The following is a 57,671-nucleotide window of genomic DNA, read 5'->3' as shown; positions in this document are numbered from 1 at the left end:
ATGCCGATTCCGAGGCAGCAGTTCAGGAGTTGGTCGCTAATTTGAGTTCACAATTTTCGGAGAAGGACACGCTTTCGGCGCTTGTCGCTTCCTATGAGGCCGCCCTCGCAGCGGAACCTAAGGTCAACGCCGAAGGCAAGGTGGCGATCTTCGCGAGCGAAATGGGATCGGTAAAGCTTTCCAAGATGGAAAACGGGGTATGGGGGCTACGTTTCTAGTCCCGTCTCCGGTTTAGTTCATTACGGGTATAGTTCTAGTTTGTTTGATCTGAAGTGCCTCCGGGGTTGGTAGCCCGGAGGCCTTTTTTTGTACTTAACCCGTTGTGATTATAGTCTAGGGGCGGAGTAAAAATTTGATCAGGCAGGCAACCTGCCGTTGACTTTACGGGGAGCTTTCTTTGGTTCGGCCCGCTCCCCGAATGAAAGTCGTCCTTGCCGAAAAACCCTCTGTTGCCCGCGATATCGCCAAACATCTGAAGGCGACCCAACGTCACGATGGTTATCTCTCGGGAAGCGATTGGGCGGTTACCTGGGCCTTTGGCCATCTAGTGGAGCTGAAGGAGCCAGAGGAGTACCGTCCGGAGTGGAAGTCGTGGAAGACCAGTCTGCTGCCGATCATTCCTGATCAATTCGAATTGCGGGCTCGAGGGGATGATGGCGCGAAGAAGCAGCTTGGCGTGGTAAAGAAGCTTTTTTCGGAAGCGGAAGAGATCGTGTGCGCGACGGACGCTGGACGAGAGGGTGAACTCATTTTCCGTTATATCCTTGAATGGGCGGGATGCCTGGGAAAACCGATCAAACGACTTTGGATTAGCTCGCTTACGGGTGCTGCGATCAGCAAGGGGTTCGCTAACCTGAAGGAGGGCGCTGAGTTCGACACTTTGCACTTTGCGGCGCGTTGTCGAAGCGAGGCGGACTGGATCGTTGGGATGAACGCGACTCGGTATTTCACGGTTGAATACGGGAAGCGTAATCTGCTTTTGAGTCTTGGTCGTGTACAGACGCCGATTTTGGCCATGATCGTCGGTCGGGATACGGAGATCGAGAATTTCAACTCGGAAGATTTTTGGGAGCTGCATACCGAGTGCCGCGAGACCAAGTTCAGGCACACGGGCGGGAAAATCGAAAAGGAAGAGGACGCGAAGGCCTTGCTAGCGAAAGTGGATGGGCAGCCGCTTGTAGTGAGCGATGTGCAGCAGAAGGACGAGCGGACGAATCCTCCACTGCTCTTCGACTTGACGGAGCTCCAGCGGGAGATGAATCGTCGTTATGGTTTTACGGCGGATCAGACTTTGCGGATTGCCCAGAACCTGTACGAGCAGAAGCATATCACCTACCCGAGAACGGATAGCCGCTATCTATCGACCGATTTGCAGCCGACGATCGCTCCGCTATTGAAACGATTGGCTGCTCTGAAGGAGAAGGAAATTGCAGCTCTAGACTTGGAGAAGCTCTCCTTCAGCAAGCGAATCGTGGACGACAGTAAGGTTTCGGATCACCATGCGATCATTCCCACGGATGATCTACCGGGGAATCTGAACGAGGATGAGTCGCGTGTCTACGAGGCTGTTTTGTTGCGATTGATTTCAGTATTCTACCCGCCGTGTATTAAGGCGGTGACTACGGTTGAAGCCAAGGCTCAGGAGGAGACTTTCAGGGCTAGGGGAACCGTTTTGAAGGATGCAGGATGGCAAGCGCTTTATCCTCTGCTTTTTGCAAAAAGTCCGGCTAAGAAAACAGCCAAAGGAAAAGGCAAGGCGGCTGCGGAGCCGGCTACCATGCCCGACTTCCAAGTTGGCGAGAGCAATTCGCACAAACCGAGTATTGAGAAGTTTAAGACGAATCCGCCGAAGCGATTTACGGAGGCGACGCTTTTGTCTTTGATGGAGACAGCGGGTAAGATCGTTGATGATGAGGAGCTCAAGGAAGCCCTTAAGGACAAGGGGGTTGGCACGCCAGCAACACGTGCGTCGATCATTGAAGTGCTGATTCAACGCAAGTACGTCGAGCGTAAGAAAAAGAACCTCGTGAGTACGGATTCTGGACGGCATCTCATTTCGCTGATTCAGGATGAGCGCTTGAAATCGCCGGAGTTGACGGGGGATTGGGAGTTTCGTCTGAAGAAGGTTGAGCGTGGCGAGCAGGATCCGGCGAAGTTCATGTCGGATGTGGTCGAGTACACGAAAGAGATTCTGGCCAACGATGCGGGGAAGACGGTCGACCTGAAAAACCTAGGGCCTTGCCCTAAATGCCGAGCTCCGGTCATACGAGGCAAAACTGGATACGGCTGTTCGAAATGGCGGGACGGGTGTAAGTTTGTTATCAAGGACGGAACCTTGGGGCTTGTTTTCCAACCTGCTTTGATGCGAGAGCTGTTGTACAACGGTCGTACCCTCGAGCCTCAGCCGATTGAGGATAAAGGGAAGAAATCTTTAGGATTTGTGATTCTCGGTAGTCGTGGCGCTCTCAAGTATGAAGTCGTGCAAGCGACTCAGGATACGGGGGGGAGCGAGAAGTTTGGCGATTGCCCGCTTTGCGCCAGCGCGATTGTGGAAGGGGCAAAAGGGTATGGATGCTGTAACTGGAAGAACGGGTGTCGCTTCATTGTTTGGAAACAGGTCGCCCAGAGAGCGATTTCTCCAGAAGAAGCCAGGCTGCTCCTTGAGAAGGGGGAGACGGGGGTGCTTGATGGCTTCAAGTCGAAAGCCGGCAAAGAGTTTAGCGCTAAGCTGAAAATCAAGGGCGACAAAGTACAATTCGACTTTAGTTGAGGTGCTCGCATTCTATTGGAAGAATGTCGATTGCATGCATTAAGATTGGTTTTCTTGATACGCGTCCTACTTTGGCCGGCATGACTGATGTCTATGACTTGAGAGCGTATCCATTTACTAGTGGTAAGTGACCACTGGATACTGTCTTTCGAGCGATGAATTTTGCTCGGTCTTGTTTTTGAACAAGCTGGGCGCTACCGCTAGATCCGAGGGATAGGGGTTGCGACTTTTCGTAGCCGCTATCCCTCTTCTACGGTGCGGCGGCGGAAAACGTAGAGCTTTTGCCCGAGGAAATTCCAGCAAGCCCAGACGAAGGTGGCGAAGAGGAAGGCGGGATTTGAAGCCGCCGGATCCGAGGCCGAGAGATCGTGCACGATGCTATTGATCACCCAGCCGGTCAAATAGAGCAGCCCAAAGCGAAGTGGTTCGCTCGGGTGGAATCCGCGGTTTCTGAAGGTGAAGTATTTGTGGGCGAAGTAGCCCCAGAAAAAGATGCAGGCGAAACTGATTCTTTTGGACCAGGAGCTGTCCATACCGGCTAAAACGCTCAGTAGCGTGTAAACCCCGTAGTCGATGGACAGCGAGATTCCGCTGACGATCAGGAAACGCCAGATTTGAGCGAGGGTTTTTCGAGTTTCTTCCATCGAGGGTTTGCGAAATGAGTCGGGAAAAGTGCGGTAGTAATTGAGAGGGCGGCCTAGAGGCAAACGATTTTTGCTGTGACGGTCGTTTGTAACTTCTGTTCCAAGTCGGGTCGCAGTTTGACAAACGGCTCCGGCACCGCATCTAGTCCAAGCCAATCGTTATGAAGAGTTTTAAGGAATTAGGCGTATCTGCGGAATTGATCAAAGGGATCGAGGAGAAGGGCATTCTAGAGCCGACTGAGGTTCAAGAGCTTGCGATCCCGTACTTGTTGCAGAACAAGGGCGATTTCGTCTGTCAGGCGCAGACCGGTACGGGGAAGACGGCGGCTTTCGGGTTGCCCGTTTTGCAAAAGATCGATCCGGATTTGAAACAGGTACAGGTCTTGGTGCTCAGCCCGACGCGCGAACTTGCCAAGCAGATCGCCAAGCAGTTGTTCCACTACACGAAATACACCGCGAAAATTTTTACCGAAGCGGTTGCGGGGGGAGAGAAGATCGAGAGGCAGGTTGAGGCTCTTTCGCGTCCCACGCATATCGTGGTGGCGACTCCGGGGCGTCTGATCGACCTTCTGAAGGCGAAGGCAGTCGACCTTTCAAATATCGACACTCTTATCTTGGACGAGGCGGACGAGATGCTCAGTCTCGGATTTAAGGATGATCTCAACAAGATCCTCGAATTTACGCGGGGAGCGAACAATACGTGGCTCTTTTCGGCGACAATGCCAAAGGGGGTCCGAGCGTTGATCGACAAGTACTTGTCTCCAGATTCGGAGCGTCTGACCATCGACCGCAGAAATCCGGTAAACAAGAATATCGAGCATTGGTTTACTGTTTGCACGATCGAGGAGAAGCCGGACGAGATTGCGCGTTTCATTAAAGCTCAAAAGGGGCAGCGCGGGGTGGTCTTCTGCCGTTCCAAGGCGGGAGCCCAAAATATTGCGGAAGCGTTGGTGGAGCGCGGATTCGAGGTGGGCGTCCTGCAAGGCGATCTTTCCCAGAAGGATCGCGACAAAGTGATGCGTGGCTTCCGCAAGGAACGTACGGAGGTGCTTGTGTCGACGGACGTTTCCGCTCGTGGAATTGACGTGGAGGGGCTCGGCTACGTGGTGCACCATCAGTTGCCGGACCAGATCGAGTACTACACGCACAGAAGCGGACGAACTGCCAGAGCGGGGCGTAAAGGGGTCTCGATGGCGTTTGTGACGAAAGGCGATTTCAAGCGAGTTCGTGAGATCGAACAGGAGCTCCATATCAAGTTTCGCCAGATTAAGCGGGACTAGACAGGGCGAGCTGACACGACCGAGTGTTTGCGGGGGGGGCCGTTTTTGGTTCACAATTTTAGGGATCAAGGGTTGAGTCTGTGACTTACCCCTGAATCCCCATTATAATGAACCCAACTCACGTTGCCCGCGTTTTGGCGCTCGCAGTTAGCTGCCTGATATCTGTTCCTTCGATTTTTGCCCATGAGGAGACGGGGGAGCGAATGGCGACCGCGGCGCGTGCGTTGATCGATTCGGTCGAGGGTGATGCCTTAGATCGCTTGCAGAGAGAGTTTGGCGAGAATCGAAAGAACTGGCACTTTGTCCCACGTAAGCGAGATGGTCTGGTGCTAGCGGAGATGGATGAGACTCAGCGAGGGCTGGGGTTGGAGCTCTTACGCCAAGGTTTGAGCGAGCAGGGGGTGCGCACGGTTGAGGACATTCGTGAGCTGGAGGCGGTGCTGCAAATTTTAGAAGGGCCGGATCGCAACTTTGAAAGGGATTCAGAGGATTATCACTTTTGGATTTTTGGTGAACCGGGTGCAGAAATCTGGGCTTGGAGGTTCGAGGGGCATCATGCTTCGATTAACGCGACTGTCGTGAAGGGAGAGGGAGTCTCGATGACCCCGACCTTCCTAGGAGCCAATCCGGCGGAAGTGCCAACGGGAGAGCGGAGAGGATTTCGGGCGCTTCCGAAGGAGGAGGATCTAGCGTTTGAATTGGTTGAGAGCTTCGATGCAGAGCAGAGAAAGAAGGCGATATTTGATACCAAGGCGCCCCGCGACATATTTACGGGAGCTCACCGTAAGGCGAAGCCGCTGCCGATCGAGGGAATTGCTTTTGATGAGCTGACCGCGGTTCAGGGCGAGTTGCTCTTCGCTATTGTGGACTGCTATTTGAGTCGCAATCGTTTGGATATTCGCGATGTCGCGCTGGCGCGGATACAGGAGGACGGCTGGAGCTCTGTCCGGTTTGGTTGGGCGGGACCGGTTGATCGCTCGAAAGGAAATTATTACTTCGTGCAGGGAAAACGTTTTTTGATCGAATACGACAACACACAGAACGGAAACAATCACATCCATTGTGTTTGGCGTGAGTTCGACGGGGACTTTGGCGAAGACCTGATCAAAGCCCATCGGGACGCTCACCAGCACTGAGCGAGGAATTTGGATACGAAAAAGGACGAAGCGTTTTCGCTTCGTCCTTTGGGAAAGTGTGTGCCGCTTTCTACTGGCGAGTTTTGCGTCGGATGGCTGCGAGTCCGATGAGTCCCGCAAGCATCAAGGTAGCAGTCGTGCCAGAGTCGGAGACTGGGCTTGGATCCCAGACTAGCTGGCTTTGGCCCTCGACCCATTTTTGCTTTCGTCTGCTCCACTTTTCGATGTTCATGACGCGAACTCCGGTAGTGTTCGGATCAAAATCCATTCGGGCGTTTGTGAAGCTGCTACCATTTTGAGCGATAGCTAAATCAAGGAAAATATTCCCGTTTGCTGAGTAATGTGAAGTTGATGTGGGATTGCTAATGAAAGACTTTTCGTCTTCCAGAGCCCAAATGGCTTTTTGCATCAAAGCGGAATTTCCAACTCGGTTGGCTGTGTAATTGATGCCAAAACCGCTGAAACCACTCCAGTCACCTAGAAGGGCTCCTTTGGCGAATAGCTCGAAGAGAAAAGCGGTTCCCTTGGAAATGGTGTCGCGACCAGGAGTTCCTGTGTCCAGGTTTTTTCCGCCGGAGGTAGCTGCAGTATCGATTGTGTATCGATATTTGCGATCTAGCTTAATGCTTTCGCTAACCTCTAGGCAGAATGTGTATTGATCAGCGGAAGTTCCAAACTCCAAGATATCTGCACGAAACTCTCCACCACCATTTGATTGGTTATTATTTGGAGTGTCGTAAAACTTTACGTTACCTGAAGACGGCAGCATTGCCGCGTCTGCAAGAGGTGCGATACCTGCCGCGGCGACGAGGAAGATCGTTAGCTTGGATTTGAGTTTCATGCGTTGTTGGGAGATTGGACTTCTTGTTGTTTCAAGGATCGTCGAATCTCGGTTTGAGGCAGGGCAAACCCTTTTCGGGAGTATGCGTAGGAATCGCTTAGATTCACTACTCTATCAGGGAATCCCTGAAGGGCGATTTGAGGAAATGCCTCCCAGCTTGTTTTCTAGTAGGAATCAAAGCTCCTCTTGAGAGGGAATTGAGGCACCGGAAGCTAGTAATTCTCCCTTTTTGAGGAAAAGTGTAAGACAGACTGACAGTCGGAGTGAGGTCGGCTTTGAGGTTCCAGCTAGAAATTAGGGGAATCTTGTAAAGGGGTGCTCTCTCTTCGCTCGATTGGCGAAGTCGCGAGCCGGTTTACCAGGGCTTACGGGCGTTGAGCTCGTTGAGGATCTTGTTTTTGAGGGCAGTTGGATCGATGGTGCCGATTTCGCTATAGACGATTTCGCCTTCGGGATTGATCAAAATGGTGTAGGGGGCGACGCCTTGCCAGTTGGGATCGAAGGCGTCGATGAGCGGTTCGCGTTTGGGTGAATCGAAGAGCAGGTTTTGGTTAGAGGCTTGCTTTTTCTTGAGGAAGGCGAGGACGCGATTCTTTTCGTCTGGGCGGTTCATGGATACGGAAATGAACTCGAATTCGCGGTGTCGGTACATGCGGTTGATGGTCACGAATTCGTCGAACTCGGCTATGCAGGGAGCGCACCAGGTCGCCCAGAAATTGATCAAGCGGAACTTTGCTTCGCTACCTTCTGTAGGCTTGTTTTCTCTCAAGGCAGTGAGGCCTTCTGGGCTTACCAAGTCGATTTCCACCGGTTCTGCCGCGAGCTTCTTCATGTAGTTTTCGACGAGATGGGCTTTGCCGGCCCATTTGACGGAGCAGCCTACGACTTTGGTTTGGGCGACTGTTGGTTGTTTGCCGGAGAGCAGCGAATCGATTGCGTTCCGGACGTAATTTGTAGTGACATGCTGGGGACGTTCCGAGTCGTCGATTGCTCCTGCGTATCGTAGCTTACGATCGGAATCGAAGAGGAATACATGAGGGGTGACAAGGGGGCCGTATTGGCGAGAGACTTCTTCGTCGTCCCCGTCGTAGAGGTAGGGGAAATTGAATTCGCGCTCTATTGCGTGCTCTTTCATCTCCTCGAAAGAGTCGCCCCTGACTGCCCAGCCGAGCTCGTCTAAGCGGACGGACGCTGGGTCGTTCGGGCTGATCGCGACGAGAGCGAGATCTTTTTCGCTGTAGTCGGTCCTGAGTTTCTTGATACGCTCTTCGTAGTATTGAGCGGTTGGGCAATGGTTGCAGGTGAAAACCACCAGCAATAAATCTGAGTTCGCAAAATCAGAGAGCTTCCAATCCTTCCCGTCGACGCCGGGAAGATTGAACTCAGGCGCGTCCGAGCCGAGCTCTAGCGGGCGAGGGTGTTCGGCCGCGACGAGTAGTTTCGCGGAGATGAATAGAAGGCAGAGGGCAACGGAACGAGACAGGGTATTCACAAGCGGGGACGGGGCTAGCGCTTTCTAGCGGTCTCCAGAACTCGGTAGAAAGCAGGTTTGGGTTTAAATTGACGATCGAACAATAGAGCGAAGTTGGTCCGGCCTTCAACTGGGAAACCGTTGAGCCAGGTCGTTAAGTCGCTTACCCCCCAGAAAGTAACCCGATCGATCTTTTCGTGATGCTTGAGGAGGACGTCGAAAATCTCGGCGTAACGCTCGGCGAAGCGCTTTTCTTCGGACGGGGGAAGGTTGCCGTCGGGATAGGGATTGGTGGCGGGATCGGCTTTGAGACGTTCGATGTCGACGTTGGCCCCGAAGAATTTGCCGCGTCCGAGAAGGTCGAGATCGAGTTCCGTGATGTGGACTTTGACTCCGGTTGCGGCGAATGCGGTGAGGCTGTCTTCGATTTCGGAGAGCGCTGGATAGCTCATCTCCCAGTGCCCTTGCATTCCCACGCCGTCGATTCGTATGCCTTTGCTCTTGAAGTCTTGGATCATGGCTACGACCGCGTCGCGTCGGCCTGGATCGGTCATGCCGTAGTCGTTGTAGAGCAGGATGGCATCGGTGGGGAGCTCTTCCATCGCTATGCGGAATGCGAGTTCAGTGAATTCGTCGCCTAGGATCTGCTGGTATTTAGATTTCCGCCACGAACCGTCGCCTTCGATCGACTCGTTGACGACATCCCAGATTTTTATGCGGTCTCCCCAACGTTTTGCCATGAGGCGAGCTCGCTCTCTCATACGTTCCAGCAGGGCTTCTTTGCTGAGTGGGGCTCCGTTTTCATCTTCGAAAACCCAATCGGGAGTTTGGCTGTGCCAGAACAGGACATGTCCGACCATTTCCTGACCGAAGTTGTGACCGTATTCAACGAAGCGATCGCTTAACTCCCATTCATATTGGTCGAGCAGCGGGTTCATGTTTCCCCACTTCATGCAGTTCTCTGGCGAGAGGCTGTTGAAGTGTTTGGAGACGATCGCGAATCCCGGATCGCTAGCGTTTTCCAGCATCGAGTCGCTTAGCGTGCCTCCGATTAGGAACTTTCCTTCGAAGGCTTCGTGGAGGGAGGGAGGATCGTTTTCATCCGTTTCCTGGCACCCTGTGAGTGCGATTGCTGAGGCGAGAATGGCGGTTGTGATCCAGAGTTTCATTTGATGAAATCGTAAGGTGTTGTTGTGAGGTTAAACCATGGGTAGCTTTGCCTTATTTGCGAGGCGAGGAGCGGTCTTTCACTAGAACGGGCGGCTTTCTCTCGAATTTCTTGTAACTTTGCTTGGCTCGGCTGGGTAATTGGGCGAGAACCTTCCTGATATCCTCCTTAAGCTGTTATGCCTGAATCTTTTGTTATTGAGACACGTGGTCTGTTAAAGAGCTACGGGACTCAGACTGTTTTGAACGAAGTCGACCTTCGTCTGCCCGCTGGGGCGATTGGCTTGCTCGGTCCCAACGGGGCGGGGAAGTCGACGTTTATCAAGTGTCTGCTTCAGCTCGAAGAGAAAAATTCGGGCGAGGTGAAATTGCTGGGTAAAGACATCGACCGATTCGGCCGCGAGACGCGCAAGCGGATTGGTTACGCGCCGGAGCAGGATTGCCATATTCCTGGGATGGTGGGCTGCGAGTACGTTACCTATTGTGGCGAGTTGAGCGGGATGCCTTTTGAGGCGGCGCGTCAGCGAGCTCACGAGATGCTGGATTTTGTGGGGATGGGGCAGGAGCGTTACCGGAAAGTGGATACGTATTCGACTGGGATGAAACAGCGGATCAAAATTGCCCAAGCTTTGGTGCATGACCCGGATCTGGTTTTTCTCGATGAGCCAACTAACGGGCTCGATCCGAAGGGGCAGGCGCTTATCCTGGAGTTGATCGAACGGATTTGGAGCGAGTCTGGGATCAGTGTCGTACTTTCCTCTCATCTCTTGCATGACGTGGATCGTATCTGCGACCGAATCGTGATCATCGCTCAGGGGCAAATCGTGGCCCATGACACTCTGGCGGCATTGAAGGAAAGACGTCGGCCGGAAGCGGAGGTTGTTATTTCCGAGAACAAGGATTCGCTGATGCGTCTTTTCGAGGAGAAGGATTGGAGCTGTTCCGTAATGAATAATGGAAACGTCAAGGTGGTGCATGGGGAACGTTCTTTGAATCCGCTGATCGAGGTCATGCGAGATGCGGGCATTTCTCCGCTTGAGGTGAAAGAGAGCCCGAACGCGTTGAGTGAGCTTTTTCTTCAGGCCCTCGAAACTGGAAACGGAAAGACGAGCGCATGAAGAAGGCTTGGAGCGCTAAGTATCGTCGCTGGGAAGGTGAAGGCGTAGGAGTTTGGGCTCGGAGACTGTCCATCGCTCGCTATGGGCTGAAACTTTGCCTGTCGGGTAAGATTATCAAGATCTTCCTGGTCTTGGCGGGAGCTCAGGCTTTGATTTTGAGCGGCGTGTTTTTCTTTTACGGGCAGTTGGTGGCCCCGGAGAGCGCTTTGCTGGATTGGTTGGAGCGGCTCGGCGGAGAGCAGGTTCGGACGATGTTCAGCGCGTTGACTTCTTGGGCTTTGTTGTATCCAGAAATTTGTGTAGATGGGATCTACCGGATAATGTTCTATCTGCTGAGCTTTAGCGGGCCGTTTTTGTCGATGATTATCGTGGCCTTGTTCGTACATCGACTGATCGCCAATGATTTGGCGAGCAACGCGATCGTTATCTACAACAGCAAGGCCTTGACGCGTTGGGATTACCTGATCGGAAAATTTACGATCGTATCCAGCATTCTGTCTGTGGTCTGGATTTTTCCGGTAGTGGTATCGTGGTTGCTGGGCAATCTGTTGTCACCTGACTGGTCGTTTTTCTACCATTCGTTTCCGTCGCTGATCCGAGGAGTTGTTCTTGGAGTTATAGCGGTGGTTTCGTTGAGTTGCTTGGCGTTGCTGGTTTCGTCCCTTGCGAAGAAGACGGGAGCTGCGGTGGCGTTCTGGATCCTCGGGTGGATCTCGTTGAGTGTCGTGGCTAGCGTTGCGAGTTTTGCGCATCCAGCATTCGACTACGTCAGCCCGACGCAGGCCATTTACAGCTTGTCTGCTGGAATCTTCAGATTGCTTGATTTGGTGATGGACGCCCAAGGCATGCTGCCGTTTTTCGGAAGTTTCTTTGGGCGGATGAGCGACGGGATGGACCCGTCTGATCTGCCGATCGACAATGGTGAGGTTTTTCTGCCTCTGTTGGCTTTGGGGGCCTATTGTGTGATATCAATCGCAGTTGTTAGCAGGAGGATCCGAGCGTGATGAATTCTATTGTTAAAGCGGAGGAACTGAGCTGCTTCTACGGAGTCGTGCTTGGCCTGAATAACGTGAGTTTCGAAATCCCGGCTGGGATTACGGGCTTGGTTGGGCCGAATGGGGCAGGAAAGAGCACTCTTATCAAATTGGTGACGGGGCAGCTGGCTCCGTCGTCTGGGCGTCTGTCAGTCTTTGGCGAGAAACCTCGCAACAATCCCAAACTGCTCTCGCGGATCGGGTACTGTCCGGAGCGGGAACAATTGCCCAAGGATCTGCGCCCAATCGACTGGCTGCGTTCTTTGGCGTCGATTTCCGGTGTTTCTTGGAAGGAGACCAAGACGATGGCGGAAGCGGCTCTCGATCGCTCACGCTTGGATCGAGCCCATTGGAAAAAGCGCATCGGCACTTATTCAAAGGGGATGAAGCAACGTGTGAAGCTTGCTCAAGCGATCATGCACGACCCGGATCTTGTGATTTTGGACGAACCGATGAATGGTCTCGACCCGATGGGGCGAGCTGAGTTTGGGGAGATCCTTAAGGAGCTGAATCAACACGGTAAGAGCATCCTCGTATCCAGCCACATCCTACATGAACTTGAGTTTCTGTGTAGCGGCTTTGTGATGCTCAATTGGGGACGTGTCCTCGCGTCGGGTAGCCAGATTGAAATTCGAGAGACCGTTGTAGAGTGGTCTGACGAGATTTCGATTCGATGTTCGGACGCGAACGGTCTGGCGGCGCATCTGCAGAACCAGGGATTGATTCGAGGCTTTTTGGCAGAGGGCGATGAGCTTACGGTTTGGGTGAATGAGCCAGAGGCGTTTTTCAAGAATTGGCCAAACCTGTTCAAGGGGTGCGATGCAGACGTTTTTGAGGTGAGGAATAAGAATCAGGCCCTTTCCAGTATTTTTGAAAGGATGACGCAATGAGTGGAGCGAACGGAGAAAAGGCTGCGTTTGGTGCAGTGAAAGGCATGCTTTACATGCGTATTCAGGAGTTGACGACCACTGCGGCATTGGTGCGGTTCGCGATCATCGCGGCATCGACATTCGGCTTGTTGCTGCTTGTCGGATTTAACGAGTCGGAGGCTCGCGAGCGTTTTCAGGGACTGCTCGTTGGCGCTTTCGCTCTCAAGTTTTTGCCAATCTTTTGCCTTACCAAGGGCGGAGAGACGCTGCGTGGAGAATTGAAGGACGGGACTATTGAGTATCTTTGGGTTCGGCCGGCGAGCAAGGTGGAGCTTTATTTGGGCTTTTTCCTTAGCGGATTTTTGGGAACGATGTGGATCGTGGGGCCGGCCTTGATCGGAATCAGCGCGGCAGGCGTGGTTTTGGGCGTTATTGGCGTCGGAGGACTGCTTACGGTCTGGGTTGTGTCAGTTTGCGTGGTGGCGAGCTTTACGGCTTTGTCGGGCGCGATTGGGGCCTTTTCTTCTAAGTTCGTCGTTTTGGGGATTTTCTACTATTCTTTCGTCGAGCTAGGGCTCGCCTCGATTCCCAACGGGGTTCAAAAGCTCGCGGTCAGCTACCACGCTGAGAACCTCCTTAGGGGAGTGACTTTCGGCGCTCAAGGATTTGAGGTTGGGCATCTGTTGTGGATCGCGGGAATCGGTGCGGTCGCCTTGGGCCTAGGGGCTGCCATTTTCAGCCAATCGCACTACGTAGTGGGCAGCGAGAAGGAGGCCTAGAAAATTACCCAACTTTTTTCGTAACCGAATCGCTTCTGAGGGGAATTAAGAAGCAACAAACGCATTACCAAAGATGATTAAGAAACAAATTTGCACACTACTGACTGGGGCCGTCGCTATTGCGAGTGCTTTAACTGCCGCTCCACTCGTCCAAACTGAAATCGCAAAGGACGCTAAGTGGTTGGCTCACATCGATATGGAAGGCATTCTGGAGTCCTCCTTCGCGGACTTAGGGGTTGCGAAACTGAAAGAGGAGATCGCCAAGAACAACCAGTCCGCCATTTCGATCGATGTCGATCTGGTCCTAGACGAGATTAAGTCGGTGACGGCCTACGGAGCGAGTTTTGAGGAAGACGCGGCCAACAAAAGCGTTGTGATCTTGCGAACAGGCGATCGTTTGCAGGCGATTTTCGACGGATTTCTGGCCGCCCAAGAGTTGGAAGGAAACGAGATTCCGCTCAAGCGAGTTGGGGACAAGCCATACCAGACCTACCTCTTGGAGGGGGAACTCTATTTGGCGTTTCCGAACAAGAATTACGCGATCGCTGGCAAGAGTTTCGAGCAGATCGAGCATGCCTACGAAGTGATCCAGGGGAAGGCTGACAATTTGAGCGCAACGGAGCAGAAGCTCGTGCTCAATGCTGATAGCGGCTTCTTCCTGATGGTAACGGCCAAGGGCATCGATAGTTTCAAGAATGTGCCTCCGCAGGCTCGGATGCTCCAGAAGACTAAAGGCGGCCAGGTTTCGATCGGTGAGAGCGAAGGCAGTTTCAAGGCCAACGTCATGCTCACCACCGCAAATGAAGAGGTTTCTCTGCAGCTTTACCGCATCGTGCAAGGCATGTTGGCGCTCGCATCTTTTACGCAGGTAGAGAATCAGAGCATGATGGAGATCGTAGACAGCGTAGACGTTCGCCAAGGCGAGGACTTCGTCTCTCTAGATTTCCAGTATCCAGTCGAGAAGTTGATGAAACTGGTCGAGGTGTTGGCCAAGGAGGCGGCAAGCCACCACGCCCAAGACCACCAAGGTGAACACAGTTCCTACCAAGGAAATTGGGAGGGACAAGCGGACCGCGGGGTTATACTCGCTTGTGTGAGTGATGGTTAGCGCTGTAACATCTCTCCTGCCTCTGCCAAAACGAACCGTGACTGGATCCGCTACAGAAGTGAACTCTTCGCAAACCCTGAATCCAGGGAATGGAATTGATCGTGCCGGATTTGCAGCTCTCGTAGAAGAGCATCAGGACAAGCTGCGCAATTTCCTCTTTCGTTACACGAGGAACAAGCAGGATGCGGAAGATTTGACGCAAGATACTTTCGTCAAGGCTTACCGGAACATCCACCGTTACGACAGCAAATACAGCTTTTCTACCTGGCTCTACACGATCGCTCGCCGCACAGCCTATAACCACTTTCGTGACTCGAAGCCAACCGAAGCTCTTGAGTACGATGTCGCCACCAGCGATGACACGCCTGACGTGGAAGCCTCTCGCGAGGACGAGAAGAGTTGGGTCTGGGAAGCGGCGAAGAAGTTAAAGCCCGCCTTTCGCGAGGCGTTGAGCCTGAAATACGTCGATGACCTGTCGATCGAGGAGATCTCAAAAGTGATGGGTAAATCGCAGACGAATGTTAAGATAATCCTGTTCCGTGCTCGCAATCAGCTAAAGAAGCTCAAGAACATTGAAAACCCGAGGGAAAGATAGATGAGAAAGCCACTCTACAAAGCATTAATCAATTGGTACCAGGCCTCGGACAAATCTTTACCTGCATGGTTGGATCGTGCCTGCGAGAAAGACCCTGAACTCCGAGGAGAAAAGACGTTTGGTGATGAGCTCACTCGAGCTCTGCAAACGCCACCGAAAGGCGTTGCACCAATAGAGAGAGACAGCATGGCTGCACGCGTCCTCAAGCAGATCACGGAGGAGGATTATTTGGCGGAGCAGGCGGAGGCTGAGAAAGCTCCATTCTGGGGTGCTTGGGTGCGCAATGCGGGTATGGCAGCAGCAGCTTTCGCAATCGCTCTTGCAGGTTATCAGTTTCTGAATACAGAAAAAACGGACCCGTCCCAGATTGAGATCGTTTCAAATGAGCAGTCCTCAGAGGGAGTGCTCGACGAACTTCGCGGTGATTGGAAGAATCCGCTGGATCAGGAAATTGAATACATCGTATCCGACGCAAAGGGAGCGCTCGGGTTCCTAGCGACCACATTTGTGCCCTCAAGTTATTTGAGTGAGGAGGAGGAAGTCTAATCAGTCTTCTGTAGGGCGGGCCTTTGAGCCGCCCATTTCGGCGCGGCCTCAACGCTGAAACCTATAGTGAGCTTTCAAGGCAGGACAGTCGTTCCGTCAGGTATGCGTTACGCGGCGTGCGTTTTTCTGTAGGTTAGCGGGCTCATCCCTTGCAGCGACTTGAACTGCCGAGTGAAGTAGTTGCTGTCGTTGAAGCCGACTTCGAAGGCGATATCCGAGACAGGCAGCTTCGTGTTTGTAAGAAGTGTCATCGACTTGTGGATACGGCGATTGAGGAGGTAGTTGATTGGCGTTTCGCCGGTTGCAGTCCTAAAGACGCGCATGAAGTTGGCTCGGGACATGTGGGCCATGGCGGCGAAGTCCTCGATCTTCCAAGGTTTGGCGAAGTCGTCCTCGATGGAGCCGATCACTTTAGCGACGCGTAGAAGCGCCTCGGCGTTTGTGGAATCCGACTCCTGATAGAGACGCGAGAGATAGACGACAAGCTCTACGAACTTGCCGAACATGGCGGCTTCATAACCTTCTTCCTTTTGGTTCACTTCTTTCTCGAGATCGGTAGCGATCCGCTCGGAATGGGCGAGGTAGCGTCTGTTAAGATGCAGGTGGCTCGTGAAGCGGTGTTGTTTACGAAATAGGGGTTCGAGTAGAAAAAGGGCTCGGTAGCCGGGGATTTTGCGAAGGCGGGTTTCGGGGAGGTTTAGGAGCTGCGGGTCGAACATGATGTTTATCATCTCGAGCTTCTCGAGTTCGTAGTAGTAGTGGCTCTGCTGACCTTGCAGAACGAAGACGTCACCTGTGGTCACGGGGAACTCAGCTCCTTCGAGCCAGTGCATAGCGCTCCCGCGAGTGATAAGGGCGAGCTCGCAGAAGTCGTGGGAGTGCTTCACGGAAGTGAGATCGTGCTCGTGGGTGATCGCTTGTTCGTCGCCAGCTTTGATTCGACGGACGGTGAGGGGGTGTTGTGGGTTATCGAAGTAATTGGCTCCCTCGGCTACGATTCCTTGATTTCCCTTAATTTCCGGTTTCTTAGTGCTCATTGGGTGGAGAAACGTCCGATTAACGATTTTTTTTGAGGATGTGCGTTTTTGTTAATCGTGGTGTAAGTAACAGGAATACAACGAATAACGAAACGGAATAGATGGAATTGTTTCGTTTGAGACGATAATGCTAAAAGTTGAGCGAATGTTAAAGGCGGAATTTGGAGGAATGTGAGATAGTACACTCAAAATTACCCGAAACCCGTTTGGTAAATGGCATATTTAATTGGTATTGATGTAGGTAGCTCTTCCGTGAAGGCATCCGTTTTGGATTCCGAGTCGGGAGCATGTGTTGGAACAGCGTTCGCTCCTAAGGTTGAGCAGGTGATAGAGTCGCCTCAACCTGGCTTCGCTGAGCAAGATCCACAAATGTGGTACGACAACGCTCGCATCGCGGTTCGCGAAGCGATGACAGCGGCTCGCACGACTGGAGATGCGGTCAAGGCGATCGGCATCTCCTATCAGATGCACGGCCTCGTTTGTGTGGACAAGGACCAGCAAGTTCTCCGTCCCTCTATCATTTGGTGCGACAGTCGGGCAGTGCCTTACGGACAAGCGGCGTTTGATGCGATTGGTGAAGACAAGTGTCTCGGCCATCTTTTGAATTCGCCCGGCAACTTCACTGCGATGAAGCTTGCTTGGGTAAAGGAGAACGAGCCCGAGCTTTTTGCCAAGATCGATAAGATCATGCTCCCTGGAGATTGGCTTTCCATGAAGCTCACTGGCGAAGCCCAAACGACAGCCTCTGGCTTGTCCGAGGGTATGTTTTGGGATTTCAAGAATGATCAGGTTTGTGACTTCTTGCTCGAGCATGCTGGTTTCTCTCCAGAACTGATTCCGTCAATTGTCCCAACTTTCTCGGTACAAGCGGAACTCACGAAGGAAGCGGCAGACGATTTCGGCCTAGCGGCTGGAACTCCGGTTTCTTACCGTGCGGGAGATCAGCCAAACAACGCGCTTTCGCTGAACGTACTTAACCCTGGTGAAATCGCGGCCACCGGCGGTACCTCAGGTGTTGTCTACGGTGTAACTGACCAAGTGAAGTACGATCCTCTGTCTCGCGTGAACACGTTTGCTCACGTCAATCATCAGGCAGATGCGGCTCGTCTCGGTATCTTGCTCTGCATCAATGGCACCGGGATTTTCAACTCATGGGTCAAGCGTACCATTGGCGTCGACAGTTATGAGGAGATGAATGCCCTCGCTGAATCTGCTCCTATCGGCTCGGAAGGCTTGGTCGCTCTTCCATTCGGTAATGGTGCCGAGCGAGTCCTCGGAAACCGCAATTTGGGCGCTTCATTCTCAGGCTTGGACTTCAACCGTCACGATAAGTCCCATATCTGCCGAGCTCTTCAGGAAGGCATTGTATTCTCTTTCCAATACGGCATCGAGCTAATGAAGCCGCTTGGCCTGGACATTTCCAAGATCCGAGCCGGCAAGGCGAACATGTTCCTCAGTGATCTCTTCTGTCGCACGCTTTCAGGCGTAAGCGGGGCAGGCATAGATCTCTACGAGACCGATGGATCGTTGGGTGCGGCTCGTGGCGCAGGCTTTGGAGCTGGAATCTACGGCTCTCTCGAAGAAGCCTTTTCATCGCTTCGCAAGGTCAGCGAAGTCACGCCAGGCGAAGGTGCTTACCAGGAAGCCTACGCAGCTTGGAAAACAGCTCTCGAACAGAAACTTTCATAAACACGAAACCCCTCACAAAGAAACCTTACAAACAAGACAATCCGTATCATGAGTGTAATTACAGGAGAAAAAGAGTACTTCCCAGGAATCGGGGAGATTAAGTTCGAAGGTCGCGACAGCGACAACCCGCTCGCGTTCAAGTGGTACAACCCAGAGCAGGAAATCGGCGGTCAGAAGATGAAGGATCTCTTCCGCTTCGCCATCGCTTACTGGCACACATTCTGTGGCGTAGGTGGCGATCCATTTGGTCCAGGTACCAAGACTTTCCCATGGGCGGAAGGTGCAGACGCTGTTGGGCGTGCCAAGGCGAAGGCGGACGCTGCGTTCGAGTTCATCACTAAGATCGGCGCTCCGTACTACTGCTTCCACGACTTCGACCTCGTAGAAGAAGGTGCTAATTTCAAGGAGTCCGAGGCGAACCTCGCGGGTATCGTTGATTACTTGAAGGGCAAGCAAGCTGAGTCTGGCGTTAAGCTCCTCTGGGGTACTGCCAATCTCTTCAGTAACCCACGCTACATGAATGGCGCGTCCACCAATCCTGACTTCAACACGGTTGCCTATGCGGGTGCCCAGTTGAAGAACGCGATCGACGCGACAATCGCTCTCGGTGGTGAGAACTACGTTTTCTGGGGTGGTCGTGAAGGTTACATGTCACTGCTCAACACCGACATGAAGCGTGAGAAGGAGCACTTTGCTCAAATGCTCAAACTCGCTCGCGACTACGCTCGCAAGAATGGCTTTAAGGGACAGTTCTTCATCGAACCAAAACCAGCTGAGCCATCAAAGCACCAGTACGACTTCGACTCCGAAACCGTTATTGGCTTCCTCCGCGAGCACGACTTGCTCGAAGACTTCAAGCTCAACATCGAAGTGAACCATGCGACTCTCGCTGGCCACACGTTCGAGCACGAGTTGCAAGTGGCTGCTGATGCGGGTATGCTCGGATCTATCGACGCCAACCGTGGTGATTACCAAAACGGTTGGGACACCGACCAGTTCCCGATGAACATCAACGAGATGACTGAGGCTATGTTGGTTCTCCTCCGTGCTGGTGGATTCAAGGGTGGTGGCGTTAACTTCGACGCGAAGACTCGCCGCAATAGTACTGACCTCGAAGATATCTTCATCGCGCACATCGCGGGAATGGATTCCTTCGCGCGTTCTGCTCTCATTGCGGACAAGATCCTTAAGGACTCAAAGCTCCCAGCTATGAAGGCCGAGCGTTACTCGAGCTTCGATTCCGGCAAGGGTGCAGCCTTCGAAAAGGGTGAACTCACTCTCGAAGACGTTTACGCGATTGGGTCTGAAGGCGGCGAGCCAACTCAAATCAGCGGCAAACAAGAACGCTACGAGCAGATCATCAACGATTTCTTATACTAAGGTTCATTGGGTTGAAGAACCGATAAGAGGGGCGCGACTTCGGTCGCGCCTTTTTTGGGGTTGGAGGATTGGCCGCTCTGAGGGTTAAGAGAATACTGTCTCCAAATACTCTTTGGCTTCCATCAAGGTCTCGAACTGCTGATCAACCCTCGCGAGTGACTCCTCGTTATGCGGGCACATGTCAGGGATAAGGATGGTACGCATTCCCGCTTGCTTCGCGGAATGGATGCCATTGACCGAATCTTCGAAAGCGATGCAGTGGCGTGGATCGATTCCAAGCCGGTCAGCGGCGAGGAGGTAGGGCGCGGGGTGCGGTTTGCCGTGTTCGACTTGATCGCCGGTGACAGTCGCCTGAAACATTTCGAGTAAATCGTGGTGGTTGAGTTTGCGAACGGCGTAGCGGTAGGAGGAAGAAGTGGCGAGGGCCTGTGGTACCTTCAATTTGTTGAGCAATGTTAAGCATTCAACCGCGCCTGCCTTGAGAGGAGGACCTTCGGCAATCAGTTCGTCGTAGGCAATGCCGGCTACACGTCTGAGCTCCTCGACATTCGTTTGCTCGCCCAGCTCATCCTTGAGTTTCCGCATGATAGCTGCCGAGTTCATGCCGATCAGGTTTTGGAATAGTTGCACGTTGATCTTGAGCCCGATTGCTTCTGCTCCAACTTGCCAGGCCCTGTAGGAAAGGCGTTCGGTGTCGAAGAGGAGGCCATCCATGTCCCAAATGACGGCTTGAAGCTTAAGGTTGGTTTGCACGGGATTGAACAAGTTTATTTTGCTCGCTTGCTCAACTCCAAACCTTGCGTTCCTCAAGCGGTCGGCTTTATTAGGGCCATACTGTAACCAACTCGATGATACAGAAATCCGATTCAAGTAAAAGATGGCCCAAGCGGCTGCTCATCTCCTTCGTCTTAGCTTTCACGATCTATCTATGCTTCGGCATATGGGGCGTCCCAGCGATTTTGAAGTCTCAAATTCAGAGCAAGGGAAGCGATGCGATTGGTCGGCCCGTGAGGCTTGATGATGTGACTTTCAATCCGCTGAGCTTCGAGACGAAGCTGTATGGGCTCTCCGTTGGCGCGAAGGAGTCGGATGAGCAGGCATTGCTAAAAATCGAAAAGATCGCAGTCAATCCGCAGCTCTTTGCGAGCCTCTTCGGACCTGTGACTGTGAAGTCGGTTTCCGTGGAGGACGGTAAGGTTTGGGTCGAGAACGATTCGACTGGAAGATTAAGTTTTCAAGACATTCTCGATAGGCAGAACTCAACGAGTGCCGAAGGCGATGAGTCTACTGGGGAGTTGCCTGAGCTTATTGTAGAGTCGCTACGAGTAGAGGAGGTTGAAGTTCACTACCGTGATGTGAGTTTAACTTCCGCGTACGAGGAGAGCATTCGTCTCGTGCAGTTTGAGGGGACTGACTTGGGGACTGTTGAGAGGAAGGGTATCGAGCAGGCGGATACTCCTTTTCATTGGAATTATCGAGCTCAGCTCGAAACGGGAAGCGGGGCTGAGGTTTCTGTCTCTGGCGGGGCTTGGAGTATCGCTCCGTGGGGCTTCGAAACGAGGTTTGAGTTGGATGGCTTCGATCTCGCTACGGTGCAGCCTTTTGTGGACGAGTCCGTGGTTGCGACGGTGGAGGGGATGCTGGGGGTTGAGTTGAACTCACGCGTCTTGCTCGAGAAGGCAGGGCTGCAGTTAGGGGCCGAGGTCGCAATGGATGTCTCGGATTTTTCATTGGCGGATGGCGAACAGCAGTATTTCGCGATGAACTCTTTTCGAGTGGACGGGGCGAAGCTCGATGCAAACGCCATGGATGTTTCGGTAGAGGAAATCGTTGTGGAGACGCCTCGGGCTTTGGCGGTACTTCAGGAGGATGGTCGTCCGCTGCTCCCTGAATTGAAGGCTGTTTCTGACTCGGGAGATCAAGCTGGTGAGGCGAAGATGCCGAATTTCAGCTTTAGAGTTGCTTCCGTTAAGATCGCGAATGGCAGCGTTGAGTTGGAAGACCGTAGTATCTCAAATCATTTCGCGACCGATGTTCGATCGCTAGAAATGGAGCTTGGTGGTCTCTCGGTCACTCAGGATGACGGCGAACTGGACGCATCCGGGGAGTTGGGAATTACGGCGAATGTGTTAGGTGGAAATTTCGAGCTTCAGTCCAAACTTGAATCAATCGCCGGCGAACTGACGGCCTCGATTACCGGAAAGGGCCTTGAGCTGAATCAGCTGCAGAATTACGTGGGCGAATACAGTAACGCGAATTTGGATCAGGGGATCGTCAGTTTCGATATGGTCGCGCGGGGAGAAGGGCTTGCTCTTCCGGTCGTGACAGGGGAGTTCACCTTGGAGCAATTGGCAGTATCCGAGAAGGGCACCGGGAGAGATTTGAGTTCGATTGCTCGGATGGGTGTGGAAGGAATTCGCTTTGAGGAGGATCGCGTTTCGCTTGAAACGGTGCGTGTTGAGAAGCCGAAGCTTGCTGTCTGGCAAAGCGAGCGAGGGGTGAACCTCGAGCGAATCATAAGGATCGAGCAAAGAGCGGAACAAGCCATTGAGGGTGTAGAAGCCGAAACTGGGCTCGCAGTTTCGATTGGTACTTTGGAGGTTCTGGAGGCTGGTCTTGGGTTTGTGGATACGTCTACAGTCTCTACGCATCAGAGTCGAGTGAGTGAGTTTAACCTGACTGTGAATTCGATTTCTACCGCAGAAAACCAGATAGCGGATTTTTCGTTCGATGGAAACGTGGATGGCGGGTCTGTTTTGGAGGGGAGTGGCAAAGCGAATATTTCCGACCCCGAAGCGTTTATGGATCTAGAGTTTTCATTTCGTGGGTATGACATGCAAGCGACTAGCCCCTATTGGGAAACGTATTTGGGGCGTAGTTTGGCGAAAGGGCAGTTCGAGTTGTCGTCGAGTTTCAAGATTCGGGACGGGCAACTGGAAGGGAGTAATGGATTCAAGATCGATCAGTTGACGCTCGGGCAAAAAGTCGAGAGCGATCGAGCGATGAGCCTGCCGGTTGGCTTTGCTATAAAACTGATGAAAGATCCGAGCGGCGTCATTGAATATCCGAATTTGAGAGTCGAGGGGGATTTGAATAGCCCAGACGTACGGTTTTGGCCTTTGGTTGGAAAAGCTTGCATGAATTTGGTTCTGAATGCTGCCGCGTCACCTTTTAAGTTTCTGGCTGGAATGGTAGGCGGTCGTGAGGATTTGGATACCATAGCGTTTCAAGTTGGGAGCATGTCTCTGGATGAAGAGGGCGTTGAGAAGGTCGAAGGCTTGAGCTCTCTAATGGTGAAGCGTCCCGGGCTCAATCTAGAGGTGTCTTACAAGCCATCGCCTAAAGAAAAGGAATACCTTGAGAGGCAGTACCTTAATCACCTGCTGGTGAATCCTGAGTTTCAGGTGGCGAGCGGGGTGGACCTGCTGGTTCCGGTTGATGAGGAGATCCTCAGAGCGAATGTGCAGAACTTGTATTTGACGCTTCAGGCGCCTGATCCGCTTGAAGAAACGGAAGTGGAGGATTTATCTCAGGAGCTAGAAGCGGAGCCGCTAGAGTCGGAGTCTGAAGAGACTGGTCTGCTGAAACGGATCGCATCGGTGCTGGGCTTGCGGAAGAAGCAGGACGAAGAAGGGCAGCCGGAAGAGGTCGTTCAATCCGAGCGGGTAATGATTGAAGCCCCTAAGGCGGAGGTTGCAGACGACTTGCCCAGCTACGAAGAAATGTATGATTTCGTCTTAGCGAACAGAGGGGAGGAACTGTTCGACGAGGAGTGGCTTTCGGATTTAGCGGCTGAACGCGTGCAGGTCTTCAAGCAGGCGTTGTTGAGCGAAGAAGGTGTCGACAATAGTCGAATTTTCACAACGGGTCTTGCCGAAGGTGAAGGCAATGCTGCCGAAGGAGCTCTTCTCTTAAAGCTTGCGGAATGATCTAGCCGATCACTAGGAGCCAAATGCTCGGTCAATTCGGCTTGTAGCAAGAAGGCTCCTTACCCGTTCCGTGAGGGTGTCTTTGTTTACGAAACCTGTGTGTCGAAATTGGATACGCCCTTCTTGGTCGATGATCATGAGGGTTGGAATCGAGTCGGCGTTTCCGAACGTGTCGATGATAGAGGGGGTGATTCGGGCGAGACGGTAGTTGATCCCTGTCGCCTTTGCGTAGGCGTCGAGGTCCTTGTGGGCTTCATCGAAAGACAGGCCGATAATGGCGACATCGGTAGGGGAAAATTCATCTCTGAGGGCGATCAGGTCAGGAATCTCCTTCTTGCAGCCTCCGCACCAAGTTGCCCAGTACACAAGCACGCTCACTTTTCCGTCGAGATCGTTGCTTGTTACGAGCTGCCCGTCTGTGTCGACTGTAGACCAGTTTACTTTTTTGGTGGCTGGCTCGGAGAGTTCTGCACCGCTGTCGGTGTCGCTCGTAAAAGCTTTCGAGGCAACGTTCGCTACCACGCAACTCGGGCACTCATTGGTACCGAGACTGATGCCGATCCAGGAGGCGGCGATCGCGATAAGCACGATTGTTGAGCAATGTCGTTTGAGAAATTCCATGCAGCGTCTATTAAACTACTCCATTGTAACGGGCCGATTGAGTGAGTGATTTCGCGTAAATCGCGACCACTATGGAAAGAGAACGACCTCTGGCAAGTATCGGCTGCGGAGTGAAAAAGCTTAGAGCTGAGAAATTTCGCCGTACAGCGGCATTATTTTTTCCTGTCTGAGCCAGCCAGATTCACCGTTGGGGAGGTTGATTTTCATCCAGCTGAGGAAGGTTTTTTCTAGTTTTACGACCGTCCCTGCTCCGACTGTTGTGCTCACTTGCTCCTGCTGGAGATCGGTGGGGATGGAGAGCAATGGCGATTCTTGCGTCACCAGGAGGGTGTCGGGTTCTCCGAGGGCTTCGTATTTTTGGTGAGACCAGGCGGCAAAGTAGGCGAGTACGCCCGCGAGCGCCCCAAGTGCCATCAACGTGCCGGCGAGTTTCTTGATGGGGCGAAAATAGATGGCGACAACGCCTAGGGTGAGCAGTGTTCCGAGGGCCCAAAGGGCTTGTGCGCTGAGCGTCTGCCATTGAGCTGGAGATCTCAGACGAATGATCGAGTAGTAGTCCTCGCCTTCGATGAGGGACTGGAGCACGGGGTCGAAGGCAGAGGTGTTCTGATGGGCGATGCGAAGGTTCCAAGCGACATCCTTGTTGCTGGGATCAAGACAGAAAGCACTGGTCCAGAGGGCCCATGCGGTAGACCAATCTCCTAATTGGGCAACGGCTAGGCCGGCGTTGTAGCGTGGCTCTGCGGCGTAGGGAGCATCGTTGATCGCGGTTATCCAGTTCGCGGCGGCTGCGGCGAAATTGCCCTCGTTGTAAAGTTGCTGCGGATCGAGTTCTGCGTGTTCCTGAGCATTTGAAGAAGGCGTCAGGGATACGAGGATCAAGACTGCGATCGCTGCCGGGAACCAGGACTCGTATTTGAAAACGCGTGACAGTGAGATCTTTTTGGAAGGGGTAGCGTCGACGGCCTTTTTCTGGAGTTGAGTCCACTCTGCCTGGTCGATCGAATCTGGGCCAAAAAGGGTCTTGTCGGATAAGATCCAAGCCTGATGCCATGTGTTTGCGAACTCCTCGTCGCGAAGTGCGGCGGCGGCATTCGTAATCTCCTCTGGAGTCGGCTCGAGATTTCCTGGCACGAAGTAGTGAGCGGCGGCGCTGCGCCAGTCTCGGTGGTATTGTTTGAGCGCGTCGGGATCGTTTGGTGGAGACTTTCGTGAGATTTTGCGCAATTCCGCGAGTGCGATACGTTCTTGTTTCCTTGGATCGGTTGAAGCGCTTTTTACGAGGGCGAGCAGGAACCAGAAAGCGAGCGGGCACGCGAGCGCGACAGCTGTGGGAGCGATCAGGTTTGCAGGGGATCTAGGGTTTTCCGGAGCTGCGAAACTGTTACTGGTCAGACGAGGCGCTTTGAGGATCTCGGGTGGTTTTTCGAAGGTGTTTTGCCCGGTTGGATCGAGGTCGTAGGACCCCTGTTCGTAAGGTGAGTTTCCGGAAGCGATTTGATCGATGGAAGGAGAATCTGAGCCAGAGGTGAGGGCGGGATTTCCGGGCTCCGGGGGAACAACGGTAACTGTTTTGGAGGGAATCTCGATGGTCTTGTACCGTTCCTCAACTGGGTCGAAATAGGTGTATTTGATAGGTCCGAACTCGAAGCTCCCTTCTTGGGTGGGGATGAGGACGATATCTTCGGTTTGTACGCCGGTGAACAAGTCGTTTTCGGCGAACTCGTTTTTGATTTCCGGCTGGATGGCTTTGAAGCGGCTCGACACGGAGCGTGCGGGGACGCCGATGCCGGCAGGCCAGTTGCCAGTTCCGCTCAGTTCCAGCGTCCATGTTACCGGTTCTCCAACTTGTACCTGTTCCGGGACGACTTGAGACTCTAGCGAGAATTCACCGACGGCGCCATTAAATGAGTCTGGGGCTCCGCTTGGCAATGGAAGCACCTCGAGGGCGAAGGGGTCGGATTCGATGGTGAAGGCATCGTAGACAGGCTCCTGAAACATGAAATCGCGTCTCCGCCCGATAACGACAGTTGCTTCTTGCTTGGCGCCGGGAATCTCTATGGTACCTGATTCGGTAGCCAATACCTTCGCCTGGTAAACTTTTACAGTATAGTTTGCTCCCTGATAGCTCACGCCCGTGACCTGGTTGTCGACAAGGCCGTTGGTGACGAGCCGAGTGGGACTCCAGCTGGGGACTGAAAGGTCAGCCAGTTGGTATTCCTGTTTGGCGCCGGCGATGTAGTCTAAATTGAATACCTCGCCTTGGTAGATCTTTTCGTCGCGGATTTGAAAGAGCGATAGGAAGACCTCGGATGGGCTGAGACCGGAGTTGCCCACTGTGGCTTCGACCACTTCGAAGCGAGCGGCAGGGACCTGAATTTCTCCTTCTGATGTTTTGACTCGAAAACTAGGGATCGTGAGCTGGCCAAGCTGCGAGGGGATCGCTTGGTAGTTGAAAATCGTCTTGGCGCTCAGTCTACCGTTGATGAGACTGCGGGAGTTTGAACGTCCGCGGAAATTGAGAGATAGGTTGCCAATTGCGGGCAGGTCAGGATCGCCGTCTGGTTCGCAAGAATCGTAGAATAGGTCGATCGAGTTGGCTTTCCCTTCTTGCAAAGTTCCATTGCTAGGAGACCAGTAGACGGACTGAGCCCAAAACGTGGATACGCATGATAGGGTGGCGAGGAGTGTGATGAAAACGTTGTAGGAGTGCGGACGCATGACTACCAATCTTTCGCATTCGGCTGCGACTTCTTCTTTTGGCCCTGCTGGGCCTCTTGGAGTATTTTGTAAAGTTTACCGGGCTCGTCTTGTTGTTTGAGTTGTTCGAGCATTTGCCGAATGGCTGCTTTGTCGGCCTGGATCGGCTCTCCGGATGCTTGTTGACCGCCGAGGGTTTGCATTTGCTCCGGGGGCGTTTGCTGGGCTTCTTGCCCGTCTAGCTGCACGTCTTGTTGTTCTTCGGGTTGTTCGAGGTTGCCCATCTGCGCTCCGTCTTTAGCTGGAGGAAGTTCTCCTTCTTGCCCATCCTGTCCTTGCTCGCCCTGCTGACCGTCTTGTTGGTCTTGCGACTCCTGACTTTCGCCCTCTTGCGATTGGGAGTCTTGTTGCTGATCGCTTTGCTGTTGTTCGCCTTCTTGGCCTTCCGATTCAGACTGCTGGCCGTCTTCTGAACTTTCTTGGTTTTGCTCCCCGTCTTGACCTTGTTGCTGCTGGTCTTCGCCGCCTTCCTGTTCTTCGGAGTTCTGGTCGGAGTTTTGCTGGTCTTGTTGTTGCTCTTGCTCCTGTTGCTCTGGGGGATTGAGGAGCTCGAGGAGTTTTTGCTCTATTTCGTTCCAGTCAGCTAGCTCGGGGGCGAGATTTCGTCCTGCCTCCACTGCATCTAGGGCATCCTTTAGTGGTGGCTCGGGCATCTTCTGTCCCTGTTGGCCAATCGCGTTTGCGACCTCAAGCGTTCCTTGAGCCATATTGTGGTAGTCTGCGGCCGTTATTTCGTCGGCCTCGGCGATCTGAGAAATGTAATCGGGAAGAGTCATTCCCTGCTGCTCTTCAGCTGAAGCGGTTGGAGCGCTTGCATGCTGTGCCGAAGCCCATGAACCTGCGAGAACTGTAGTGAAAACGAAAATACGTTTCATGCGGCCACCTTTCGTTTGATGGTTCGGGCTTTTGGCAAGGTTGGGAACTCCAAATAAAGCGAAATGAGCAGGAGGATCAGTCCTGGGGCGAGGAAGTAGTGATAACGTTCAACCAAGGTATTTTCCTTTTCCCGCTCCTTGAGGGCCGCTTCGCCGGATTTTACTGTGTCTTCAACGAGCTGGGCAAGGTCGACCCATAGGCTTGCCTCTTTATAGACGCCGTCTGTCATGTTCGCTAATTGCTTGAGTGTGTTCGCCTCGAGTTTGCTGAGCACCACAGCTCCGTTTGGATCCTTTAGGTATCCGCCCTCGCCATCTGGAATGAAGCTGCCGCTTTGCGTGCCGAATCCAAGGCAAATGGCTCGAACGTTTTCTTCCTTTAGCTCTCTGGCTTTCGCTTTCCAGTTTGATTCCAGGCTTTCCCCGTCGCTGATGACGATGAGGAATCGGTCGGCCATGCCGTCGGATTGCTCAAAGGAGTCGAGCGCGGTGTTGAGCATCGCCTCGTAGTTGGTACCACCTTGCGGAATGTAGGTGGGATTGATGTCCTTGAGAAAGCCCCTTAGGATCTGGTAGTCGGGGCTCATGGGGCTTTGTAGAAAAGCGGTTCCAGCAAAGACGATAAGCCCCACGCTCTCGCCTTGAAGTGTCTCGAGCATGCTTTCGACTACGAGTTTTGCGCGTTCGAGCCGGTTCGGTTTTATGTCGTCCGCCAGCATGCTCTTGGAAAGGTCCATCGCGATGATGACTTCTCTGCTCCTCTCGAAAGTGATTGTTTTTTCAGTGCCCCAACGTGGTTGGGCTATGGATACGACGAGGAGAGCAAGGGCAGAGCACAGAAACGCTTTTGGCGGATGAATGCGAGAGCTGGAAGACTTTTTGATGCCAGAGAAACCGGCTGTCGCCCATTGGGCTTGGGAACCTTTGCGTCGGGCGGAAGTGCGGCTGCGGTGGAAGATGCTCCATGCGAAAAGTAGAGCCGGAAAAGCCAAGCCCCAGAGCCATTCCTCGTTTGCCCAGTCTATGTTCATGAGAGATCTTCTCCTCTCAATTTGGATCCACTAATAAAAACGCCGATAGCGGCGAATGCTCCAGCTGCGTAGAGCGGGAAGTGGAAGAGTTCTGTGATGGTAGAGTATTGGCGTACTTCGAACTCGATCGTGCTGGTTTCGTCGATCTTTTTGAAGGCTTGATCGATTGTATCTGAATTTTCAGCACGGAAGAATTCTCCTTCGGTTAGTTGAGCGATCTGGTTGAGCGTTGCGGTGTCGACGCGCATGAAATGTTGCTCGGTACCGATACGTTCTCCTCTTTCGTTGCGGCGAGGGAAGGGAACGTATCCGTTTTTTCCTGCGGCAATCGTGTAGACGCGAATGCCAGCGTCTTTGGCGAGTTCAGCGCCTTCGAGAGGATCCATAATGCCGGCTGTGTTTTCTCCGTCGGTCAGTAGAACGATGAAAGCTCCTTCCCGTTCTCCGGCCCGCTCCTTGGCTCCCTCGAGCAAGCGAGAGGTGGCGACTGCGATCGAATCGCCAATAGCGGTGCCGTCTTCGATCAGCCCGATTTGCAAGCGTTCGGTTTGGCGAGCGAGCCACTTGTGGTCGAAAGTGAGAGGAGCGGCTGTGTAGGCTCGCCCTGCAAAGGCGATGAGACCGATGCGATCGTTTTCTCTTCGGTTGATGAAGGCGCTCAGGACGGGTTTGACGGCCTGCAATCGATTTGAACGCTTGCGGTTCACGAAATAATCCTCCGCTTCCATGGAGCGAGAAAGGTCGACTGCGAGGATTATGTCGTAGCCTCGGCTCTTGGAGTGGCGCTCTGTAGTGACGGACTGGGGACGGGTTAGAGCGAGGATCATTCCGATTGCCGCGAGAAATACGAAGGTGGTGGCGAGTTTTGTTCCCCCGATCATGGCGTGGCGTTTCCATTGGCCAGCGAAAGGGAGTATCATCGCCGCTACGGAGCGTCGCCCCCTGAGCCAGGCGACAAGCGGAAGCGCCAGCAAGGCGAGAAGCCAGAGCGGGTAGGCGAGTTGCAGCTTTGTATCCAGCAGGTCGATCATGCTCTAGCGAAACGCTTCATGCGTTGATGGAAAAAGTCGGTTACCGCGTCGATTGCTTCATCGCCAGCGGTCAGGTCGAGACGATCCGTTTGTTGCGGAAAGAGGGCTTTGAAGGCGGAATCGCGTTGGTCCTTCCAGGTTTGATGGGCGGAGCGTTGAGCTGAGGAGCCGCCGCTGAGAGTGAAGAGTTCGCCGGAGGTGGGATCGAAGACGGGCTGGTTGCCGCGTTTGGGAAGTTCTAATTCCCAGGGATCCGATACGCGGAATCCGACGGGCTGATATTGGCGACGGAGCACGGGCCAGACGTCTGGTTGCTGGGTGCCAGGGAAGTCGCCAAGCCATACGAAAATGCTATGTCGGGGAGCGGCTTTCAGGACGTAGCGCCAAGGAATTTTAGCTTCCTGTTCTCCGAGAACAGGTGGAGCGGGGTGACCGAGCAGATTGGCTGCGGTGTGCATGACGCGTCCGCGACCGGTTGCGGACTTGGTAAGCGTGTAACCCTGAGGTGTGGCGTGCAGGAGGGAGATCCGGTCGCCATTTACCGCGCTCAGCAGCATCAGGAGACTGGCGAGCTCTAGCAACGCGGCTCTTTTGGTGACGCTCCCGGATCCGAACTGGAGGGATGGCGTGTCTTCGAAGAGCAGAAGGAGAGTGATTTCGCGTTCCTCGATGAACTTCTTGCGGTAGGCTTCTCCGAGACGAGCGGTCACGTTCCAATCGATGTCGCGGACATCGTCGCCAAACTCGTATTTTACGACCTGGTCGAACTCCATGCCTTTGCCTCGAAAGGAGGACTTGTATTCGCCGCCTAGGGCGCTCTGCACGACTAGGCGGGCACGCCATTCCAGTCGTCGCAACATCGCGATAGTGGCAGCGAGATTGGACTTTGATCCTTGGTCTTCGGGTTGTGACGGCATGTCGAAAAAGCGCGAGGCTTCGCTTGGAATGACTTAGAGCGAGGGCCTCGCTCTAAACGGATGCGGCACGGCCTGGTAGGGCGGTTGTATCCAGAATCTGTTGCAAAACCTCGTCAGCTGAAATTTCTCTCGCCTCAGCTTCGTAGCTGAGCCCCACGCGGTGGCGCATGGCGTCGAGGAAGATGTCTTTGATGATGGCTGGGGAGACGTGATCCATGCCGCGCAGCCAAGCGAGCGCGCGGCTGGCTTGATAGAGGCTTATCGAGGCGCGTGGCGAAGCTCCGTAGGAAAGCAGGTGGTTGTCCGATTGGCGTTCGCTGGCCATGGCTCGGGTCGCTCGTACGAGCTCGAGGATGTAGGCTTGGATTTCCTCGGAAACGTGTACGGCGTCGACTTCGGCTCGGAGAGTGAGAAGCTCCTCTCCTGTGGCGACAGGGTGAAGTTCTGGCTTTTCCGTGACCTGTCCCCAGCGACGCATCATTTCGAATTCGTCTGCGTGACTGGGGTAATCCACGAGCAGTTTGAAGAGGAAGCGGTCGCGTTGGGCTTCTGGAAGCGGGTAGGTGCCCTCTTGTTCTACCGGGTTCTGCGTGGCCATAACGAAGAAGGGCTTCGGGAGCTGATGGGACTCAGGGCCAAGCGTGACCTGCTTTTCCTGCATGGCTTCGAGTAGGGCGCTTTGCACTTTGGCTGGGGCGCGGTTGATTTCGTCGGCTAGGACGAGATTGGCGAAGATCGGTCCCTTATGCGGCTCGAATTGGCCGGATTGGGTTTGGTAGACCATGGTGCCGATGACGTCGCTCGGCAGGAGGTCTGGGGTGAACTGGACGCGTTCGAACTGGAGGCCGAGGGCGGTGCCGAGGCTCTTGATCAAAAGGGTTTTGGCCAGGCCGGGCATCCCTTCTAGGAGTACGTGCCCGTCGGCGAGGAGGGCGACTAGCATGCGTTCGACGACCACTTCTTGGCCGAGGATCGCTTTTCCAACTTCGTTTCTGACTCGTTCAGACCAGCTGCTCATGTGCTTTTGAAATATTCTGTAGGGGATTGGCGTCAGGGGGCGGTCCCTGGAAGCTGAGAAGGACACCGCCGAATGACCTGCTAATCAAGACTATGTTTCGTTCAGTTGCCTCTGAAACGGCGCGGCGAGGCGAGTTTGTTCAATTTGGTTGGAAATCACAAATAACTTGTGCTCGGAGGAACGCTCGAGCAGGGGTGTTTTATGGCGAAGAAATTTTGGTTGATAAAGAGCGAGCCGGACGTGTTTGGATTTAATGATTTGGCGAAGTGCGAGAATCAGACGGAGCATTGGGACGGAATACGTAACTATCAGGCTCGCAATTTCATGCGGGACGAAATGCAGAAGGGCGATTTGGCCATTTTCTATCACTCAAATGCCGGACCTGAAGTGGGGGCGGTGGGGCTTGCTGTAGTGGCTAGCGAAAAAGCTTACCCAGATCACACCCAGTTTGATCCAAAATCCAAATACTTCGATGCGAAGTCGCCCGAAGACAATCCACGTTGGCTGATGGTGGATTTCAAGTGGGCCGCCGAATTCAAGCGATTGGTGACGCTGAAAGAGCTAAAGGAAGCTCCGGAGCTGGAAGAGATGCTGGTCGTGAAGCGTGGCCAGCGACTATCGATTCAACCGGTTGAGAAGGCGCACTTCAAAGCGGTCTGCAAGATGGGTGGAATGCTCGTGAAGGAGCTGAAGGCGTTGGGTGTTTAGGTGCTGGCGACTGCCGATAGGGCGGGTCCGCCGTGTCATGCCTTAGGTCCGGGGCGGCGCCCGAACCCTACCATTTTATACGTCCACTGTCTTCAGCTTTGCTCGTATGTTTGCGAGCATGTCTTCGGGGGCGAGTCCGTGGCGTGCCCGCAGGTCGGATACGCTGTCTCCGTGCCCAACAAATTCGTCGGGCCAGCCGATGCGTACCAGCGGAGTGGTGACATCTTCGTCGGAAAGCGTTTCGGCGACGAGGCTGCCGAATCCTCCTGTGCGGATTCCATCCTCCATCGTTACGAGGAGGCGGCATTGCTTGGCTTGGGCGAGCAGGAGTTCTGTATCCAGTGGCTTGATGAAGCGGGCGTTGATCACGCCAACACTCAAGCCGTCTTCGGCTTCGATCTTCTTCTTCAGGGCAAGGGCGTCTTTGATCATTGGACCTAGGGCCCAAATGACAATGTCGCTGCCATCGGAGAGGATTTCAGCTTTGCCGATCGTGAGCGGCTTTGGCTCGTCTTTGATCGTGACCCCTTCGCCGGCTCCACGTGGATAGCGTATGAAGGCGGGGAGATCTTGATCGAAGGCGGTCTGCATCATGTCGACAAGTTCGTCTTCATCCTTGGGCTGCATGGTGATGAGGTTGGGGACCATGCGAAGGTAGGAGATGTCGAAAAGGCCGTGATGGGTGGCGCCGTCGTTTGGCGAGAGACCTGCTCGGTCCATGCAGAAAACCACTGGCAACTTCTGTAGGCAGACGTCGTGGATGATCTGGTCGAACGCTCGCTGGAGGAAGGTGCTGTAGATTGCGCAGACGGGGCGGAGGCCGCGAGTCGCCATGCCGGCCGCGAAGAGAACTGCGTGTTCCTCGGCGATACCGACGTCGTAAAATTGTTCTGGGACCTCGTTGCTGAGATGGATGAGACCGGTGCCCGATGGCATCGCCCCTGTGATCGCAACTTTCTTGGTGTCGGCCTTGGCGAACTTCACCATGGCTTTGCCAAAAACGTCTTGGTAATTCGGCGGGGTCGGCTTTGCGGAGCCGTTTGACTTGCCGGATTCGATGGCGAAGGGGCTGGTGCCGTGGAAGCGTTCAGGGAAGTCGATCGCGGGCTTGTAGCCTTTTCCCTTTTTCGTGACTACGTGGACGATTACTGGCTCGTGGGATTCGCGGGCGAACTCGAGGTAGCGGGTGACCAGCGGCAAATCATGTCCGTCGATCGGGCCGAGGTAGCGGACTCCGAACTTCTCAAATAGGGAGGAAGGGACCACCATGCTCTTCCAGCCGCGTTCCGCCTTTTTGCCGAGCTTTACGAGCGAGTCGCCGCCGGGCACGTTTTTCAGGAATGAGCCGAAATCGTGATGGAGGCGGTTATAGATGGGGTTGGTGATCAGCTCGTTGAGGTACTTCGAAATGGCTCCAACGTTTTTGGCGATCGACCACTCGTTGTCGTTAAGGATGATAACGAGGCGTTTGGTGGACTCGGCGACGTTGTTGAGCGCCTCCATGGTGATTCCGCAGGTGAAGGCCGCGTCTCCACAAACGGCGACGACATGGTCGTCTGAACCTGTCGCGTCGCGGGCGGTCGCCATGCCGAGCGCTGCGGATAGTGCAGTACCGGCGTGACCGGCGCCAAAGGCGTCATGATCGCTCTCGTCACGGGACAGGAAGCCGCTGAGCCCCTTCGAGCTGCGAATCCCGTCGAATTCAGGTCCGTTGCGGCCGGTTAGAAGCTTGTGCACGTATCCCTGGTGGGAGGTGTCGAAGACGAACTGGTCCTGCGGGGTGTTGAACACCAGATGGAGGGCGATGGAGAGCTCGACAACGCCAAGATTTGGGCCGAGGTGGCCTCCGTTGACGGAAGTGACGTTGATCAAGCGGTCACGGATTTCCTGAGCCAAGGTTTCGAGCTGCTCTTGGCTGAGTTCGCGCAGGTCCGAAGCACCCTTTATCTTGCTGAGAAGAGGGTAGGATTCGCTCGGGGCGTTGTTCTGTGTGTCGTCGTTCAAGGTGGCTGGCGTTCGGAAAGGGGCGAAACTCAAGTGATTCCGCCGTGCTTGTCCAACACTTTGGTAAAAGGAGAGCTTATTGCTCTGATTCGAGGGCTTCGAATTCGGGGCCGTTTTCAGTTTTCGACCTGAGAACTTCGATCTTTTTCTCGGCCTCCTTGAGCTTGATGTCGCATTGGGAGAGGAGCTTGGTGCCTTGTTCGTAGTGGGTGATGAGCTTCTCGAGGGGGAGCTTGCTGTCCTCCATTTCCGAGACGATTCTCTCTAGCTTCTCCAGCCCCTCTTCGAAGCTTGCGATCATGTCCTGTTTCTTGGTGCTCACGAGGGGCGACTATGTAGGGAAGCTATTGGGATTCAAGGAAATGAAAACAGCAATTCCACTATCCGCCGACGGGAGGGGGATTGAATTCGGCGCTCGACAGATCTTGGGGGAGTGGGAATTTTGGAGCGTATGACCCTTCTTGAAACGGTTTTTGTCGTCGCCCTCGTGGCAAAATTGGTAGCGGAGCTCGTGCTCGATGCCTTGAATCGCTCTCAGGTCGCGAAAAACGCGAATTCGCTGCCCTCCGAGCTGGACGGTATCATGAGCGCAGAGAAATTTGCCAAAGCGAACGACTACACTGTGACGAAGAGCAGATTCGGCACGATCGGCCTGCTGCTTGATGCGGTTATTTTGGCGGCGGTGATATTGAGCGGAGTTTTGCCGGTGGCGTTTGAGGCTTGGAGCGCTTCGGTGGGCGATGCGGGGTGGAGCTCGGCTCTGTTCCTTGTGGTGGTGATGATCGTGCTCGGTTTGCCATCGCTTCCGCTCGAGTACTACGAGCAATTCGTTATCGAGGAGAAATTTGGTTTCAATCGCAGCACGACGAAGCTCTGGGTTGTGGACAAAATCAAGGGATCGATTGTCGGTTTGGTGATCGGGTTTCCGCTTCTTTGGCTTTTGATGAGCCTTGTCGGCTGGATGGGCGAGTTTTGGTGGGTGTACGGTTTCGCAATCATGTTCATCTTCCAGCTTGTCATGATGGTGCTCTATCCGATGTTGATCATCCCGCTATTCAACAAGCTGACTCCGCTTGAGGATGGAGACTTGAAAAGCCGATTGATGTCCATGTCGGACAAGGCGGGATTTAAGTGCAATGCGATTCAAGTGATCGATGGGAGTAAACGCTCTGCCCATTCGAACGCCTATTTCACGGGATTTGGAAAGTTTCGCCGTATCGTACTTTATGATACGTTGATCGATCAGCTGGGTGAGGATGAAATCGAGGCGGTGCTCGCTCATGAAATTGGTCACTATAAGAAGGGCCATATTCCAAAGATGATCGCGAGTTCGGCAATTATGATGTTTGCCGGGTTTTGGGTGGTTGGCTACTTGGCTAAGAGCGAGGAGTTTTTTGCTGGCTTTGGATTCGCTACGCCGAGCATAGGGATCGCGTTTTTGCTGTTTGGCCTGATTGGGGGACTGTTTACGTTTTGGATGAGTCCACTGTTTAATGTAATGTCGCGAAAGCATGAATACGAAGCAGATGCGTTCGCCCGCGATGTCGTCGGAGACTGGAAGCCGCTCAGCAATGCGTTGCGTAATTTGAGCGAGAAGAACCTCAGCAATCTGATGCCGCACCCTGCATACAGTGGCTTTCATTATTCGCACCCGACTTTGCTGGAGCGTGAGGCTGCGATGAAGTCAGGGGAATAGAGGCGATTTTCTTATGTTTCTCCGCCCGATAATCGCTCTGAGCGTTGCCCTGTTTGGGCTTTTAGCGGTTACGTTAGGGCAGGGAGGGGCTGATGCGGGTAAGCTTCGAGTCGCGACTTATAACTTGAGGAACTACTTGTCGATGGATCGGCAAGTGGATGGCGTTTTTCGAAGGGACTACCCGAAACCGGAGGAGGAGAAGGCCATCCTTAGTGAGGTAATTTTATCCGTGAGTCCCGACGTTTTGGTCGTACAAGAGATTGGCGGCCCGCAATACTTGGAGGAGCTGCGAAGCGATCTTGAGCTTAAAGGTTTGGAATACGAGGAGAGCTATGTGCTCGAGGCGGATGATGACGTGCGCAAGATCGGAGCTCTTTGGAAGGCTGATGTTGAGGTTGAAGCGATCGCGCATACTGCTGATCGCTTCAATTTGTTTGGAACGACGCATAGCATTAAGCGTGGGTTGCTGGAATTGCGAGTCGGGGCGGAAGGTATGGAAGACCTCAGCATTTTCGCGCTGCATCTAAAAAGCAAATACACGACAGATCAACGCGACCCTCAGGCACTTCAGCAACGTACGAAGGAGGCGCAAGCGGCCAGGGATAGGATTTTGAAGATTTATCCCCGTCCGGATGCGTCGCGGTTTTTGATTCTAGGCGATTTGAATGATTATCGAAATTCGTCGCCGGTACGTCGTTTTCTTGTCAAAGGGGATTTGCGGATTTCGCAAATCCAGGAGTTTACAGACGCGGATGGCTTGATTTGGACGCACTACTACAAAAAAGGGGGAGAGTATTCGCTCATAGACTACATTCTCGCGTCGCCAGGGCTGAGCGAAGGTCGCGATATAGTAGGCGGTGTCCAAGACAGTCGCGAGTACTACAAAGGTAGCGATCACCGACTTGTTTGGGCGGATATCCCCTTTCAGGGAAACTGAATCACTTGGGAAGTTCGGCGAGGTATTTCGCGATAGCGTTTTTCAAAGAGGGGAAGGCCCATTTTTCTGCTGGAACTTTGGTGGGGTCGACGAGGTGAATGCCGGCAACCTCTCCTTCTTCGGCCACGATGTCGTCGAACGAATGCACGTGCGCTTCCCAGTACGTATCCATAGTCCCGTAGATTACGCCGCGATAATGGTACTCGTTCGGAAATGAGGCAAAGAAAGTAGCGTTTGCGATGTCGAGATTGGTTTCCTCCTTTGTTTCGCGGACAACGACTTCTTCTAGACGTTCTCCGTAATCAGCAAACCCACCTGGAATTCCATACTTGCCCTTGCTCGGGGCGTTGGCTCTCTCAATGACCAGCAGTTTTCCTTCGTCGTCGAAAATTAGCGCTCCCGCCGAACTGGTCGGATTGAAATACATGAGGAAATCGCAGTCAGAGCACGTGATGCAGTTCCCGTTCTTTAGTTCGACGGAGCTAGAGCCGCAGCTCGGGCAAAAGTTGAAATGTTCTGTTACGAATTTGTCGCTCACGAGTGCGAAGGAAGGGGATTTGATACCCCGGCGGCAAGCCCGCAAAGGGCACATTTCTACTCACATCGCAAAAATCCCGCAATTTTCATTGATTTCCGAAATGCGAGGGGTAACGTGCCTGACTTCTTCTGACAGCCTCGTGGTGTAATGGTAGCACTAAGGTTTCTGGTTCCTTCTGTCGGGGTTCGAATCCCTGCGAGGCTGCCACTTCTCCAGGTCCGAAAAAGGACTGAAGATGTATGAAGTGGTTTGGGTGTCGGAGTACGGTAAAGCAGGGATGAGAACCCTTCCGTAGCGTAGCGAAGGAATCGTGGGTTCGACGTAGCGAAGCGCAGAAGGGCAACACGTAGTGTTGGGGCGGTAGCCCTGAGCGAAGCGAATCAATCCCTGCGAGGCTGCCATCCGTCGCTCGAAGGGCTATGGATGGCACGGCCACTTGACATGTGATTGAAGTGGTTTGGGTGTTGGAGGACATCTGGCAGGATGTTGAGTATCCGATTGTTTGCCTCTTCAACTGAGCTAGGAAAAGCGAGTATGGGAACTGTTGGCTGAGTTCCCATCTCTTTAACGATAAAGCGGCTGGGTGATTTGCAGGTGGAGCGAGAGCCTCCACTTTGTCTGCATAGTTGACGGAACAATGGGCTCTTCTGACGAGAATAACACGAGGTACACGCTGCTTCATCGGGCATTGGATATGAAGGATGACAAGGCGTGGGCGGAGTTGGTTACTCATTATCGCCGCTTTATTCTCTACGTACTTGGCGAGCTGCAGGTGAATGCCTCTGATCGCGAAGACCTTTGTCAGCAGGTGTTGATTTCGCTCATGGAAGACTTGCCTAACTACGATCGTGAGCGAGGTCGCTTTCGCTCATGGTTGAGCGGGGTTATCCGTAATAAGGCGGTCATGTTCTTCCGGAGTCAAAGCCGGTACCAGAAGCGACTCGAAAACGCTCGCCAAAAGGCTTTGCTCGAAGGAGATGAGCATTCGTCCGATGTTGATGAATACATCGAGCAGGAATGGGTTGCCTATATCGGAACGCAAGCGATGGAGCGAGTGAGGGATGCTTTCGAGGGGCGTGCGGTTGAAGTGTTCGAAATGGGATTGGATGGTGTCTCCGCTGGCGATATTGCTGAGAAGACCGGTCTCACGATTTCAACCGTCTACTCTCTGCGTAAGCGCGTTAAGAAGCGCTTATCGGAAGAGATCTACGAATTGAAAGCGGAGTTAGAACCATGAGTGAAGGGGCTGACGGATACGTGCCCGATAAGCGTCTGACACGCTTCGTGACGGAGGTGGAAAGTGAGGATGTTGAGGCTAAGGAAGACCTCTGTCCTTCGTTTATGGAATTGGTGCACCGAGGAGACCGGTATCGCGATGAAACGCATCTGGGAAGCGGTGGGCTAAAGGACGTTTACAAAGCCTTTGACGAGGCCGCGCGTCAGTGGGTTGCTCTGGCTAGGCTAAGAAAGGACCGGGGGCTACGTTGTTACGATTTGTTCGTGCATGAGGCGTGGCTGATAGCGTCGCTGAGTCACCCAAATATCATCAAGGTTCATGATGTTGGTGTAGATGAGGGTGGGCGGCCTTTCTTTACGATGGACCTTAAGCGAGGAACCAGCCTGAACGACCTGATCCGGTCGAATCCTCCGCAGATTGAACTGCTCGAGATTTTCCTGAAGATTTGTGATGCGGTCGCCTATGCTCATTCGAAGGGAATTATTCACCTAGACCTTAAGCCTGAGAATATTCAGTGCGACCGTTTTGGCGAGGTTCTGGTTTGTGACTGGGGATCTGCCTGCTCTCTTCAAAAAGAAAAGGAGGAGGGGGTAGATTCGTCTTTGTCTCGTGAACTAGGGGAGCAGGAAAGGAAAACTGGGGACCTGCGAGGGACTCCGGGGTATATGGCTCCCGAACAGATTACGGCACAAGATGGGTGCCATGACGAACGCGCAGATGTTTATGCGTTGGGATGTATTCTCCACTGCATTCTAAGCGGAGAGCCTCCGTTTAAGGGATCGCTTAAGGAAGTCTTGGATCAGACAAAAAATAGCGAGGTCACTTCATTGAGATCTCGTTTTCCGGATCGGGTTATTTCGAAGAGCATGGAAGCAGTTGTGCTGAAAGCTTTGGCGTTAAGTCCCTCCCGGCGTTATACGTCGGTGATCGAACTGAAGCAGGAGGTTCACAAGTTTCTGAGTGGTTTTTCAACTACAGCTGAGTCGCCCGGTCTTTTGCGAAAGTGTCGTTTGTTTGTCCGGCGACATCGGAACTCTGCACGAGTTACTTTGGCGGCATTGGTTGTGCTATCCTTGTCATCGGTTTTGTTCATGCAGCGTTTGGTGCATCAGCAAACGGTGACTGAGGAAGAGCAAGTTCGTGCCAATCAATTAATGTCTGAAGTTAGCCTTCTTTCGACGGAGTATGATGCCTTGTTTGAAGAGTCGACTGGGACAAAAAAGGAGTTGGCTGAGAAACTGGTTCGTTCAGCTGACCGGGCTCTTAATTCAAGCTTCTTTGAGCGACCGACCAGAACGGTAACTGATACCATTCGATTGCTCGATATGGCTTTAGAGCTTGATCCTGAATCTGAATCAGCAAAGTGGCAGCGCTATTACATACATGGTCTGCAAATGAATCATCAGGAGGCTTTAAAAATGGAATTGCCTGATGAACAGCATTTATTGCCTGAGATTTCTGGAATCGTCGAAGCGTACCCAAATTTTAATTATGGCCGTGAAAACAGACCGAGCCCTGAGGGTTTGAAGGGATTTTTTAAAGAGGCCATTCTCCATAATGATGAGTCTCGGATTAGTGGATACCTCGAACGTGTATTCACTTATCATCACATGATTGAATCCAGTTACCAGTCGCTATTGGCGGAGGAACTATCGGCTTTGGTGGCGTGTTTCAATGGAGGATCTGGTCAAACCGAAATGCGATACATCCCAGAAACGCACAAGGTTGTACTGAAGAGCGATGCTGACAAATTTGTACTCGCGAGTCGCAACGGTGGTTCCGGACACTGTATTCTCAGATTTCTGCCGGTTAGGCATTTGGAGCTGCACGTGGACGGAAATTTCAATTTAAAGCACTTGAAGTTTCTTGATGTGGAAACCGTGGACCTGAGTTATGGAGCTAACTTCAAGCTGAACTCTCGACTGAATCTACCCCATTTGAAGAAGATCATCATCCGCTCGGGAGAACTTTCGCCAGAGCTACTACGGGAGCATATCAGGTCGATCGATTATTTTGAAATCGTGGAAATCTAGACCTGAGGCTTAGTCCTTAAGGGGCTTTTTCTTATGCCTAGGCGAGTCGATGTGAATGATGTATGGGGTAGGGCCAGTGAGAGGATAGGGCGTTCGAAACGTCTTTTGTGTGTCTCCTTGTTCTTTCATCCATGTATCCAGTTTGTTAGAGAACTCTTGGACCATTTGCTTGTATTCCGGACTGTTTGCCAAGTTGTCGTACTCGTATGGATCCTTAGAAAGGTCGAAGAATTCAACAGCAGGGCGTTGGTAGTACTTTCTCATTTTCGCAGCTGCTGACGCGTTCGTTTTAGCTGCTTCGTCCCATGAGTGCCAGAACGCACCAGCCCCGTCTACTCGTAGAATGTCGGAGTGGTTGGAATGGTAGCAGTCTGGCTCGAGGTTTCTTATGTATTTGTACTTCCCATCACTGATAGCACGAATTGGGTATACGTTCATCTCGGAGTCTCCACTATGTGTAGTGAACATGAGACTACGATGGGTAGATTTTTCGCCAAGTAGCACTTGGGTAAATGAACGACCGTCGATCTCGTCTGAAGTTTTACCTCCGGCGATGTCAATTAAGGTCGGCATTAGATCGACCCAACTTACCATGGCCTTGGTTCTCGCACCTGGTTTGATCTTTCCTGGCCAACGAACGATAAATGGGACTCGTGTCCCTGAATCGTACAAGTTCCATTTTCCCATCGGCCATTGGCCTCCATGGTCCGAACTGTAGAGAAAGAGGTAGTCGTCAGTTCCAAAATAATCCTCCGCCATTTTGTCGATCGCGGCCATCATAGAGTCCATATGGGTTATATCCGTCAAATACCTCGCCCAGTGCTCTCTCGCCTCCTTCGTGTCTATGAGGTGCGGAGGCAGTTCGACCTCGGCGGGATCGTATTGCATCTCCTTTGTCCAGCTCACGTGCGGCCTATGGTCACCTACCATGAGGCAAAGAGGTTTCTTGGATTTTCGATCCACGAGAAATTTTCTTACCGCAGCAATGTTGCTGTCTTTGTGGATGAGCTCCACGTGGTCGAAGCCCAGCATAAAGGGCTGTTTCTTCCCGTGAGCGATCTTCCCGAATGAAACCACTTCGTATCCTTGCTCCTGCAATTGTCGGACCATGGACTGCGTCTCGGGACGGGGATTGGTGTGGTTTGCCTCAGCTCCATTGCGGGCTGGCATCAATCCACTCATGAGTGCGGCTCGGCTCGGGCCGCAGGCTGGAGACGCCACGTAGGCGTGCTCAAACACCATGCCCTCGTCCGCGAGCTTTTGCATCTGTGGAGTCTTGACCTGGGAGTGACCGTAGACGCTCGATTCGAGCCGACCGTGATCGTCGGCCAAAAAGATCACCATGTTTGGCTTTTGACCGGCCTCAGCTGGGGTCGCCATCAATAGGGCATGAAACACCCCAAAAGCGAACAGACCCAACGACTGTCTCATCAAAATCCCAATTCCTGTTTTGCGCATACGATTACGCTTTGCCGGCCGGCGGCGAATTGGGACAGGCGAAGCCGGAGAAGATAATCCGTGCTCCGCCGAAATGGGCTATTTAACCCGAATTGTGAAGCTGTAGGATTCCGAACCCTTCGCTGGGAGTGCGGTCAGCTGCTTTTTCTTCTCTATCTGAGCTGGAGCATTCGTGAAATCGTGATGCCCGATCATGGGTTCGAGACAGATGAGAGGCTTCTCTTCTGGTGGCCAAATGCCAACATGCGGGAAGTCGCCGAGATCTACTTCAATGAAAGCTGATTTCCCTTTTTCTGCGACACCGATTACGGTTCCTTTGCCAGCTCGAATGACTCGTCCGCCTTTGCCGACCATTCGAGGGTCTGCCAGATTTAGGCGTGTTTCGTTGTTCAAGAAAGGAACCGTATTCGGATTGGCAAGACCAGTCTCGATAGGCATCCGGCGAACGTTCATCGATTTTGAGAATACAAACTCGTAATCCTTTCGGGATTTTCCGCCTTTGGTCGGAAGGGTGAAACCGGGGTGTCCTGCGAGGTCGAAGTACATCGTTTCTTTGCCGAGGTTTTCGACCTGGAAGTCGTGGATGATGCTTTTGCCCTCTAGTCGATAGGTGATTGTGAGCTTAAATTTAAACGGGTAAAACTTTGCCGTTTTGCTGTCCGACTCGTAAACGAATGTAGCCTCTGACTTGCTGGTCTTTTCGATCTTCGCAGGTGTCTTGAAGACGTAGCCGATTCGAGGCATCGTGTAGGTCTTGCCCTTGTAGGTGTAGTCGTCATCTTTGAAGCGTACGGCGACTGGAAACATGATTGGAGCGCTACGCTTCCAGTTCTTTTTATCTCCCGGCCAGATATATTCCCTGCCGGTATCGTTCGCCTTTATGCTTTTGATCTCGGCACCGATTTGGTTGATGCTGACGGTTAGGTGCTTGTTCCTAATCGTCGTCATCTTCTGAGCGTATGCGGCTCCAGTGAGGATTAGGGATAGGGCCAGGCAGGTGAGTTGGGTGAGGCTTTTGAGTGTCATACTTCCTTGGTGTTTGGGTGGTAATGTTGTGAATCAGGGATGGATACACTTTGCCGGTGATCGCCTCGTTAGGGCATGTGAGGTGGAAAATCTTCACCAGCTAGTGTCGCGTCACGCATGGAATGCTCCCGACCGTAGCGCGGAGCTTCAGCCCGCGTCCCGCTTGCAGGATTGGTTCTCCACGGTCGCGGGCTAAAGCACCGCGCTATGTTACATGCATGACTAGACACTGGTGCAGTTCATGAGCTTGCTTAGTTTCCACAAAACTGAGTTCGCTGTCCCAATTTCTCCACTTCCGGCAAAGCGTAAGTGAATGTTTAGCCCCCTGAAAAATAGCTCAGTTCGAGGTGTATGTTGTTTCTTGGCATGCCTCGCCCTGTTCCGCACTTTATCTGCTGGAGTGGAGAGTCCGAACATCATCCTAGTGATGGCTGACGATCAGGGCTGGGGGCAGGTAGGCTACAATGGCCATCCCACGCTGAAAACGCCCCACCTGGACGCCATGGCGGAAGCGGGGATTCGCTTGGACCGTTTTTACGCGGCGGGACCGGTTTGTTCGCCGACACGGGCGTCAGTACTGACGGGGCGCACTCATGTCCGTACAGGTGTGCCGGACCATGGAAACAATCTTTGTTTGCAGGAAAAAACGCTTCCGCAGGCGTTACAAGAAGCTGGATACAGCACCGCGCTTTTCGGAAAATGGCATCTTAATGGGGTGCGTGGGGCTGGAGTCCCGATTCTGGAGGACGACCCGAATCATCCCGGCAAGTATGGATTCGATGAATGGTTGAGCGTCACAAACTACTTTGACCTAAATCCACTGATGAGTCGAAGTGGGGCTTTTGAGGAGTTCGAAGGTGATTCGTCGAACATCGTGGTGGCGGAAGCCCTCAAATTCATGGAACGGGAAAAGGAGAACCCAACCCTTGCAGTGATCTGGTACGGTTCTCCACATGGTCCGCAAATAGCGCTGCCGGAGGACCGGGCAGGTTTTGAGGACGATTCCTTGGGAAATCATCTTGGTGAAATCGTGGGCATTGACCGAAGCATTGGTCTTTTGAGAAAGGGGCTACGGGAGCTGGGGATCGAGGACAATACGCTGATCTGGTACTGCAGTGATAACGGAGGTCTGAAAACTGATCCAGACGCTTGCGGAGGCTTACGCGGTCTTAAGGGTAGCCTATTTGAGGGAGGCATTCGAGTTCCGGGGATAATTGAATGGCCTGGGCGTATCAAACCGATGGTTACGGATTTCCCGGCTTCTACGATGGATATCATGCCGACTCTTGTGGATCTGTTGGATTTGCCGAAGGATTCGCAGCTGGAGGTGAGGGATGGTGAGAGTTTGCTGACACTGCTAGGAGGAGGCGTTCCGCAACGAGCTCACCCGATTCCGTTTTACTATGGTTCGCAAGCTGCGTTGATCGATGGGGACTTCAAGTTGATTGGCCCGAAGAAAAAGGGTGAGGCTTGGCGTTTATATAATTTGAAAGACGACCCAAGCGAGGGACGGGACCTCTCGAGTGAACTGCCTGAGCTCTTTTCAAAAATGAGGGCTCAAGCATTGGCTACGGTGGATTCAATTGAAGCGAGTGCGGTGGGAGAAGATTACCCAGAGGGGCGTATTATCCAAAAAACGCGCCGAGCTCAGTGGTATCAAATGAAGGAATACGCACCGTACTTTGAAATGTTTCTCCAGCGTCCAGAGTACGCTCGATACAAAGAGCGGATTGCTAAGTCCAAGAAAAGCAAGAAGGCCGCCAAGTGAATTCGAGAGGGCAGTAAATGATTAAAACATTTGACGTTATGAAAACGAAACAGCTTAAGAAACTAAAATGGCTATCAATGCTTGCCCTAGCGTGTTTGTTGGGCAGCGGAAGTGCCGGTGCTGATGAACGGCCGAATATTCTGGTCATCATGTGTGATGATCTCGGCTACGGGGACCTTGGTTACACGGGCTCGAAGGAGATTCGAACGCCGAATTTGGATAGATTGGCGGCAAATGGGATAGAGTGCCGCAACGGATACACGACCCATCCGTATTGCGGACCATCGCGTTCGGGTTTTATCACAGGCAGGTACCAAGCTCGTTTTGGAATGGAGGTGAATCTCACAAACTCTCATTTCGATATGTACAGCGGTGTGCCATTGACGGAGCAGACCTTTGCCACGCGACTACAGAAATCTGGATACCGTACGGGTGTTGTGGGGAAGTGGCATTTGGGTGCTTCCTTTCCGTTTCATCCAAACAATCGCGGTTTTGACTATTTCTACGGCTTCCTTTCAGGTGGACACTCATACTTCCCAGAGGACGTAACGACTACGAAGCCCTTGTTGTTGGATAACGGCGAGCCGCATTACAGCGCAAACGAAGGCAGCTGTTGGCCCTTGATGCGGAACAATAACACGGCGGAGTTCAAGGACTACTTGACGAGAGAGTTGAGTCGCGACGCGGCACGTTTTGTTTCAAAAAGTGGTGACGAGCCGTTCTTACTCTACCTCGCATACAATGCTCCGCACAAGCCCTTGGAGGCACCTGAGGAAACGATAGCCAAGTATTCAAATATTAAGAACAAGAATCGTCGCATCTACGCGGCGATGGTGGACGAGATGGACCAGGGCATAGGCGTTGTGTTGGATGCATTGAAGGAGTCGGGCAAATACGAAAACACATTGATCTTTTTCTTCTCCGATAATGGTGGGTCAGGAGCGCACAACCCGGGCAATTTCTCGACCAGTGGACCTTTTAAGGGAGGCAAGGGGAGCATGCACGAAGGCGGCTGCCATGTTCCTTTCATCGTACATTGGCCAGCGGGGCTGCCGGAAGCGGGTAAATTCGATGGTTTAGTGTCGGCTCTAGATGTGGCGGCGACTTCTGTCGCTCTTGGAAAGGGCGACACTTCCGGAAGCCCATTGGAAGGTGTAAATCTGATCCCCTACTTAAGAGGCGAGAAAAAAGGTTCCCCGCATGAAGCTCTCTTCTGGCGTATGCAAGATGGAGTCGCATGGAGTGTTAGAACCGTGGATACGAAGTTCTTGCTGGAACAGAAGAAATATGGAGGAAAGGTGCCGGTGTTGTACGACATGGCGAACGATCCCTACGAGTCGACCGATATAGCTGACGCGGCCCCTGAGCGAAGAGCTACCATGGCCAAGCTATGGAACGACTGGAACTCGCAGAATATGGGCAATATTTGGCTGCAGTCGGGAGGTTACCAGAAATGGCGACTCAGGATGTACGAAGAGCTTTACGAGAAGTTGGAGAAAGAAGCGGCGAAGAAGAAGCCGATTGTGATAGAGTAAGCGGTTTTCAGGTCTGCCCGAACACTAAGTGGCGGGAAATTTCGGAAAAAAGAAGAGCAGGTGTCCCAAATAGCTCGGACGTGGCAAAGTCATTCTTATGCTGAAGCACTGTCTCCTATCCGCTGTTTTGCTCTTCATCGTCCGTTCCGGATTCTCGGAAGACAGACCCAACATTCTTTGGCTTACGAGCGAAGATAATAGCGCGAGCTGGTTGGGTTGTTACGGAAATGAGAACGCAACGACCCCGAATATCGACAAGTTCGCAGAAGAGAACTTCCAGTACATGCACGCGTACGCGAGCGCTCCGGTCTGCGGGCCGTCGCGCTCTACTTGGATAACCGGGGTAAATGCGGTGTCCATGGGCACGCATCCGATGCGTTGTGAATACGATGTGCCTCACGACATCATCAAGTACTACCCAGACTACCTGAAGGAGCGTGGGTACTACACGGCCAATTTCTACAAGACTGACTACAATGTTGGCAGCCGCAACCCTGGAGCTTGCTGGGACGAGTGTAGTAGAAAGACTCCGCCGAATTGGCAGAATCTGAAAAAGAACCAGCCGTTTTTTCAGGTGCTCAATTTGAAGAAGTCGCACGAGAGCAATGCTTTTGGCGATGTGACAAACACCAAGCATGATCCAGCCAAGATGAAGTTGGCTGCGTATCACCCGGACGTTCCAGGTATGCGTGGAAACTACGCCCGCTATCAGGATTCGCTTGAAGTAATGGATACAAATTTCGGCGAAGCTCTACAGGCTCTCAAAGATGCGGGGCTGGATGAGAACACGATTGTCATCTACAATTCCGACCATGGCGGAGTTCTCCCTCGCAGCAAACGCTACCTTTTCCAGAACGCGTTGCACTGCCCGCTGATCATCCGGATTCCTGAAAAGTATAAACACCTTTGGCCAGCGGAGAAGCCCGGGAGTAAGATCGATCGTTTGGTAAGTTATGTCGATATGCCGAAGACATGGCTGAGCATTACAGGATCGACTGTGCCTGACTACATGCAGGGGCGGATATTCCTAGGCCCAGAAACTGAGCCAGAGCAAGAGTACCACTTCGCGTTTCGCGGTCGCATGGATGAGCGTATCGACAATGTGCGTGCGGTTTCCGATAAGCGCTACCTCTATCTTCGTAGTTATATGCCGTATACGCCTTGGATGCAGCGACTCGACTACATTTGGAACATGGAAGCGGCTCGGGTTTGGGAAAAGGCAGTAGAGAATGGTACGGCCAATGAAATCCAAGCCAGCTTCTTCGCTCCACGCGGAGTGAACGAAGAGCTCTACGATATGCAAAACGATCCGGATAACGTCAACAATCTGGCGAACAATCCGGAGTATGGCGCGATCCTCGACAAGATGCGTCAAGAGATGCGCCGGAAGCAGGAGGAGATTTACGATGCGGGTCTTATTCCTGAAACGGAGTGCGCACGTCTTGCGAAAGAGCACGGAACTACGATGTACGAGATGGCTCGTAACCCGGATTTGTACAATGTCCCGGCGATCTTGGATGCGATCGAGGTGGCATTGGAAGAGAACCCGAATAACCGCGAACAGCTTCTAGCTATGCTCGATAGCGATGATCTTGGGGTCCGCTATTGGGGGATTGTTGGTTCGTTCCTTTTAGACAACAAGGAGGCAGGATTCAAAGCACTTGCGGACCAATCGCATGAGATCCGGGCAATGGCGGCTTGGCTGCTAGTGCGCAACGGCGAAAAGGAAAAGGGCTTGGCGGCCCTGAATGATTTGATCAAACAGAACTCGTACGCGATTTTGATGGTTCTCAATATTGTCGATTGGGTGGACGAAGAAGACGCGCAGGTTCTTATGCCGGCTGTTCGCAAGTTGAAGGTTGAGCAGAAGGAAGTCGTTAAGAGCCCGAAGAAAACGAAGGTGATCGTAGGCTACCCCGGACGCATGCGTTTGAACTTGCTGGAGCGTTTTGGCGAGTAGTTTGTGGAGGTGTCGTTTTTGATAACTACGAATCGGAACGACACCTCAAGTTTTTCGGTTCATCCGCTAGCGCAGTGGAAATACGTCGGCCTGATGGTGGAACGGCCGCTCCGCGGGCGTTTGTTCTTGTCAGTCACCCGCGGAGCGGCTGCCCCACCTGAGAGTACTTTTCTTACTACTGTCAAACCGACCTGATCTTACTGCTTTTGATGATCCCCCAAAAAAAAATCGAGCTCGTAGAGAAAAACGAGTCTCGGAAAACTCGCTAGGCGGAACTCGCCGCAAAACGGTGTCTATGCGGGATATATCCCTCCGATATACGCTAAAAAGTACGCTTTCGGAGTCTTTCGAAAATTAATTCAGTTTTCTGTCCTAATTTGCTCCTCGTCGGCAAAGCGATTACCATAGATGCGAAGTATGGGCAGATCTTGTTCGGTTAGAAAATGGTGCGGAGCGACGCTGCTCTGCGGTTTGCTCGCGTGGTGCTTGGCAAACGATTTAAATGCCGAACAAAAGCCAGTTCGACACGCTCATGGTAAGCAGAATGTCGTGATGATCTTCATCGATGACATGGGGTATGGAGATATCGGGGCATTCGGACTGACTGAGGTTCCGACTCCAAACATGGACAGGTTGGCGGAAGAGGGACTGAAGCTCACAAACTTTTATGTAAATTCTCCGATCTGCTCAGCCTCTCGAGTCGCCTTGAACACGGGGATATATCCGCAGCGCGAACGGATACACTCCTATCTGAATTACCGAAAGAACAACAGAAAGCGGAAGATGCCGGACTTTCTGGACCCAGATCGCTTCACATACGCCAAGATGCTCAAAGCGAATGGCTACGCCACGGCTCACTTTGGCAAATGGCATATAGGTGGTGGTCGTGACGTGGATGACGCTCCATTGCCACAAGCTTATGGATACAATGAGTCGCTCGTCTCCTTTGAAGGTCTTGGCGACCGTATCCTCTGGTCTAAGACAGGAAACCAGAAGCTGAGCTGGAATCACGGGCAAGGCGAAATCCTGGAGCTTCCGAAACACAAGACCACAGAGACCTATGTGGATCGGGCGATCGATTTCATTGATCGCAACAAGGAACGTCCGTTTCTAGTGAACGTCTTCCCAAATGACGTTCATGATTGGCACGAACCTTCGGCGGAGCAATTAGCGAAATGGAAGGGGAAAGGTCGCAGCGAGTGGGAGGACAAGTTTTTTGCGATCCTCGACGAGATGGATCGCCAGATCGGTCGCCTGCTGAAGGCGATTGACGAGCGTGGACTCACACAAGACACGATCGTGATCCTCACCAGTGACAACGGTCCGACAGATTGGAAACGTTACTACGATGCGAATGTCGAACCACCCGGGTTCACGGGACCATTCTTTGGCCGAAAGTGGAGTCTATACGAAGGCGGTATCCGTATGCCGTTTATGATACGTTGGCCGGCAAAGATCAGAGCTGGACAAGTTGATGAGTCTACGGTTTTGGCAGCGATCGATATTCTGCCGAGTCTCGCGAGCCTTACAGGCTCTACGATTCCCGAGGGTACCGAGTTGGATGGTATCGACCTGTCGGAGGCTTTGCTTGGTTTGCCGATGAAACGAGAGACGCCTGTCTTCTGGGAGTTTGGCACCTATGATCGCGGCATACGCCCAGGCAAGCCAGAGCACGTAAGCCCGCGGATCGCTATGCGTGCGGGGGATTGGAAGCTTTTAGTGAATCAGGACGGTTCCGAACTGAAGCTCTTCAATATGAAGAAGGATCCGGGGGAGACTCTTAATCTCGCGAAGAAGAAGCCTCGAAAGGTCGAACTTATGATGCCCCATTTGATTTCATGGTGGGAAGAAATGGATACATACTATGATGGCTTTTAGTTCACCTTTTATAGAACGTATCTACTGGTTGATCACGACGGTAATGCTTCTGCTGGTTTTCCTGACTGGTTATTGCTCTGGTGAATCAAGGCCCCCCTCTGGACGAGTTGGAGTGACACCGAATATCCTGCTCTTTTTGGCGGACGATTGCTCGTGGCATGACTTTGGTTGCTATGGTAACAAGGACGTATATACACCGAATATTGATTCCTTGGCCGCACGAGGAATGCGTTTCGAGTATTGTTTTAATTCCGCTCCGATGTGCGCTCCGACTCGGATGAGCCTGTTTACTGGGATTCATCCGGTTAGGAATGGAGCTCACCCAAATCACAGCCGCGTCTACGATCATATCAAGAGCGTGCCGCACTATCTTCGTCCGCTCGGATACCGGGTCGCACTCATCGGAAAAACTCACCACGCGCCGGCGGAGAATTTCCCCTTTGAGTTTCTGGGTGGACTCCATCACGACAAAGGAGAAGGAGTTGATTTGGATTTGAGTCGAGTTGACTCCTTCGTTGAACAACAAGGTGACGAGCCTTGGTGCTTGATGGTTCAGTCCAACCAACCGCATTCGCCGTGGAATCGGGGAGATGCTTCAGTGTATGAAACTGAAGCGTTAAAACTACCTCCGTATTTTGTGGATACGCCAGAAACGAGAGAAGCGATGACTCGGTACTATGCTGAAATTTCCTACATGGACGAGCAAGTTGGGGAGTGTATCCGAATCTTGGAGAAACGTGGAGTGGAGGAAAACACGCTCGTTATCTTCCTTTCTGAGCAAGGGTCTAACTTTCCGCACTGCAAGTGGACCTGTTACGACTCAGGACTGCGATCTGCTGGAGTATTCGTTTGGCCTGGGGAAATCGAGCCATCGGTCTCAGAAGCGATGATTCAATATGTTGACGTACTTCCTACTCTGATTGAGTTGGCGGGAGGGCGTGTGGAGAACGGGGTCTTTGACGGACGAAGTTTGACTGCTTTGCTAAAAGGTGACGAGCATCACCATCACGACTACTCGTTTGGAGTTCAGACATCGAGTGGCATTGGTAAGGGGCCTGAGGCGTTTGGAATCCGTAGTGTGCGCGACAAACGGTTTAGGCTCATCTGGAATCTGAATCCCGAAGGTGAATTCCAAAATTCGGTGACCTTCCAGAACGCCACGTTTCAGTCATGGGAAAGAAGGGCAGAAGCAGGCGATGCCTTTGCTCAGGAACAGGTATCCAGATATAGGAAGCGGCCCGAGTACGAACTCTATGACATGAGCAAAGATCCGTTCGAGATGAGAAATCTGGCGGGGAATCCTGAATATGCGGAAGAGTTCAAGAGACTGAAAGCGGAACTTGATGGTTGGATGAAGCAGCAAGGTGACGCCGGCGTGGAAACGGAAATGGCCGCTAAGGAGCGGAAACGGAAAGATCGCCGCCGAAAATGAGTTCACAAAAGAAAGTAGTGAAAACACTATTTCAGGTTCTTTTCTCGTTAACGCTTGCGATATCTGCAATAGCGTCGGAACGTCCAATTCGACAAGCTCATGACAAGCCGAACATCGTGATCATCATGGTCGACGATATGGGCTTCTCCGATATCGGCTGCTACGGGGGCGAAATCAAAACCCCGAACCTTGATCGATTGGCAGCAGGAGGTGTTCGCTTTTCCAACTTTTATAACGCCTCTCGTTGCTGCCCAACCCGTGCGTCGCTGATGACAGGGCTTCACCCCCATTTAACAGGGATCGGGCACATGACCAATCCGCCACCACCGACTGGTGATTGGCATGACTACGGAGAGCAGTACCCAAATTATCGCGGCTTCCTTAATCGCAATTGTGTGACGATTGCTGAAGTCCTGAAGCCCGCGGGATACGCTACTTTGATGAGTGGCAAATGGCATCTCGGCTACAACTCACAGGATCGTTGGCCATTGCAGAGGGGCTTCGAGAAGTTCTACGGCTGCATCTCAGGAGCGACTCGCTTCTTCTTTCCGGAGGAGCCGCGGCATATTCAGTTTGGCAATGAAAAGCTTGAGGAATTGGTGAGCACTACCGACCGACCTTATTACACAACGGACGCGTTTACAGATTATGCGATTCGTTTCATCAATGAGGAGCGAGAGGGCGAAGATCGACCGTTTTTCCTCTATCTGACCTATACGGCGCCCCACTGGCCGCACCAAGCGCACGAAGAGGATATCGAGAAATACGTCGGCCAATACATGATGGGGTGGGATGAACTTCGTGAGCGACGTTACCAACGGCAGATCGAGATCGGGTTGGTAAAACCAGAGTGGGAGTTATCGCTGCGTGACAAGAAGGTGCCCGCTTGGGATTCCCTTGATGCTGAAAAGCAGAAAGAAATGGATATGCGTATGGCTGTTTATGCGGCTATGGTCGACCGGGTAGACTGGAATGTCGGCAAGTTGGTTTCTGTATTGGAAGAAAGCGGACAGCTCGACAATACGCTTATCATGTTCCTATCCGACAACGGGGCGTGTGCTGAGGGACCAACATTAGGTCGCTTCAATATCTGGGATGCTGAAGAGCGTAATCAGCAGCACAACATGAACTATGGTGCTGCTTGGGCCAACGTCTCCAGCACACCGTTTCGACTCTACAAACACTACACGCACGAAGGTGGTGCGGCGACGCCGTTTTTCGTGCATTGGCCAATAGGTATACAGCCGCAGTCAGAATGGTATGACGCGCCTGCTCAGGTAATTGATGTAGTGCCGACAATATTGGAACTGACCGACACGCAGTATCCGAAAATCTATGACTCTAATGACATCCATCCTTTGCGAGGCGTATCACTATCGCCTGCGTTCGAGGGAAAGTCTATACCGCGGAGCGGCCCGTTGTTTTCTGAGCATGAGAACAATGCCTTTGTCATAGACGGTAACTGGAAGCTAGTCGGTCGTGGTGTAGCGGCTCAGGAAGGGGTTCAGCGAGCACAGTGGGAACTCTACAATCTCTCAGATGACCGAACGGAGCTCAACGACTTAGTCGCTTCCGAGCCAGAAAGAGCTGAACGTATGATGGCTCAGTGGGAACATTGGGCGGATCAAGAGCGGGTTTATCCCAAACCCGTTAAAAAGAAGAAGGAGAAGAAAGAGTGATCCGGCTGGTCTTTGCATTTCTTTGCTTCTGTACTGCTGTCAAAGCGACCGAGCAGCCAAACGTTGTCATTATTCTGGCTGATGATTTGGGCTGGAATTCAGTCGGTTGGCACAATCGGGAGGTTATGAAGACGCCTAACCTCGACCGACTGTGTGCGGAGGGTATCGAATTGGATCGTTTCTATGTTTCGCCAATGTGTAGTCCGACGCGTGCTGGCTTGCTTACTGGAAGGTACCCCATCCGTTACGGGCGTGCTCGAGCAGTGATTTCTCCTTGGCGTGAGGTTGGTCTGCCTGCCAGCGAAACGACTCTGGCGGAGGCGTTATCAGAAGTTGGATACGAAAGGCGGGGGATTTTTGGAAAGTGGCACTTGGGGCACTGGAAGAGGGAGTGGCAACCAAACAGCCGCGGATTTACGGATTTTGTGGGCTGCTACAATGGGGCGATTGATTATTTCACACGTGAACGTGACGGCGAGTTGGATTGGCATCGGAACGATGAACCGTTGCAAGTTGATGGATACATAACTGAGTTAACCGGCCAGGATGCATCTGCATTCATTCGAGAAGCTGCCAAGGGAGAGGCACCGTATTTGTGTTACATTCCCTTCAATGCTCCGCATAATCCAAACCAGGTGCCGGAGAAGTACCTTGAGCACTACAAAGGGATCGAGCACAAAAACACGCAGATCCACTTCGCAATGATCACAGCCATGGACGAGGCTATAGGGCAGATCCTGGAGGCGATTGAGGACACGGGTGAAGCAGATGATACTATCGTATGGTTTTTCAGCGACAATGGAGCTCACCACTCAATAAAGGGAGGTAACGCCCCATTGAATGGCGGAAAGCTCACTACTTATGAGGGAGGAGTGCGAGTTCCGGCTTGCGTACGCTATCCAAAGTGGGACGGCGGTCGAAAACTTAGTCAGCGCATGGTGTATACGGATATTGCCCCAACCGTTTTGGAACTTGCTGGCGTGGATACAGGGGCATTGGAGCTGTCTCTAGACGGTGTTGACCTTGGCGGTGTTTTATCTGGCAGAGAGGAAACGATTCCGGAAAGAGACCTCTATTTCTACCATGGTCAGCCAGGACGAGACAAAGAGTGCTATTCGGTTATTTCGGGAGATTGGAAACTAGTAATAAACGGGCCGGACATCGTAAGCGGGAGAATCGAGGGGCAACGTGTCGAGTTGTTCAAATTGGATTCCGACCCGAACGAATCGGAAGATTTGGCCTCTGTTAACCCGGAAACCACTGAACGACTTTTCGGCAAGTTAGTTACATTCCGCCGGCTTCAGCCAGAAGACTCAATTCCCCCATATTTAATAGGGGCGGAAGGTTTTGTGGCTCCGAAGGATTGGTTAATCGCAGAGTGAAAAATGGAACTGTATGAATAAATTGAATATATGCTTGGCTCTCGTAGCTCTGGGGCTCTCTTGTGCGAGCAATGCGAATCCGCCAAAGGACCTGCTACTGAGAGATGGTGTTCTGGATGCCCCTGTTCGTCCCGTAATGTCACGCGCCGAAATCGAAGCCGGCTTAAAAAGCCATGACCGTGCCTTGTTCATCAAGGATGACTGGATTCGCGATCCGTACATAGTCATGGGACCGGACGATATGTATTACTTGACGGGTACTACGATGAATCCTGGTGATTCACGTGAGAAGACTGATCCCTACAACCCGGGTCTTGGAGACGAGTCAGCGGTAGGGCAGGTCGTGCGCATTTGGCGTAGCAAAGATTTGATCGATTGGGAGTATCTCGGTGCGCCGTTTTCCCTGAAGGATAGTTTTCATAAGGAGAACCCTCGCAACGTCATATGGGCTCCAGAAGTGCATTGGATTCCAGAGATGAACCGTTGGGCTTTGGTTCACTGTCCGGCGAAGCAAGCTAACTTTGCTTTGAGTGCGGGACCGGACATCTCCGGTCCTTGGACCCACCCGATGGGGGCGAATCTTGGATACAGACGGCATGACCCATCTCTGTTTAAGGATGGCGATACCTGGTGGCTTTTGTGGGAGAACACGCTTGTAGCTCCACTTAATAGTACATTCACCGACTACACTGCTGAACCTACGCGTATTGATCCAGCGGGCACACGTGTAAACTCAAAGGGGAAAGAGATTTCAATCATTGGACACGAGGGAGCAACGATTCGTAAGATCGGCGAAAAGTACGTTCATTTCGGTACGGCGTGGTCGGCTGATTTGATGCGTCAAGGTTGCTATAATCTCTACTACTGTACGTCTGATTCCATCGATGGAACGTACGGGCCACGCAAATTTGCGGGGCGCTTCCTCGGACACGGAACTCCTTTTCAGACTCGAGACGGAAAGTGGTGGTGTACCGCGTTCTACAACGCCAATACGCCCCCACTCGATACTGATGGTATCCAAAATCGGGATCTCATAGAAACGGCTCAAACGATTAATCATCGCGGTACTACCATTGTGCCTCTGGATGTGAGAGTTTTAGATGATGGCGATATCTACATTCGTGCAAAAGATCCTGCGTACGCGGTACCAGGTCCTGAAGAAGTTCAAGATTTTGGATTAAGATGAAGAATCTCGTATTGAAGTTAGTCGGTGTCATTTGTCTTGGCACGACAGTGGTCTTTGGAAGCTCATCTTCTCGGCAATGGAGCGTTGATAAAGCGAATGAGTGGTACAGTGAGCAAGCTTGGTTAGTGGGGTGTAATTTCCTACCGAGTACAGCCATTAATCAGATAGAGATGTGGCAGGCATCAACTTGGGATTGTGAGACGATTGAGCGTGAGTTATCCATGGCTCGTGATCTCGGTTTCAATACGGTGCGCGTTTATTTGCATGATTTAGTGTATAAACACGAGGGGGAGGCTTTCCTCGATAGGATCGATGAATTTTTGTCTATCTGTGAATCCAAGGGCATCAAAACGCTGCTTGTATTCTTCGATGACTGTCACGGTGCGCAGCCTAAGTATGGAAAACAGCCAGAGCTGATTCCAGGTGTCCATAACTCCGGTTGGAAGCAAAGTCCTGGATACCACTTCAACTTAGCTTATGAAGGAGGCACCCATTCACAGGAGGGCCTCGAAGAACTAGAGCGGTATGTTAAAAACGTTCTGACTCGCTTTAAAGACGATAGCCGAGTGCTTGGTTGGGACCTTTATAACGAGCCAGGTCATGGAAAGAACAAGTCCTTGAAGCTGTTGAGAGATACATGGAATTGGGCTTGGGATGTCAGGCCTAGTCAGCCGCTGACGGCATGCGTGAAAGGAAGCTCGCTCCAGGAAGCAAGGGAGATGAACGCTAAGAACAGCGACATCTACAGTTTTCACACCTATATGGAACCTGACGCCTTCAAGGAGTCCGTCGAAACTGCGATCCGCGAGGCTGATGGAAGACCTGTATGGTGTACTGAATACATGGCTAGATCGACGGGCAATACGTTTGAATTGTGCCTTCCTATCTTCAAGGAGGCGAACATTGCCTGTTGGAACTGGGGGCTTGTCGACGGTAAGTCGGGCACTAAGTGGCCGTGGAGCAGTAGAAAGCTCGTTAAGGGAGAGGCCTCTCCTATCCCCACGGGAGATCCTGCCCTTGCTCCGGAGGATCCTCCGCTGTGGTTTCACGACATCTTTCGAAGCGACGGTACGCCCTACAGAAAAGCTGAGGTAGAATTTATTAAGCAGACGATCCGTGAATTGCGGTAAAAGTAGAACGGAAAATATGAAAACGAATCAGATTGTTTATTTTTTTGGGAGGATCGCGAGTGTCCTCTTGGTAGTTACGCTTGGTTGTGCACCTGTCTGGGGAGATCAAAAAGGCGCGATCGAGAGACCTAACGTAATTCTCATAAACATCGACGACATGGGGTATACGGACCCTTCTTGTTATGGCGGTACGGCGTTCAGAACGGAGAACATCGATCGGTTAGCCAGAGAAGGAATTCGGTTCACCGATGGATATGTTTCAGCCCCGGTGTGCTCGCCGAGCCGACACGGGTTGTTGACGGGTAGCCACCAGCAACGTTTTGGTATCCAGTGGAACCATGACATTCGAAAACTGAAGCATCGAGAAGGTGAGAGCATCGTTCCTCCAGAGCACAAGTACATCAATCAAGCGTTTTCTGAGGCGGGTTACGTCACTGC

General features: G+C 52.6%; 47 protein-coding genes and 1 tRNA gene (2 of these 48 cut by a window edge). 30 read left to right on the top strand and 18 right to left on the bottom strand.

From position 1 onward, the window contains the following. Both JIN87_RS12785 and JIN87_RS12780 read left to right on the top strand, forming a co-directional pair. Positions 1-218, top strand: the 3' portion of a protein-coding gene (locus tag JIN87_RS12785) for a hypothetical protein (protein ID WP_200355958.1). Its footprint begins 178 nt before the window's first position; only the last 218 of its 396 coding nucleotides appear in the window; its start codon lies beyond the left edge, outside the window; it ends in the stop codon at positions 216-218. Positions 219-418: 200 nt separating this feature from the next. Further along, a complete protein-coding gene (locus tag JIN87_RS12780; RefSeq protein WP_200355957.1) occupies positions 419-2,770 on the top strand; it encodes a type IA DNA topoisomerase in 2,352 nt (783 codons plus the stop codon). A 239-nt stretch (positions 2,771-3,009) separates the two neighbouring features. On the opposite strand, the gene JIN87_RS12775 is transcribed toward JIN87_RS12780, so the two are convergent. Beyond that, positions 3,010-3,414 carry a GtrA family protein gene (locus tag JIN87_RS12775; protein ID WP_200355956.1) on the bottom strand — a complete coding sequence of 135 codons (405 nt, stop codon included), beginning with the start codon at positions 3,412-3,414 and terminating at the stop codon, positions 3,010-3,012. A gap of 161 nt (positions 3,415-3,575) precedes the next feature. On the opposite strand from JIN87_RS12775, the gene JIN87_RS12770 reads away from it, so the two are divergent. Beyond that, positions 3,576-4,694, top strand: a complete 1,119-nt coding sequence (locus tag JIN87_RS12770) for a DEAD/DEAH box helicase (RefSeq protein WP_234033389.1) — start codon at positions 3,576-3,578, stop codon at positions 4,692-4,694. Between the two features lie 107 nt (positions 4,695-4,801). Next, positions 4,802-5,830, top strand: coding sequence for a DUF3500 domain-containing protein (locus tag JIN87_RS12765; RefSeq protein ID WP_200355955.1), 1,029 nt, complete (start codon positions 4,802-4,804; stop codon positions 5,828-5,830). A gap of 70 nt (positions 5,831-5,900) precedes the next feature. Here the strand turns inward: JIN87_RS12765 and JIN87_RS12760 are convergent, their stop codons facing one another. The 3 genes from JIN87_RS12760 to JIN87_RS12750 form a co-directional block, all read right to left on the bottom strand. Further along, positions 5,901-6,671, bottom strand: a complete 771-nt coding sequence (locus JIN87_RS12760) for a hypothetical protein (RefSeq protein WP_200355954.1) — start codon at positions 6,669-6,671, stop codon at positions 5,901-5,903. 355 nt (positions 6,672-7,026) lie between these two features. Further along, positions 7,027-8,163 (bottom strand): redoxin domain-containing protein, encoded by a 1,137-nt coding sequence (locus JIN87_RS12755; RefSeq protein WP_200355953.1) that lies wholly within the window; start codon positions 8,161-8,163, stop codon positions 7,027-7,029. A gap of 14 nt (positions 8,164-8,177) precedes the next feature. After that, entirely contained in the window at positions 8,178-9,311 is a 1,134-nt protein-coding gene (locus JIN87_RS12750) for an endo-1,4-beta-xylanase (RefSeq protein ID WP_200355952.1), read from the bottom strand. Positions 9,312-9,488: 177 nt separating this feature from the next. On the opposite strand from JIN87_RS12750, the gene JIN87_RS12745 reads away from it, so the two are divergent. From JIN87_RS12745 to JIN87_RS12715, 7 genes are all read left to right on the top strand, one after another. Then, positions 9,489-10,427 (top strand): ABC transporter ATP-binding protein, encoded by a 939-nt coding sequence (locus JIN87_RS12745; protein WP_200355951.1) that lies wholly within the window; start codon positions 9,489-9,491, stop codon positions 10,425-10,427. Continuing rightward, the gene (locus tag JIN87_RS12740) at positions 10,424-11,431 is read left to right on the top strand and encodes an ABC-2 transporter permease (protein WP_200355950.1); all 1,008 of its coding nucleotides are present in this window, start codon (positions 10,424-10,426) and stop codon (positions 11,429-11,431) included. Before JIN87_RS12745 ends, JIN87_RS12740 begins: the two co-directional genes overlap by 4 nt. Next, positions 11,431-12,351 carry an ABC transporter ATP-binding protein gene (locus tag JIN87_RS12735; protein WP_234033400.1) on the top strand — a complete coding sequence of 307 codons (921 nt, stop codon included), beginning with the start codon at positions 11,431-11,433 and terminating at the stop codon, positions 12,349-12,351. Before JIN87_RS12740 ends, JIN87_RS12735 begins: the two co-directional genes overlap by 1 nt. Then, positions 12,348-13,109, top strand: coding sequence for an ABC transporter permease subunit (locus JIN87_RS12730; protein ID WP_200355948.1), 762 nt, complete (start codon positions 12,348-12,350; stop codon positions 13,107-13,109). Before JIN87_RS12735 ends, JIN87_RS12730 begins: the two co-directional genes overlap by 4 nt. 73 nt (positions 13,110-13,182) lie before the next feature. Next, a complete protein-coding gene (locus JIN87_RS12725; protein ID WP_200355947.1) occupies positions 13,183-14,217 on the top strand; it encodes a hypothetical protein in 1,035 nt (344 codons plus the stop codon). A 58-nt stretch (positions 14,218-14,275) separates the two neighbouring features. Continuing rightward, positions 14,276-14,812 carry an RNA polymerase sigma factor gene (locus tag JIN87_RS12720; RefSeq protein ID WP_200355946.1) on the top strand — a complete coding sequence of 179 codons (537 nt, stop codon included), beginning with the start codon at positions 14,276-14,278 and terminating at the stop codon, positions 14,810-14,812. Further along, positions 14,813-15,358: a hypothetical protein gene (locus JIN87_RS12715; protein WP_200355945.1), complete on the top strand. Its 546-nt coding sequence runs from the start codon at positions 14,813-14,815 to the stop codon at positions 15,356-15,358. Positions 15,359-15,465: 107 nt separating this feature from the next. Here the strand turns inward: JIN87_RS12715 and JIN87_RS12710 are convergent, their stop codons facing one another. Continuing rightward, positions 15,466-16,395, bottom strand: a complete 930-nt coding sequence (locus JIN87_RS12710) for an AraC family transcriptional regulator (RefSeq protein ID WP_200355944.1) — start codon at positions 16,393-16,395, stop codon at positions 15,466-15,468. A gap of 213 nt (positions 16,396-16,608) precedes the next feature. Here JIN87_RS12710 and JIN87_RS12705 point away from each other — a divergent pair, with 213 nt between their 5' ends. Next, a complete protein-coding gene (locus JIN87_RS12705; RefSeq protein ID WP_200355943.1) occupies positions 16,609-18,084 on the top strand; it encodes a xylulokinase in 1,476 nt (491 codons plus the stop codon). 48 nt (positions 18,085-18,132) lie between these two features. Continuing rightward, positions 18,133-19,464, top strand: a complete 1,332-nt coding sequence (gene xylA, locus JIN87_RS12700) for a xylose isomerase (RefSeq protein WP_200355942.1) — start codon at positions 18,133-18,135, stop codon at positions 19,462-19,464. An 84-nt stretch (positions 19,465-19,548) separates the two neighbouring features. Here the strand turns inward: xylA and JIN87_RS12695 are convergent, their stop codons facing one another. Next, positions 19,549-20,217, bottom strand: coding sequence for an HAD family hydrolase (locus JIN87_RS12695; protein ID WP_200355941.1), 669 nt, complete (start codon positions 20,215-20,217; stop codon positions 19,549-19,551). A 95-nt stretch (positions 20,218-20,312) separates the two neighbouring features. On the opposite strand from JIN87_RS12695, the gene JIN87_RS12690 reads away from it, so the two are divergent. Then, entirely contained in the window at positions 20,313-23,393 is a 3,081-nt protein-coding gene (locus JIN87_RS12690) for a DUF748 domain-containing protein (RefSeq protein WP_234033387.1), read from the top strand. A 12-nt stretch (positions 23,394-23,405) separates the two neighbouring features. On the opposite strand, the gene JIN87_RS12685 is transcribed toward JIN87_RS12690, so the two are convergent. The 7 genes from JIN87_RS12685 to JIN87_RS12655 form a co-directional block, all read right to left on the bottom strand. Continuing rightward, positions 23,406-24,014: a TlpA family protein disulfide reductase gene (locus JIN87_RS12685; protein WP_200355939.1), complete on the bottom strand. Its 609-nt coding sequence runs from the start codon at positions 24,012-24,014 to the stop codon at positions 23,406-23,408. A gap of 120 nt (positions 24,015-24,134) precedes the next feature. Further along, positions 24,135-26,735: a BatD family protein gene (locus tag JIN87_RS12680; protein WP_200355938.1), complete on the bottom strand. Its 2,601-nt coding sequence runs from the start codon at positions 26,733-26,735 to the stop codon at positions 24,135-24,137. Positions 26,736-26,737: 2 nt separating this feature from the next. After that, positions 26,738-27,649: a hypothetical protein gene (locus JIN87_RS12675; RefSeq protein ID WP_200355937.1), complete on the bottom strand. Its 912-nt coding sequence runs from the start codon at positions 27,647-27,649 to the stop codon at positions 26,738-26,740. After that, positions 27,646-28,680 (bottom strand): vWA domain-containing protein, encoded by a 1,035-nt coding sequence (locus JIN87_RS12670; RefSeq protein ID WP_200355936.1) that lies wholly within the window; start codon positions 28,678-28,680, stop codon positions 27,646-27,648. Before JIN87_RS12670 ends, JIN87_RS12675 begins: the two co-directional genes overlap by 4 nt. After that, entirely contained in the window at positions 28,677-29,711 is a 1,035-nt protein-coding gene (locus JIN87_RS12665) for a VWA domain-containing protein (RefSeq protein ID WP_200355935.1), read from the bottom strand. The genes JIN87_RS12670 and JIN87_RS12665 overlap by 4 nt, the downstream gene beginning before the upstream one ends. Beyond that, entirely contained in the window at positions 29,708-30,628 is a 921-nt protein-coding gene (locus JIN87_RS12660; RefSeq protein WP_200355934.1) for a DUF58 domain-containing protein, read from the bottom strand. The genes JIN87_RS12665 and JIN87_RS12660 overlap by 4 nt, the downstream gene beginning before the upstream one ends. Positions 30,629-30,680: 52 nt before the next feature. Then, positions 30,681-31,646 carry an AAA family ATPase gene (locus JIN87_RS12655; protein ID WP_200355933.1) on the bottom strand — a complete coding sequence of 322 codons (966 nt, stop codon included), beginning with the start codon at positions 31,644-31,646 and terminating at the stop codon, positions 30,681-30,683. A gap of 201 nt (positions 31,647-31,847) precedes the next feature. Between JIN87_RS12655 and JIN87_RS12650 the strand changes: the two genes are divergently transcribed. Continuing rightward, positions 31,848-32,354, top strand: a complete 507-nt coding sequence (locus JIN87_RS12650) for an EVE domain-containing protein (protein ID WP_200355932.1) — start codon at positions 31,848-31,850, stop codon at positions 32,352-32,354. A gap of 75 nt (positions 32,355-32,429) precedes the next feature. On the opposite strand, the gene dxs is transcribed toward JIN87_RS12650, so the two are convergent. Further along, positions 32,430-34,358: a 1-deoxy-D-xylulose-5-phosphate synthase gene (dxs, locus tag JIN87_RS12645; RefSeq protein WP_200355931.1), complete on the bottom strand. Its 1,929-nt coding sequence runs from the start codon at positions 34,356-34,358 to the stop codon at positions 32,430-32,432. Positions 34,359-34,434: 76 nt separating this feature from the next. Further along, positions 34,435-34,680, bottom strand: coding sequence for an exodeoxyribonuclease VII small subunit (xseB, locus tag JIN87_RS12640; RefSeq protein WP_325176384.1), 246 nt, complete (start codon positions 34,678-34,680; stop codon positions 34,435-34,437). A 129-nt stretch (positions 34,681-34,809) separates the two neighbouring features. Here xseB and JIN87_RS12635 point away from each other — a divergent pair, with 129 nt between their 5' ends. Both JIN87_RS12635 and JIN87_RS12630 read left to right on the top strand, forming a co-directional pair. After that, complete coding sequence (locus JIN87_RS12635) at positions 34,810-36,054, top strand: M48 family metallopeptidase (protein WP_200355930.1); 1,245 nt, start codon at positions 34,810-34,812, stop codon at positions 36,052-36,054. A gap of 13 nt (positions 36,055-36,067) precedes the next feature. Continuing rightward, positions 36,068-36,991, top strand: coding sequence for an endonuclease/exonuclease/phosphatase family protein (locus tag JIN87_RS12630; protein WP_200355929.1), 924 nt, complete (start codon positions 36,068-36,070; stop codon positions 36,989-36,991). Position 36,992: 1 nt separating this feature from the next. Here the strand turns inward: JIN87_RS12630 and JIN87_RS12625 are convergent, their stop codons facing one another. Next, the gene (locus tag JIN87_RS12625; RefSeq protein ID WP_200355928.1) at positions 36,993-37,529 is read right to left on the bottom strand and encodes an NUDIX domain-containing protein; all 537 of its coding nucleotides are present in this window, start codon (positions 37,527-37,529) and stop codon (positions 36,993-36,995) included. Positions 37,530-37,662: 133 nt separating this feature from the next. Here JIN87_RS12625 and JIN87_RS12620 point away from each other — a divergent pair. The 3 genes from JIN87_RS12620 (at position 37,663) to JIN87_RS12610 (ending at position 40,799) form a co-directional block, all read left to right on the top strand. After that, a tRNA-Gln gene (locus tag JIN87_RS12620) sits at positions 37,663-37,736 on the top strand. 430 nt (positions 37,737-38,166) lie between these two features. After that, positions 38,167-38,766 carry an RNA polymerase sigma factor gene (locus tag JIN87_RS12615; RefSeq protein WP_200355927.1) on the top strand — a complete coding sequence of 200 codons (600 nt, stop codon included), beginning with the start codon at positions 38,167-38,169 and terminating at the stop codon, positions 38,764-38,766. Further along, the gene (locus JIN87_RS12610) at positions 38,763-40,799 is read left to right on the top strand and encodes a serine/threonine protein kinase (RefSeq protein WP_200355926.1); all 2,037 of its coding nucleotides are present in this window, start codon (positions 38,763-38,765) and stop codon (positions 40,797-40,799) included. The genes JIN87_RS12615 and JIN87_RS12610 overlap by 4 nt, the downstream gene beginning before the upstream one ends. A gap of 9 nt (positions 40,800-40,808) precedes the next feature. Here JIN87_RS12610 and JIN87_RS12605 read toward each other — a convergent pair whose 3' ends face one another. Further along, the gene (locus tag JIN87_RS12605) at positions 40,809-42,230 is read right to left on the bottom strand and encodes a sulfatase family protein (RefSeq protein WP_200355925.1); all 1,422 of its coding nucleotides are present in this window, start codon (positions 42,228-42,230) and stop codon (positions 40,809-40,811) included. Positions 42,231-42,335: 105 nt separating this feature from the next. After that, positions 42,336-43,283, bottom strand: a complete 948-nt coding sequence (locus JIN87_RS12600) for an aldose epimerase family protein (protein WP_200355924.1) — start codon at positions 43,281-43,283, stop codon at positions 42,336-42,338. Positions 43,284-43,683: 400 nt separating this feature from the next. Between JIN87_RS12600 and JIN87_RS12595 the strand changes: the two genes are divergently transcribed. From JIN87_RS12595 to JIN87_RS12550, 10 genes are all read left to right on the top strand, one after another. Beyond that, entirely contained in the window at positions 43,684-45,051 is a 1,368-nt protein-coding gene (locus JIN87_RS12595; RefSeq protein WP_345780794.1) for a sulfatase-like hydrolase/transferase, read from the top strand. Positions 45,052-45,089: 38 nt separating this feature from the next. Continuing rightward, positions 45,090-46,586, top strand: coding sequence for a sulfatase family protein (locus JIN87_RS12590; RefSeq protein ID WP_200355922.1), 1,497 nt, complete (start codon positions 45,090-45,092; stop codon positions 46,584-46,586). A gap of 97 nt (positions 46,587-46,683) precedes the next feature. Then, complete coding sequence (locus JIN87_RS12585) at positions 46,684-48,546, top strand: sulfatase family protein (protein ID WP_200355921.1); 1,863 nt, start codon at positions 46,684-46,686, stop codon at positions 48,544-48,546. 417 nt (positions 48,547-48,963) lie between these two features. Continuing rightward, positions 48,964-50,424 carry a sulfatase-like hydrolase/transferase gene (locus tag JIN87_RS12580; protein WP_200355920.1) on the top strand — a complete coding sequence of 487 codons (1,461 nt, stop codon included), beginning with the start codon at positions 48,964-48,966 and terminating at the stop codon, positions 50,422-50,424. Positions 50,425-50,536: 112 nt separating this feature from the next. After that, positions 50,537-51,856 carry a sulfatase family protein gene (locus tag JIN87_RS12575; RefSeq protein WP_200355919.1) on the top strand — a complete coding sequence of 440 codons (1,320 nt, stop codon included), beginning with the start codon at positions 50,537-50,539 and terminating at the stop codon, positions 51,854-51,856. Positions 51,857-51,873: 17 nt separating this feature from the next. Next, a complete protein-coding gene (locus JIN87_RS12570) occupies positions 51,874-53,535 on the top strand; it encodes an arylsulfatase (protein ID WP_200355918.1) in 1,662 nt (553 codons plus the stop codon). Then, positions 53,532-54,917, top strand: a complete 1,386-nt coding sequence (locus JIN87_RS12565; RefSeq protein ID WP_200355917.1) for a sulfatase-like hydrolase/transferase — start codon at positions 53,532-53,534, stop codon at positions 54,915-54,917. Before JIN87_RS12570 ends, JIN87_RS12565 begins: the two co-directional genes overlap by 4 nt. A 13-nt stretch (positions 54,918-54,930) precedes the next feature. After that, the gene (locus tag JIN87_RS12560; RefSeq protein WP_200355916.1) at positions 54,931-56,103 is read left to right on the top strand and encodes a family 43 glycosylhydrolase; all 1,173 of its coding nucleotides are present in this window, start codon (positions 54,931-54,933) and stop codon (positions 56,101-56,103) included. After that, entirely contained in the window at positions 56,100-57,233 is a 1,134-nt protein-coding gene (locus JIN87_RS12555; RefSeq protein ID WP_200355915.1) for a cellulase family glycosylhydrolase, read from the top strand. The genes JIN87_RS12560 and JIN87_RS12555 overlap by 4 nt, the downstream gene beginning before the upstream one ends. Positions 57,234-57,249: 16 nt before the next feature. Continuing rightward, positions 57,250-57,671, top strand: the beginning of a protein-coding gene (locus JIN87_RS12550) for a sulfatase-like hydrolase/transferase (protein WP_200355914.1). Its footprint extends 1,048 nt past the window's final position; the window shows 422 of its 1,470 coding nt (coding positions 1-422); its start codon is at positions 57,250-57,252; its stop codon lies beyond the right edge, outside the window.

Source organism: Pelagicoccus mobilis (assembly GCF_016595505.1).
GTDB lineage: Bacteria > Verrucomicrobiota > Verrucomicrobiia > Opitutales > Opitutaceae > Pelagicoccus > Pelagicoccus mobilis.
This window is presented reverse-complemented; position numbering and strand designations above follow the sequence as displayed.

What these genes read in the sequence shown, in the direction of transcription:
- JIN87_RS12655 (WP_200355933.1), bottom strand. Translation starts at nt 31,646, where the DNA reads ATGAGCAGCTGGTCTGAACGAGTCAGAAACGAAGTTGGAAAAGCGATC.
- JIN87_RS12660 (WP_200355934.1), bottom strand. Translation starts at nt 30,628, where the DNA reads ATGCCGTCACAACCCGAAGACCAAGGATCAAAGTCCAATCTCGCTGCC.
- JIN87_RS12705 (WP_200355943.1), top strand. Translation starts at nt 16,609, where the DNA reads ATGGCATATTTAATTGGTATTGATGTAGGTAGCTCTTCCGTGAAGGCA.
- JIN87_RS12605 (WP_200355925.1), bottom strand. Translation starts at nt 42,230, where the DNA reads ATGAGACAGTCGTTGGGTCTGTTCGCTTTTGGGGTGTTTCATGCCCTA.
- JIN87_RS12630 (WP_200355929.1), top strand. Translation starts at nt 36,068, where the DNA reads ATGTTTCTCCGCCCGATAATCGCTCTGAGCGTTGCCCTGTTTGGGCTT.
- JIN87_RS12670 (WP_200355936.1), bottom strand. Translation starts at nt 28,680, where the DNA reads ATGAACATAGACTGGGCAAACGAGGAATGGCTCTGGGGCTTGGCTTTT.
- JIN87_RS12685 (WP_200355939.1), bottom strand. Translation starts at nt 24,014, where the DNA reads ATGGAATTTCTCAAACGACATTGCTCAACAATCGTGCTTATCGCGATC.
- JIN87_RS12615 (WP_200355927.1), top strand. Translation starts at nt 38,167, where the DNA reads ATGGGCTCTTCTGACGAGAATAACACGAGGTACACGCTGCTTCATCGG.
- JIN87_RS12730 (WP_200355948.1), top strand. Translation starts at nt 12,348, where the DNA reads ATGAGTGGAGCGAACGGAGAAAAGGCTGCGTTTGGTGCAGTGAAAGGC.
- JIN87_RS12715 (WP_200355945.1), top strand. Translation starts at nt 14,813, where the DNA reads ATGAGAAAGCCACTCTACAAAGCATTAATCAATTGGTACCAGGCCTCG.
- JIN87_RS12600 (WP_200355924.1), bottom strand. Translation starts at nt 43,283, where the DNA reads ATGACACTCAAAAGCCTCACCCAACTCACCTGCCTGGCCCTATCCCTA.
- JIN87_RS12560 (WP_200355916.1), top strand. Translation starts at nt 54,931, where the DNA reads ATGAATAAATTGAATATATGCTTGGCTCTCGTAGCTCTGGGGCTCTCT.
- JIN87_RS12780 (WP_200355957.1), top strand. Translation starts at nt 419, where the DNA reads ATGAAAGTCGTCCTTGCCGAAAAACCCTCTGTTGCCCGCGATATCGCC.
- JIN87_RS12725 (WP_200355947.1), top strand. Translation starts at nt 13,183, where the DNA reads ATGATTAAGAAACAAATTTGCACACTACTGACTGGGGCCGTCGCTATT.
- JIN87_RS12580 (WP_200355920.1), top strand. Translation starts at nt 48,964, where the DNA reads ATGGGCAGATCTTGTTCGGTTAGAAAATGGTGCGGAGCGACGCTGCTC.
- JIN87_RS12775 (WP_200355956.1), bottom strand. Translation starts at nt 3,414, where the DNA reads ATGGAAGAAACTCGAAAAACCCTCGCTCAAATCTGGCGTTTCCTGATC.
- JIN87_RS12675 (WP_200355937.1), bottom strand. Translation starts at nt 27,649, where the DNA reads ATGAAACGTATTTTCGTTTTCACTACAGTTCTCGCAGGTTCATGGGCT.
- JIN87_RS12750 (WP_200355952.1), bottom strand. Translation starts at nt 9,311, where the DNA reads ATGAAACTCTGGATCACAACCGCCATTCTCGCCTCAGCAATCGCACTC.
- JIN87_RS12765 (WP_200355955.1), top strand. Translation starts at nt 4,802, where the DNA reads ATGAACCCAACTCACGTTGCCCGCGTTTTGGCGCTCGCAGTTAGCTGC.
- JIN87_RS12555 (WP_200355915.1), top strand. Translation starts at nt 56,100, where the DNA reads ATGAAGAATCTCGTATTGAAGTTAGTCGGTGTCATTTGTCTTGGCACG.
- JIN87_RS12610 (WP_200355926.1), top strand. Translation starts at nt 38,763, where the DNA reads ATGAGTGAAGGGGCTGACGGATACGTGCCCGATAAGCGTCTGACACGC.
- JIN87_RS12770 (WP_234033389.1), top strand. Translation starts at nt 3,576, where the DNA reads ATGAAGAGTTTTAAGGAATTAGGCGTATCTGCGGAATTGATCAAAGGG.
- JIN87_RS12760 (WP_200355954.1), bottom strand. Translation starts at nt 6,671, where the DNA reads ATGAAACTCAAATCCAAGCTAACGATCTTCCTCGTCGCCGCGGCAGGT.
- JIN87_RS12680 (WP_200355938.1), bottom strand. Translation starts at nt 26,735, where the DNA reads ATGCGTCCGCACTCCTACAACGTTTTCATCACACTCCTCGCCACCCTA.
- xylA (WP_200355942.1), top strand. Translation starts at nt 18,133, where the DNA reads ATGAGTGTAATTACAGGAGAAAAAGAGTACTTCCCAGGAATCGGGGAG.
- JIN87_RS12710 (WP_200355944.1), bottom strand. Translation starts at nt 16,395, where the DNA reads ATGAGCACTAAGAAACCGGAAATTAAGGGAAATCAAGGAATCGTAGCC.
- JIN87_RS12585 (WP_200355921.1), top strand. Translation starts at nt 46,684, where the DNA reads ATGCTGAAGCACTGTCTCCTATCCGCTGTTTTGCTCTTCATCGTCCGT.
- JIN87_RS12745 (WP_200355951.1), top strand. Translation starts at nt 9,489, where the DNA reads ATGCCTGAATCTTTTGTTATTGAGACACGTGGTCTGTTAAAGAGCTAC.
- JIN87_RS12665 (WP_200355935.1), bottom strand. Translation starts at nt 29,711, where the DNA reads ATGATCGACCTGCTGGATACAAAGCTGCAACTCGCCTACCCGCTCTGG.
- JIN87_RS12635 (WP_200355930.1), top strand. Translation starts at nt 34,810, where the DNA reads ATGACCCTTCTTGAAACGGTTTTTGTCGTCGCCCTCGTGGCAAAATTG.
- JIN87_RS12735 (WP_234033400.1), top strand. Translation starts at nt 11,431, where the DNA reads ATGAATTCTATTGTTAAAGCGGAGGAACTGAGCTGCTTCTACGGAGTC.
- JIN87_RS12690 (WP_234033387.1), top strand. Translation starts at nt 20,313, where the DNA reads ATGATACAGAAATCCGATTCAAGTAAAAGATGGCCCAAGCGGCTGCTC.
- JIN87_RS12740 (WP_200355950.1), top strand. Translation starts at nt 10,424, where the DNA reads ATGAAGAAGGCTTGGAGCGCTAAGTATCGTCGCTGGGAAGGTGAAGGC.
- JIN87_RS12590 (WP_200355922.1), top strand. Translation starts at nt 45,090, where the DNA reads ATGAAAACGAAACAGCTTAAGAAACTAAAATGGCTATCAATGCTTGCC.
- JIN87_RS12650 (WP_200355932.1), top strand. Translation starts at nt 31,848, where the DNA reads ATGGCGAAGAAATTTTGGTTGATAAAGAGCGAGCCGGACGTGTTTGGA.